The 55,435-nt window shown below is 68.4% G+C and carries 54 protein-coding genes, 1 pseudogene and 1 riboswitch (1 of these 56 running past the window's edge); of the genes and pseudogenes, 27 read left to right on the forward strand and 28 right to left on the reverse strand.

From position 1 onward, the window contains the following. Positions 1-478: 478 nt before the first annotated feature. From rpe to AC3WRN_RS02035, 3 genes are all read right to left on the reverse strand, one after another. The gene (rpe, locus tag AC3WRN_RS02025) at positions 479-1,147 is read right to left on the reverse strand and encodes a ribulose-phosphate 3-epimerase (RefSeq protein ID WP_492621660.1); all 669 of its coding nucleotides are present in this window, start codon (positions 1,145-1,147) and stop codon (positions 479-481) included. Positions 1,148-1,240: 93 nt separating this feature from the next. After that, positions 1,241-2,053: a co-chaperone DjlA gene (gene djlA, locus AC3WRN_RS02030; RefSeq protein ID WP_492621661.1), complete on the reverse strand. Its 813-nt coding sequence runs from the start codon at positions 2,051-2,053 to the stop codon at positions 1,241-1,243. Continuing rightward, positions 2,050-2,364: a c-type cytochrome gene (locus AC3WRN_RS02035; protein WP_492621662.1), complete on the reverse strand. Its 315-nt coding sequence runs from the start codon at positions 2,362-2,364 to the stop codon at positions 2,050-2,052. Before AC3WRN_RS02035 ends, djlA begins: the two co-directional genes overlap by 4 nt. Positions 2,365-2,490: 126 nt before the next feature. Between AC3WRN_RS02035 and AC3WRN_RS02040 the strand changes: the two genes are divergently transcribed. From AC3WRN_RS02040 to AC3WRN_RS02050, 3 genes are all read left to right on the forward strand, one after another. After that, on the forward strand, positions 2,491-3,387 hold the full coding sequence (locus AC3WRN_RS02040) for a phosphoribosylaminoimidazolesuccinocarboxamide synthase (RefSeq protein WP_492621663.1): 897 nt from the start codon (positions 2,491-2,493) through the stop codon (positions 3,385-3,387). A gap of 225 nt (positions 3,388-3,612) precedes the next feature. After that, positions 3,613-4,083, forward strand: coding sequence for an Mpo1 family 2-hydroxy fatty acid dioxygenase (locus AC3WRN_RS02045; RefSeq protein WP_492621664.1), 471 nt, complete (start codon positions 3,613-3,615; stop codon positions 4,081-4,083). Then, complete coding sequence (locus tag AC3WRN_RS02050) at positions 4,080-4,487, forward strand: hypothetical protein (protein ID WP_492621665.1); 408 nt, start codon at positions 4,080-4,082, stop codon at positions 4,485-4,487. The genes AC3WRN_RS02045 and AC3WRN_RS02050 overlap by 4 nt, the downstream gene beginning before the upstream one ends. 79 nt (positions 4,488-4,566) lie before the next feature. Here AC3WRN_RS02050 and AC3WRN_RS02055 read toward each other — a convergent pair whose 3' ends face one another. From AC3WRN_RS02055 to AC3WRN_RS02085, 7 genes are all read right to left on the reverse strand, one after another. Beyond that, positions 4,567-4,755, reverse strand: a complete 189-nt coding sequence (locus tag AC3WRN_RS02055) for a hypothetical protein (RefSeq protein WP_492621666.1) — start codon at positions 4,753-4,755, stop codon at positions 4,567-4,569. After that, positions 4,739-5,752 (reverse strand): glycoside hydrolase family 43 protein, encoded by a 1,014-nt coding sequence (locus tag AC3WRN_RS02060; protein WP_492621667.1) that lies wholly within the window; start codon positions 5,750-5,752, stop codon positions 4,739-4,741. The genes AC3WRN_RS02055 and AC3WRN_RS02060 overlap by 17 nt, the downstream gene beginning before the upstream one ends. A gap of 77 nt (positions 5,753-5,829) precedes the next feature. Further along, positions 5,830-7,392: an RICIN domain-containing protein gene (locus AC3WRN_RS02065; RefSeq protein WP_492621668.1), complete on the reverse strand. Its 1,563-nt coding sequence runs from the start codon at positions 7,390-7,392 to the stop codon at positions 5,830-5,832. 83 nt (positions 7,393-7,475) lie between these two features. Then, positions 7,476-8,864, reverse strand: a complete 1,389-nt coding sequence (locus tag AC3WRN_RS02070; RefSeq protein ID WP_492621669.1) for a sialidase family protein — start codon at positions 8,862-8,864, stop codon at positions 7,476-7,478. Positions 8,865-9,249: 385 nt separating this feature from the next. Further along, entirely contained in the window at positions 9,250-12,051 is a 2,802-nt protein-coding gene (locus AC3WRN_RS02075) for a TonB-dependent receptor (RefSeq protein ID WP_492621670.1), read from the reverse strand. Positions 12,052-12,165: 114 nt separating this feature from the next. Beyond that, entirely contained in the window at positions 12,166-13,350 is a 1,185-nt protein-coding gene (locus AC3WRN_RS02080) for a glycoside hydrolase 5 family protein (protein WP_068092407.1), read from the reverse strand. 89 nt (positions 13,351-13,439) lie between these two features. Beyond that, the gene (locus AC3WRN_RS02085; protein ID WP_492621756.1) at positions 13,440-14,615 is read right to left on the reverse strand and encodes an aldose epimerase family protein; all 1,176 of its coding nucleotides are present in this window, start codon (positions 14,613-14,615) and stop codon (positions 13,440-13,442) included. A 356-nt stretch (positions 14,616-14,971) separates the two neighbouring features. On the opposite strand from AC3WRN_RS02085, the gene AC3WRN_RS02090 reads away from it, so the two are divergent. The 9 genes and pseudogenes from AC3WRN_RS02090 (at position 14,972) to AC3WRN_RS02130 (ending at position 23,343) form a co-directional block, all read left to right on the forward strand. Continuing rightward, the gene (locus AC3WRN_RS02090; RefSeq protein WP_068092404.1) at positions 14,972-15,697 is read left to right on the forward strand and encodes a FadR/GntR family transcriptional regulator; all 726 of its coding nucleotides are present in this window, start codon (positions 14,972-14,974) and stop codon (positions 15,695-15,697) included. Further along, positions 15,694-16,620, forward strand: coding sequence for a 2-dehydro-3-deoxygalactonokinase (locus tag AC3WRN_RS02095; RefSeq protein WP_068092402.1), 927 nt, complete (start codon positions 15,694-15,696; stop codon positions 16,618-16,620). The genes AC3WRN_RS02090 and AC3WRN_RS02095 overlap by 4 nt, the downstream gene beginning before the upstream one ends. Beyond that, positions 16,617-17,264 (forward strand): 2-dehydro-3-deoxy-6-phosphogalactonate aldolase, encoded by a 648-nt coding sequence (locus AC3WRN_RS02100; RefSeq protein WP_492621671.1) that lies wholly within the window; start codon positions 16,617-16,619, stop codon positions 17,262-17,264. The genes AC3WRN_RS02095 and AC3WRN_RS02100 overlap by 4 nt, the downstream gene beginning before the upstream one ends. Further along, a complete protein-coding gene (dgoD, locus tag AC3WRN_RS02105) occupies positions 17,261-18,409 on the forward strand; it encodes a galactonate dehydratase (RefSeq protein WP_068092399.1) in 1,149 nt (382 codons plus the stop codon). Before AC3WRN_RS02100 ends, dgoD begins: the two co-directional genes overlap by 4 nt. Positions 18,410-18,411: 2 nt before the next feature. Next, on the forward strand, positions 18,412-19,176 hold the full coding sequence (locus tag AC3WRN_RS02110) for an SDR family NAD(P)-dependent oxidoreductase (RefSeq protein ID WP_492621672.1): 765 nt from the start codon (positions 18,412-18,414) through the stop codon (positions 19,174-19,176). Further along, positions 19,173-20,078, forward strand: coding sequence for an SMP-30/gluconolactonase/LRE family protein (locus AC3WRN_RS02115; RefSeq protein WP_492621673.1), 906 nt, complete (start codon positions 19,173-19,175; stop codon positions 20,076-20,078). The genes AC3WRN_RS02110 and AC3WRN_RS02115 overlap by 4 nt, the downstream gene beginning before the upstream one ends. Before the next feature lie 49 nt (positions 20,079-20,127). After that, on the forward strand, positions 20,128-21,519 hold the full coding sequence (locus AC3WRN_RS02120) for a sugar porter family MFS transporter (protein WP_492621674.1): 1,392 nt from the start codon (positions 20,128-20,130) through the stop codon (positions 21,517-21,519). 48 nt (positions 21,520-21,567) lie between these two features. Further along, positions 21,568-21,687: pseudogene (locus AC3WRN_RS02125) on the forward strand (IS5/IS1182 family transposase); the annotation flags it as partial. Between the two features lie 240 nt (positions 21,688-21,927). Continuing rightward, positions 21,928-23,343: a DNA polymerase Y family protein gene (locus AC3WRN_RS02130; protein ID WP_492621675.1), complete on the forward strand. Its 1,416-nt coding sequence runs from the start codon at positions 21,928-21,930 to the stop codon at positions 23,341-23,343. A 54-nt stretch (positions 23,344-23,397) separates the two neighbouring features. Here AC3WRN_RS02130 and AC3WRN_RS02135 read toward each other — a convergent pair whose 3' ends face one another. The 3 genes from AC3WRN_RS02135 to AC3WRN_RS02145 all read right to left on the reverse strand — a co-directional run bounded on the left by AC3WRN_RS02135 (position 23,398) and on the right by AC3WRN_RS02145 (position 27,976). Then, a complete protein-coding gene (locus tag AC3WRN_RS02135) occupies positions 23,398-24,321 on the reverse strand; it encodes a hypothetical protein (protein ID WP_068092392.1) in 924 nt (307 codons plus the stop codon). 84 nt (positions 24,322-24,405) lie between these two features. Then, complete coding sequence (locus AC3WRN_RS02140; RefSeq protein WP_492621676.1) at positions 24,406-26,538, reverse strand: beta-agarase; 2,133 nt, start codon at positions 26,536-26,538, stop codon at positions 24,406-24,408. A gap of 106 nt (positions 26,539-26,644) precedes the next feature. Further along, the gene (locus AC3WRN_RS02145) at positions 26,645-27,976 is read right to left on the reverse strand and encodes an APC family permease (protein ID WP_492621677.1); all 1,332 of its coding nucleotides are present in this window, start codon (positions 27,974-27,976) and stop codon (positions 26,645-26,647) included. A gap of 175 nt (positions 27,977-28,151) precedes the next feature. Further along, positions 28,152-28,227: riboswitch (S-adenosyl-L-homocysteine riboswitch) on the forward strand. Positions 28,228-28,244: 17 nt separating this feature from the next. On the opposite strand from AC3WRN_RS02145, the gene AC3WRN_RS02150 reads away from it, so the two are divergent. From AC3WRN_RS02150 to AC3WRN_RS02165, 4 genes are all read left to right on the forward strand, one after another. After that, complete coding sequence (locus AC3WRN_RS02150) at positions 28,245-29,159, forward strand: ATP-grasp domain-containing protein (RefSeq protein WP_492621678.1); 915 nt, start codon at positions 28,245-28,247, stop codon at positions 29,157-29,159. Beyond that, on the forward strand, positions 29,149-30,108 hold the full coding sequence (locus AC3WRN_RS02155; protein ID WP_492621679.1) for a UPF0104 family protein: 960 nt from the start codon (positions 29,149-29,151) through the stop codon (positions 30,106-30,108). The genes AC3WRN_RS02150 and AC3WRN_RS02155 overlap by 11 nt, the downstream gene beginning before the upstream one ends. Positions 30,109-30,203: 95 nt before the next feature. Continuing rightward, on the forward strand, positions 30,204-31,250 hold the full coding sequence (gene dinB, locus AC3WRN_RS02160) for a DNA polymerase IV (protein WP_492621757.1): 1,047 nt from the start codon (positions 30,204-30,206) through the stop codon (positions 31,248-31,250). Between the two features lie 161 nt (positions 31,251-31,411). Beyond that, positions 31,412-31,699: a hypothetical protein gene (locus tag AC3WRN_RS02165; RefSeq protein WP_492621680.1), complete on the forward strand. Its 288-nt coding sequence runs from the start codon at positions 31,412-31,414 to the stop codon at positions 31,697-31,699. A gap of 165 nt (positions 31,700-31,864) precedes the next feature. Here the strand turns inward: AC3WRN_RS02165 and AC3WRN_RS02170 are convergent, their stop codons facing one another. Continuing rightward, entirely contained in the window at positions 31,865-32,191 is a 327-nt protein-coding gene (locus AC3WRN_RS02170) for a DUF6249 domain-containing protein (RefSeq protein ID WP_492621681.1), read from the reverse strand. 122 nt (positions 32,192-32,313) lie between these two features. On the opposite strand from AC3WRN_RS02170, the gene AC3WRN_RS02175 reads away from it, so the two are divergent. Together AC3WRN_RS02175 and AC3WRN_RS02180 are read left to right on the forward strand one after the other, a co-directional pair. Next, positions 32,314-32,895, forward strand: a complete 582-nt coding sequence (locus tag AC3WRN_RS02175) for an RNA polymerase sigma factor (protein WP_492621682.1) — start codon at positions 32,314-32,316, stop codon at positions 32,893-32,895. Further along, the gene (locus AC3WRN_RS02180; RefSeq protein ID WP_492621683.1) at positions 32,892-33,371 is read left to right on the forward strand and encodes a hypothetical protein; all 480 of its coding nucleotides are present in this window, start codon (positions 32,892-32,894) and stop codon (positions 33,369-33,371) included. The genes AC3WRN_RS02175 and AC3WRN_RS02180 overlap by 4 nt, the downstream gene beginning before the upstream one ends. A 225-nt stretch (positions 33,372-33,596) precedes the next feature. Here AC3WRN_RS02180 and dapB read toward each other — a convergent pair whose 3' ends face one another. The 3 genes from dapB to aceF are packed head-to-tail and all read right to left on the reverse strand — an operon-like array spanning position 33,597 to position 37,701. Further along, complete coding sequence (dapB, locus tag AC3WRN_RS02185) at positions 33,597-34,397, reverse strand: 4-hydroxy-tetrahydrodipicolinate reductase (RefSeq protein WP_492621684.1); 801 nt, start codon at positions 34,395-34,397, stop codon at positions 33,597-33,599. Between the two features lie 46 nt (positions 34,398-34,443). Beyond that, positions 34,444-36,228, reverse strand: a complete 1,785-nt coding sequence (gene lpdA / locus AC3WRN_RS02190) for a dihydrolipoyl dehydrogenase (protein WP_492621685.1) — start codon at positions 36,226-36,228, stop codon at positions 34,444-34,446. Positions 36,229-36,243: 15 nt separating this feature from the next. After that, positions 36,244-37,701 carry a dihydrolipoyllysine-residue acetyltransferase gene (gene aceF, locus AC3WRN_RS02195; RefSeq protein ID WP_492621686.1) on the reverse strand — a complete coding sequence of 486 codons (1,458 nt, stop codon included), beginning with the start codon at positions 37,699-37,701 and terminating at the stop codon, positions 36,244-36,246. A 180-nt stretch (positions 37,702-37,881) separates the two neighbouring features. On the opposite strand from aceF, the gene AC3WRN_RS02200 reads away from it, so the two are divergent. Together AC3WRN_RS02200 and AC3WRN_RS02205 are read left to right on the forward strand one after the other, a co-directional pair. Beyond that, on the forward strand, positions 37,882-38,766 hold the full coding sequence (locus AC3WRN_RS02200; protein ID WP_492621687.1) for an ABC transporter ATP-binding protein: 885 nt from the start codon (positions 37,882-37,884) through the stop codon (positions 38,764-38,766). Between the two features lie 128 nt (positions 38,767-38,894). Next, positions 38,895-42,509 carry an ABC transporter permease/M1 family aminopeptidase gene (locus AC3WRN_RS02205; protein ID WP_492621688.1) on the forward strand — a complete coding sequence of 1,205 codons (3,615 nt, stop codon included), beginning with the start codon at positions 38,895-38,897 and terminating at the stop codon, positions 42,507-42,509. A 2-nt stretch (positions 42,510-42,511) separates the two neighbouring features. Here AC3WRN_RS02205 and AC3WRN_RS02210 read toward each other — a convergent pair whose 3' ends face one another. The 9 genes from AC3WRN_RS02210 to AC3WRN_RS02250 form a co-directional block, all read right to left on the reverse strand. Then, the gene (locus tag AC3WRN_RS02210; protein ID WP_492621689.1) at positions 42,512-43,360 is read right to left on the reverse strand and encodes a mechanosensitive ion channel family protein; all 849 of its coding nucleotides are present in this window, start codon (positions 43,358-43,360) and stop codon (positions 42,512-42,514) included. A gap of 93 nt (positions 43,361-43,453) precedes the next feature. Continuing rightward, positions 43,454-43,762: a DUF2845 domain-containing protein gene (locus tag AC3WRN_RS02215; RefSeq protein ID WP_492621690.1), complete on the reverse strand. Its 309-nt coding sequence runs from the start codon at positions 43,760-43,762 to the stop codon at positions 43,454-43,456. A 63-nt stretch (positions 43,763-43,825) separates the two neighbouring features. Beyond that, complete coding sequence (locus tag AC3WRN_RS02220; protein WP_492621691.1) at positions 43,826-44,098, reverse strand: DUF2845 domain-containing protein; 273 nt, start codon at positions 44,096-44,098, stop codon at positions 43,826-43,828. Positions 44,099-44,127: 29 nt separating this feature from the next. Next, positions 44,128-44,703, reverse strand: coding sequence for a DUF924 family protein (locus tag AC3WRN_RS02225; protein ID WP_492621692.1), 576 nt, complete (start codon positions 44,701-44,703; stop codon positions 44,128-44,130). An 11-nt stretch (positions 44,704-44,714) separates the two neighbouring features. Then, positions 44,715-45,155 carry a DUF2383 domain-containing protein gene (locus tag AC3WRN_RS02230; protein ID WP_492621693.1) on the reverse strand — a complete coding sequence of 147 codons (441 nt, stop codon included), beginning with the start codon at positions 45,153-45,155 and terminating at the stop codon, positions 44,715-44,717. 129 nt (positions 45,156-45,284) lie between these two features. Further along, entirely contained in the window at positions 45,285-46,037 is a 753-nt protein-coding gene (locus AC3WRN_RS02235; protein WP_492621694.1) for a DUF2884 family protein, read from the reverse strand. Positions 46,038-46,104: 67 nt separating this feature from the next. After that, positions 46,105-46,515, reverse strand: a complete 411-nt coding sequence (locus tag AC3WRN_RS02240) for a hypothetical protein (RefSeq protein WP_492621695.1) — start codon at positions 46,513-46,515, stop codon at positions 46,105-46,107. A 62-nt stretch (positions 46,516-46,577) separates the two neighbouring features. Then, a complete protein-coding gene (locus tag AC3WRN_RS02245; RefSeq protein ID WP_492621696.1) occupies positions 46,578-47,111 on the reverse strand; it encodes a peroxiredoxin in 534 nt (177 codons plus the stop codon). A 115-nt stretch (positions 47,112-47,226) separates the two neighbouring features. Continuing rightward, positions 47,227-47,685, reverse strand: a complete 459-nt coding sequence (locus tag AC3WRN_RS02250; RefSeq protein WP_492621697.1) for a hypothetical protein — start codon at positions 47,683-47,685, stop codon at positions 47,227-47,229. 252 nt (positions 47,686-47,937) lie between these two features. On the opposite strand from AC3WRN_RS02250, the gene AC3WRN_RS02255 reads away from it, so the two are divergent. Together AC3WRN_RS02255 and AC3WRN_RS02260 are read left to right on the forward strand one after the other, a co-directional pair. Continuing rightward, positions 47,938-48,354, forward strand: a complete 417-nt coding sequence (locus AC3WRN_RS02255) for a universal stress protein (protein ID WP_492621698.1) — start codon at positions 47,938-47,940, stop codon at positions 48,352-48,354. Positions 48,355-48,489: 135 nt separating this feature from the next. Beyond that, positions 48,490-49,311 (forward strand): ferritin-like domain-containing protein, encoded by an 822-nt coding sequence (locus AC3WRN_RS02260; RefSeq protein ID WP_492621699.1) that lies wholly within the window; start codon positions 48,490-48,492, stop codon positions 49,309-49,311. Positions 49,312-49,314: 3 nt separating this feature from the next. Here AC3WRN_RS02260 and AC3WRN_RS02265 read toward each other — a convergent pair whose 3' ends face one another. Together AC3WRN_RS02265 and AC3WRN_RS02270 are read right to left on the reverse strand one after the other, a co-directional pair. Further along, a complete protein-coding gene (locus tag AC3WRN_RS02265; RefSeq protein ID WP_492621700.1) occupies positions 49,315-49,770 on the reverse strand; it encodes a DUF6491 family protein in 456 nt (151 codons plus the stop codon). A gap of 61 nt (positions 49,771-49,831) precedes the next feature. Beyond that, positions 49,832-50,563 (reverse strand): hypothetical protein, encoded by a 732-nt coding sequence (locus tag AC3WRN_RS02270; RefSeq protein WP_492621701.1) that lies wholly within the window; start codon positions 50,561-50,563, stop codon positions 49,832-49,834. Positions 50,564-50,685: 122 nt separating this feature from the next. Between AC3WRN_RS02270 and AC3WRN_RS02275 the strand changes: the two genes are divergently transcribed. From AC3WRN_RS02275 to AC3WRN_RS02295, 5 genes are all read left to right on the forward strand, one after another. Then, complete coding sequence (locus tag AC3WRN_RS02275; RefSeq protein WP_492621702.1) at positions 50,686-51,603, forward strand: arginine deiminase-related protein; 918 nt, start codon at positions 50,686-50,688, stop codon at positions 51,601-51,603. A gap of 47 nt (positions 51,604-51,650) precedes the next feature. Next, positions 51,651-53,504 (forward strand): family 43 glycosylhydrolase, encoded by a 1,854-nt coding sequence (locus AC3WRN_RS02280; protein WP_492621703.1) that lies wholly within the window; start codon positions 51,651-51,653, stop codon positions 53,502-53,504. Positions 53,505-53,541: 37 nt separating this feature from the next. Further along, positions 53,542-54,210 carry a glutathione S-transferase family protein gene (locus tag AC3WRN_RS02285; RefSeq protein WP_492621704.1) on the forward strand — a complete coding sequence of 223 codons (669 nt, stop codon included), beginning with the start codon at positions 53,542-53,544 and terminating at the stop codon, positions 54,208-54,210. A gap of 88 nt (positions 54,211-54,298) precedes the next feature. Further along, the gene (locus AC3WRN_RS02290; RefSeq protein WP_492621705.1) at positions 54,299-54,628 is read left to right on the forward strand and encodes a hypothetical protein; all 330 of its coding nucleotides are present in this window, start codon (positions 54,299-54,301) and stop codon (positions 54,626-54,628) included. 91 nt (positions 54,629-54,719) lie between these two features. Continuing rightward, positions 54,720-55,435, forward strand: the start of a protein-coding gene (locus AC3WRN_RS02295) for an MFS transporter (protein ID WP_492621706.1). Its footprint extends 901 nt past the window's final position; the window shows 716 of its 1,617 coding nt (coding positions 1-716); it begins with the start codon at positions 54,720-54,722; its stop codon lies beyond the right edge, outside the window.

Here is a 55,435-nt window from a genome sequence, read left to right on the forward strand (position 1 = left end):
TTGTTGGTGGGGGAAGTCTGTGTTGCGCCAGGGGAGGAGGAACCCGCGCCGGGCCCGGGGCAGGACGACCCCGACCCCGACTGGCAGCCCCTGTAGCGCCGCGCCTCCCATTCCGTCCGACATGGTGGTTCCTTTCCCCTCCCCGCGAGGGGATTTTTTCGGCCCTGGACCGGACAGGCTGCGGCTTGCGCCCGTTCATAATTCCGCCGGGAACCAAACCGGACCACCCCGGTCAGTACTACTGATTGGTACCGTTCCTCTTGCCGTGGAACGTGCCGGCACGGCAGTCGACTCTCCCCTGTAAAGCGGTCGTGCCGGCACACCAATCAATGGTGTTCCCTCTCACGTCTACGACGACGTTTGCCCCGGCGCAGTCCTTCGCTGCGCCGGGATTTTTATGTGCGCGGCTCGGCCGATCGCCTGACGCATGGCGGCGGGAATCCCTAGTCAATCGCCTTGCGCATGGCGGCGGGCTTGCTTATCCAATCGCCTTGCGCATGGCGGCGATTTCGGCGCGGTAATCCTTCGCGTGAAAGATCGCGGAACCGGCGACGAAGGTGTCGGCCCCGGCGGCGGCGATCGCGCCGATGTTGTCGGCGGTGACGCCGCCATCGATTTCCAGCCGGATCGCGCGGCCGCTGGCGTCGATGCGCGCGCGCGCCTGGCGCAGCTTCTCCAGTGCGCCGGGAATGAACTTCTGCCCGCCGAAGCCTGGGTTGACCGACATGATCAGGATCAGGTCGAGCTTGTCCATCACGTAGTCGAGATAGTCCAGCGGCGTGGCCGGGTTGAACACCAGCCCGGCCTGGCAGCCCGACTCCCTGATCAGGCCCAGGGTGCGGTCGATGTGCTCGCTCGCTTCCGGATGGAAGCTGATCAGGCTGGCGCCGGCGTTGGCGAAGTCCGGCACGATGCGGTCGACCGGCTTCACCATCAGGTGCACGTCGATCGGCGCGGTGATGCCGTACTTGCGCAGCGACTGCAGCACCATCGGGCCGATCGTGAGGTTCGGCACGTAATGGTTGTCCATCACGTCGAAGTGCACCCAGTCGGCGCCGGCGGCGAGCGCCGCGGCGGTGTCCTCGCCGAGCCGGGCGAAATCGGCGGCGAGGATGGACGGGGCGATGACGGGGCTTTGCTTGCTCATGGCCTTCGGCTCTAAGGGTAGGAGCGCACCCTGTGCGCGATTGAAGTTTACGGCGTCACCGCTTCGTTGGCTTTTCGCGCACAGGGTGCGCTCCTACTTGAACCCGCGCATTTCCTTGATCCGGTCGTATGCGGCGTTGATCTCGCTGGCGCGCGCCTCGGCGCGCTTGCGCATGTCCTCGGGCAGGTCGCCGAGGCGGTCGGGGTGGTGTTCGGAGATCAGCTTGCGGTAGGCGCGCTTCACCGCGCGATCGTCGGCGTTGCGGTCGATGCCGAGCACCGCGTACGGGTCCGGCCCCTGCGCGGCGCGCTGCGGCGGCACGTAGCCGCCGCCGTACGCCTGGCCGCCGCCATGACCGCGCGATCCGCCGGGACCGGCGTTCCACGCGTAGCCCTTCATCGCCATCAGCGCCATCAGCTCCATGTCGCTGATCCGCAGCGCGAACGCCAGCTGGCGCAGGATCGCCATCTTCTCCGGCGGCGGGTTGCCCTCGGCCAGCACCGTCTCGATCACCACGTCGAGCACCGGGAACGCGTGGTCGCGGCGCAGGCCGACCCAGTTGCGCAGCGCGACGATGGTCTGGGTGACGTCGAACTCCGGCTGCTTGCCGGCGTTGAAGCTGGCCACCGCCTGCTTGCGCAGCTCGGCGTCCAGGTTCATCCGCGTCATCAGGCGTTCGGCGACCGCGATCTCCTGCTCCGACACGCGCCCGTCGGACTTCGCCACCGCACCGAGCAGGGTGAACAGCGGGCCGACGAAGCCGCCGGCTTCCGGCGTGGCGTTCTTGCGCTGGCTGTAGCGCATGTTGTCGAAGATGAAGCCGATCACCGCGCCGGTGATGGCGCCGGGCAAGTGCCCGATGATCAGGCCGAAGAACGCGAACCACAGCGTATAGGTATAACTCATGGGTTCCCCTGCGGCTGCGGTGGCTGTGCGCTGTACCAGCGCGCCAGCGCGTCGAGTTCGGCATCGCTGACCGGGCCGATCGCGGCGCGCATCACCGGCATGTTGCGGCGGCCGTCGCGGTACTGCTTCAGCGCGTCGCGCAGGTAGTCCAGCCGCTGGCCGGCCAAGTGCGGCACGCCGGGCACGCCGGCATGGCCGTTGGCCCCGTGACAGGCCGCGCACAGGCCCAGGCGGGCGGGCTGGGCCGGCGTCTGTGCGCGGATCGGGAGGGCGGCGAGCAGGCAGAGCGCCGCGATCAATGGAATACGCATCGGCAACAGATGGGGCCAGGGATCGCCAATTCTAGCAGCGCCTCCGGATTTCCCTGGGCGGCGTTTCCGGCGCCGCGGCCGCAGCGGCTAGAATGGGTGCTTCCCCGCCACGTGGAACCCGCCGCCGTGCCCACCACCCTGCCGCAATCGAACCTGCCTGGCCTCGAGCTGATCCACCGCGGCAAGGTGCGCGATGTCTACGCGTTGTCCGACGATCGGCTGCTGATGGTCGCCACGGACCGGTTGTCGGCGTTCGACGTGGTGCTGCCCAACCCGATCCCGGGCAAGGGCGAGATGCTCACCCGGATCTCCAACTTCTGGTTCGGCAAGACCGCGCACCTGGTGCCGAACCACCTGCTCGACGTGCCGCTGGCCGAGGTGCTGCCGCCCGGCGCCGACCTCAAGCTGTACGAGAAGCGCGCGGTGGTGACGCGGCGGCTGAAGCCGGTGCCGGTGGAGGCGATCGCGCGCGGCTACCTGATCGGTTCCGGCTGGAAGGACTACCAGGCCAGCGGTTCGCTGTGCGGCATCGCGCTGCCCCCCGGCCTCCAGCAGGCGCAGCGGCTGCCCGCGCCGATCTTCACGCCCTCGACCAAGGCCGCGGTGGGCGACCACGACCAGAACGTCAGCTTCGACGCGGTGGTGGACGCGGTGGGCGCCGACCTGGCCAACCAGGTGCGCGACGCCACCCTGGCGATCTACCGCTGGGCCGCCGCCTACGCGGCCGAGCGCGGCATCATCATCGCCGACACCAAGTTCGAGTTCGGCACCGACGCGAGCGGCAAGCTGTACGTGATGGACGAGATGCTCACGCCGGATTCCTCGCGCTTCTGGCCCGCCGACGAATACAAGGTGGGCATCAGCCCGCCCAGCTACGACAAGCAGTTCGTGCGCGACTGGCTGGAGACGCAGCACTGGAACAAGACCGCGCCCGGCCCGGTGATCCCGGACGAGGTGATCGCGCGCACCGCCGCCAAGTACGCCGAGGCCTTGCAGCGGCTGGCCGGCATCCGGCTCGACTGAAGCGTCCACTGAGAGGCTGTGACACCACAGCCTCTCAGCCCGGCCACGGCGAGGGCATGGATGCCCGAGTTAAGGCAACGCAGGAGCAGTTGCCCGATGGCCGGTCGCGAATTTGGCACGCAAGTGCCTGATTCGTGTGAGCGAGTCCGGACATGCGCCGGACTCGCGATTGAAAAAAGCCACAGGAAGTGGTTTTTTTCACAGGCATCCGAAAGGGGAACACCCATGCGCACCATGCAGGACTGGCTCGACAGCTACAGCGGCGACCACCGCAACCCGGTCAACCAGGTGTTCCACTGGTTCTGCGTGCCGCCGATCGTGTGGTCGGCGATCGCGCTGCTGTGGGCGATCCCGGTGCCGGTCAGCCAGCTGCGCCCCGGTTCGTGGGCGGTGCTGGTGATGGTGCTGGCGTTCTATTGGTACTGGAAGCGCTCGCACCGGCTGGCGGTCGGCCTGCTGATCGCGCTCGCCCTGCTCGGCCTGCTCACCCACTTCCTGTACGGGCGGCTCGGCGCCGCGCAGTTGTGCTGGCTCGCGGCCGGCGTGTTCGTGGTCGCCTGGATCGGCCAGTTCATCGGGCACAAGTTCGAAGGGCGCAAGCCCAGCTTCCTCACCGACCTTTCCTACCTGCTGATCGGCCCGGCCTGGCTGATGGCCAAGCTGCTGCGCAAATTGGGATTCAAGCAAGTCACATGACCACCCTGCTTACCGTGATCAGCACCCTGCTGTGGTGGGTGCTGTACAGCAGCATCGCCGCACTGGCGTCCGCCCTCGTCGGCTGGTGCGTGCTGCGCTGGACCGAGCGCTGCGCGGTGGTGTTCAACCGCATCTACCTGGCCTGCCTGCTGTGGACCATGATCGGCATGTTGCTGGTGGTCGGCGTGGCCGCCTACGAAGGCCGGTTGCACCCGCCCTACGCCGCACTGCTGGGCTCCGGCCTGCTGCGCGGCACGCTGGTGCTAGACATGCTGATCGGCAGCGTGCTGCTGTGGCGGCTGGTGCCGCGCATCGACGCCCATCGCATCCGCCCCGGCAGCGCGTGCATGGCGGTGGCGGTGATCATGGCGCTCGGCTTCGGCGTGGCCACCAGCCTGGCCTGAGCCAGCGGCAGCCCGCACGAACCGGGCGGCATGCAGCCGCCGGGTTTCGCATCCGCAGCGCCACGGCGCGCGGCTCCGCTCAGTGCATTCCCCATACGGCCGCGCCGAACAGCATCATCATGAGCAACCCGATGACCATGGCCACCACGGCGCCGATCGCCAGGTAGACCACCTCCACCAGGCACGCCTTGCCGAACCCGATCCGGCCGCCGGTCTGCGACGGCAGCCGGTAGTTCCGGAGACCTTGCCTTTCAACGGCCCGACGCACGCTCCGCCGGCGGCCGGCCCGGCTCACCGAAGTCGGGCCAGCCGCCGGCCGTCCAGCCGATCGGCTGGATCCGCGGCGCACGGCGCGCAGTGCACTTCCAGCCTGGGCCGCCATTGGCGTGATAGATGATCCAGTCGCGACCGTCCGGCCCTTTGAAGAAGCCATTGTGGCCAGGCGCATAGATGCCGCTGCGCAACGAGGTGGCAAATGATGGCCGGGGCGATTTGCGCCAAGATGCCGGGGCCAGCAAATCGGCATCGCTGTCGGCCTGTAACAGGCCGAGGGCATAGTCGTCGGACCAGCATGCACTGGCCGAATAGCTGAGGAATACCTTGCCGTCCGGCCCCTGCAGGAACTCCGGCGCCTCGAGGATCCGGCGTCCGCCCCGCATCTCCCAGGCGTATGTCGGCGCGGCGATGTCCACTTGGGGCGCCGCCAGCGTCCACGGATTGGCCATCGGCGCAATCACCAGGTCGCTGTGGTCGCCGACGTAGGCGGAGTAGACGAAATACCAGCGGCCGGCATGCTGGAACACGGTGCCGTCGATGCCGGTGTGCGCGGTCTTGAGCATGCCGCGCTCGACCCAGTGGCCCTGGGTCGGATCGGGCGAGGCGTTCTCCAGCACGAACACGTGGCGGTGGGCGTCGTCGTTGTGCCGCACGTCCGCCGCGGTGAAATACAGGTACCACTTGCCCTCGATGTAGTGCAGCTCGGGCGCCCAGACCGCGGCCGACGCCGGGCCGCCGGCCGGTGCGCGCCACACCACCACGGGCGCAGCATCGGCCAGGTGCCACAGGTCGATGGTCCTGCGCAGTTCGATGCGGTCACCCGAGGTACTGGTGTAGTAATAGACCCCGTCGCGCCGGATCACCCATGGGTCGGGTCCCGAAGGCAGCAACGGGGTAGCGTAGTCCTGCGTGTCGGCCGCGAGTGCCTGGATGCTGGCGAGCAGAAAGATCAGGCTTGCGAGCATCGGGCGGCAGTGCTTCGTGGGCATCGCGTCTCCAGAGAAGGTCCGCGCCGGCGCGTGGCGCGGATGGAACGGTGGGGACCACCCGCCGCTCCGGCGGTGGCTTACTGCAGCACCCACTGCTGGGTACCCAGGCCGTTGTCGGTGTAGATCTGCAATTGGGTGCCGGCGGTGGTCGAGCCGGCAGGGTCGTCCAGCGCCAGCTCGCCCGAGGCCCGGGTCAGCAGCTTGTAGCTGCCATGGCCGACGTCGACCACCTGCCAGCTCTGGTTGGCGTTACCGACGCAGCCCCACAGCGTGACCAGGTTGCCTGGCGTGGCGCTGCCGCCGGTGTTGTCCAGGCACAGACCGGTGGCTTCGTTCCGGAGACTGAAGAACCCGTTGCCCTGCGCGCGGAAGGTCCAGCGCTGCACGCTCAGCCCATTGCAGGTCCACAACTCCGCGCTGGTGTTGTTGGCGGTCGACCAGCCGGTGTTGTCCAAGCACAGGCCACGCGCGAACACGCTCTGCACGGCGTAGGTCGAGCCGTCGGCCGGCAGCCGGTTCCACGGCATGTGCCCGAAGTAGGTGATGCAACCGCCGTTGAGGTAGTCCGAGGCGAGTTCCAGGATGCCCGAGCCGTCGGCTTCGGGCAGCAACGCCGAGGAATAGTTCGGGCAGTAGTTGTCGTAGGCGCCCGGCACCTGCACCGGCGCATCAATCGTGAACCAGTGGCCCACACCATCGGCCTGCGTATTGACGAACAGGACCTTGCCGTTGGACGGCGAGACGCTGCCGTTGGATTCGTACATCACCTGGCCGACCAGCAGGATCGCGCCGTTGGCGACGGACAGCACCGAAGGCGTCCAGTGGTTGAGCGGCGCATGCTCCAGATACTGCCCGGTGGCGGTCTGCACCTTGGTGCCCATGTTGGCGGGATCGCCGAAGTACCAGCCGTCCACCGACACGCGCGAGAACACCGTGCACGCCGCCGGTCCGCACAGCTCGTAGCTCATGAAGAAGTGCCCGTTCGGCAGTTGGCTGACCGTGATCATGCCGGGCCGGTCGCCCGGAATCGCGCTGCGCACCGTATCGGTCGGGTTCTGCCAGCTGACGCCATCGTAGCTGCGGATCTGCGCCAGCTTCTGGCTGCAGCAGGGATCGGTCTCGTCGGACCAGAACATCGCCAGCGCGCCGTCATTGGCGACCTCGAACTCCGGCTCCCACAGACCGTGGCTTGCGTCGCCCGCGCGCACCGGCGTGCTGTGGTAGCTCCAGTGCGCGCCTTGGTCGGTGCTGGTATAGACCTCGATCGCCGGCATGCCGCCGGAGAAGTAAGAGGCGGCGGACAACAGCGTTCCCGCGGCGAGATTGCCCACCGCGCGCGGCAGCTCGTACAGCGTCGCGCAACAGCGTTCGCTGCTGCCGCCGATGGTGGGCACGGGCCCGAGCGCGCTCCAGCTCGCGCCGTCGTCGACGCTCTGGAAAATGATGCCGTTGGTGCTGGCGATCAGGCGCCCGTTGACACCCGCCGGTCCGTGCGCCAGGCGCACCACGCGCGGGTATAGCGTACTCCCCTGCAACACGGTGCCCGAGGCCGCCCACGCGCTGTGCGCGATGACCATCGCGCACAGCGCGAACACCAGCCGTACCAGGGCTTGTCCGAAAATCCGATCCAACGCTTGCATGTCTCCTCCCAGGCCGCGCTCGCGGCTGCGATGGCGCCGGTAGCGCCGGCGTGCGCTTTCCCCTGTCGCAACAATCGCCCGCATCAGCCGCCCGGCGTTGCCGGGTCGAGCTGCACGTAGTCCACGTCGGCCGCATGCCGGGCGCCCTCAAGCACGACTGTGTTATCGCCCTTGCGCAAGCCGCCGCTGGCGGTGGCCACATGCCAGCCGTCGCGGTCGGGGCGATCGGTCGTTTTCCAACCGGTGCCGTTGACGCGCAACACCGGCAGCGCAGGCCGGAAGCCCAGGTCCTGCCAGCGGACCGTGGCGCGATACATGCCGCCGGCTTCGACGTGCACCGGGAAGGAAAGGCGCCCGCCCGGCGCCGAGGCCATGCGCGCCTTGGCGCCGTTGGATGCCGTCGGATCGCCGATGCGCACCGCCCATTGCCGCACGGCGTCCTCGGCTTCGTAGCGATCGAACCGCGCAGGTGCGCCGGCATGCATGACCACATTCCTGCCCGCGTCGGCGGGGGCGGCGGCGATCGATGAGGTGGTCGCATGCCAGAGGAGGTCGCCAGGCATGTCCAGCAGGGCCTGGGTCCAGCCGGCGTGGATATTGCCGGTAAGTTTCCGCACCGGCGCTTCGGCCTCCCACCACGGCCCGCGCCCGCCGGTGTTGTTCCAGTACAGGCTGCGCCCGGAGGGATCGCCGTCGCCGCCAGCGCGTTCGGCCAGCACCGCCACGACGCCATGCCCGCCACGCCAAGGCAGCCAGCGCACGAACGGCGAGGCAGCCGGCCACGCCCCGGCCGGCGTGTGCACCGGTGTGCCGCGATCGTGCGGATCGCCCCAGTGCATGCCGTCGGTGCTGAATTTCAGGTAGACCTGCCCGTTGCGGGGACCGTCGATGTCCTCGTAACTCATGACGTAGCTGCCGTCGGGCAGGCGATCGACCACCGCCATGCCCGGACGCTCGACGCCACCGGAGATCGCCACGTCGACTGTCTCCTCGCCCCAGCTTCGGCCGCCGTCGGCGGAGACCTTGTGCGCGAGCAACTGGTTGTAGCCGGCCTCCTTGTGCCCCTCGCTGGAGTAATAGGCCACCAGTCGCCCGTCATCCAGACGATGGATGTTCGGTTCCCACACGCCGTGGTTGTCCTTGTCGCCGGGGTTGCCTCCGCCCTTGACGATCGAGCCCCGGTAGCGCCAGCTGCGGCCGGCGTCGGTGGATACGTAGAGCTGCAGGTCTTCGGCGACCAGGCGTCCCTGCGCGTCGTTGCCGGTGGCGTTGGCGGCCAGCAGCAGCGTGCCGGCCTGCAGGTCGGCACTGGCTTTGGACAGCTCGGAAAGGTGTGGCTGCCAGCGCAGTTGCCAGCGTGCGTCGCTGGCGTGCGCCTGGTCGGTGACGTTGGCAACGAAGCGCCAGCACGCACCCTGGTCGCGGCTTTCGTAGAGCGGCAGACCGCCCATGCCGTCGCGCTCGAAAGTCATGAGCATCCGTCCGGACGCCCCGGCCTCCGACTGGTGGGCCAAGCGAACCACTGAGACGTAACCGACGCCATCGGCCACCACCTCGCCGCACATGGCGGACGGCGCCGACGCCGCATGGCTTGCCACGCCGGCATAGCCAAAGGCCACGGAAAGACCCAGGAGCAAGGGACGCATCATGGAACACCTCCGGATCCGGGACGGATATACGCACCCGCGGCATCGTGCGGCCGACGCCGACATCGAGCGGTGCCGGGGCCGCCGCACCCCAGTACGGCACGGAAGGCCCCGCCGCCGCCCGGCATGCTCATGCGCGCACGCCACCAGGCACGGATGAGGAGGAGGCGACGACGGCAGCGGGGAGGGGTGCTGCCATCGTCGCCTCCGCTCAAAACTTGAAGCGCACGCCCAAGCCCACGGTACGGTCCTGGTAACGGATATCGCGCGGCCGTGTGTTGCCGCCGCCCCAGTACTGGTGCAGATCCTCGCCGGTCAGGTTGGTCGCCGACAGCACCATCGTCGTATAGGGGTTGACGTCATAGCCGATCGACAGGTCCAACTGGTTGGCCGGCTTGATCTCGTCGTGGTTGCCGGCCACGGTCGGCTGGGTGAAGAAGTCGATGAACCGGCTGCGGTAGTTATAGGCCAGCCGCGCCGAGAAGCCGTACTTCTCGTACATCAGCACCGCGTTGTAGTTGTTCTTCGACACGTTCTGCAGCGGCGAGGCCACTTCCGGGCCGCCGATATACTGCGGCGAGCGGGTCGAGCCGTCGATGTAGGTGTAGTTGAGCTGCACGCCCAGGCCGCTGAGCGCGCCCGGCAGGAAGTCGAAGAACTGCTGGTAGGCCACCTCGGCGCCGTTCAGGTGACCGCTGCCGGCGCTCTGCGGCGAGGACAGCTGGTAGGCCGCGCCGTTGATCGTCACGTTGGTCACGTAGTTCTGGATGTAGCCGTTGATGTCGCGGTAGAACACGCCGCCGCTGATATAGCCGGAAGGCGCGAAGTACCACTCCAGCGAGGCGTCGTAGTTGTTCGACTTGATCGGCTTGAGGTTCGGATTGCCGCTGGCGGCCGCACCCGCCCGGTTGATCGTGCCGGGATTGAGCGAGATCGACGGGTTGAGCTGGCCAAAGCCCGGGTAGGTCACGGTCTTGGCGGCCACCAGGCGCAGTTGCAGGGCATCGGTGAAGTGCAGGTTGAAGCTCAGGTTGGGCAGGTACACCGGTTTGCTGGTACCCACCGACAGGGGCGAGTAGACGCTGGTGGCGGCGTTGAAGGAGAACGCGTCGAGGTTGCGCTTGGTGCGCTCGATGCGCACGCCCATCAGGCCATCCACCGGCAGGCCGAACAGCGTAGTGTCGTAGCCCGCCTGCAGGTAGCCGGCCAGGGTCTTCTCGTCGATATGGTAGAAACGGCCCGGGTTCTCCGGCGCCAGGCCCGCGGGCAGTCCGTACAGGTTGCGAATCGCGTCGGCGTTGGCGGTGAGGTAGTTGAAGCAGCCGGTCAGCCAGGACACCGGGATCGCCGAGGTGGTCGGCATAGCGCAGAAATAGCTGTCCGGGAAACGGGCGGTGACCTGATTGGCCGGATTCGGCGTCTGCACGATGTTGCCGGTGCCCGCGCCGCCCGGCGGCGGCGTGGAAACCTCCACGCTGCCGGTGTACCTGGCCTTGTGGTCGGCATAGCGCAGGCCGAAGTCCAGATAGCTGAAGAAGCCGCCGTTGATGTCCCAGGTACCATCGCCGCGCCAGGCGTACTGCTTGCCGCGCTCGGTATGCCAGGTCTGGAACAGTCCATTGAGGTAATAGTTGTTCGGGTTGAGCTGCTGGTTGCCGCCCAGCGACCAGTTCTGCTGGTCGCCGGAAGTGCCGTTCCAGACCGTCGTGACCGGCCCCTTGAGGAAGGTGTCGATGATGAAGGTGTGGTCCTTGAACGACGTCGATCCATAGGACAGGTCCGAACTCAGGCGCAGTCGGTCCCCATGCCACTTCACGCCGATCGCGTGCTGCATGTCCTGGCCATGCTGCAGGTGGGCCTGGGTGCTGGTCGCCGCATAGGTGTTGCCGGTCCAGGTGCCGCTGGCGGCATCGCAGATGGTCTGGCCCTGGAACGGCGAGCCGGTGAGCTGGTCGGCGTAGCAGTGGTTGCTGACGGTGAGGTTGCTCGGCGTGACCGCGCCCACCGGGAAGGAGAAGTAGAACGGCTGGTTGTATTTGTCGGACACCCAGTCGTACAGCCCCTCGGCATAGAACTCGGTGTTGTCGTTGGGCTTCCACTGCAATGCGTAGTTGAGCTCCGGGCGCTGGCGGTAGCCGATGTTGTAGTCGGCGCCGAAGCCGTTCGGCGCCGCGATCAGGTTACCTGTGCCGGTGCGCATCGGCTGGCCCGTGCCGTCGGTCAGCACCTTGGGAAAATCGCCCCAGACCGCGTTGTACTGGTAGTGCTGCGCCATGAAACTGGCGTTGACCAGCGCGCCGACCTCGCCGATGCCAGTCTGCCAGCGATCGCTCGCCAGCACACTGAAGTTGGGATCGGTGCGGCCGCCGTACTTGCTGTGCGTGGCGGTATAGGTCACCGCAGCCTTCGGCCCGTCGAAATCGAACGGCCGATACAGCTGCATGTCGACCACGCCGGCGATGCCGCCGTCGGGCAGGCTCGCTTCGCTGCTCTTGTAGACCTGCACCGTCTTGACCGCGGTCGCCGGCAGGTTCTGGAACGCGAAGGCGCGGCCCACGCCACTGAAGATTTCGCGGCCGTTGAGCGTGGTGATCACGTTCGGCAAGCCGCGCACCACTACCGAACTGGTCTCGCCCTGGAAACCCTGCGCCACCTGCACGCCGGTGATGCGCTGCATGGCGTCAGCCACACTGTTGTCCGGCAGCTTGCCGATGTCCTCGGCGACGATCGAGTCGACCACCATGCGCGAGTCCTGCTTGAGGGACTGTGCGCTTGCCAGGCTCTGGCGAAGCGGCGTCACGGTCATCTGCGAGAGATCGACCACATGCTTCTTGGCGTCGTGGTCGGCGATACCTTTCTTGCGTGTCTTGGCCTGACCATCCTGGGTCGAAGCCTTGGCGGATTGCTGCGTTCCGGTGCCTTCGGTCGCCTGCGCGTCCTGGGCATGCGCCGGGGCGAAGGCAGCAGCGATCGCGGCCGCGAGGATCGTCAAGGAAATGCGGTTGCGGTACATGAATGGAAACCTCCCGTCAGAAGTGGGTTGGCCACCGGCCCTGCCGGCGCCATCGTTGGGTCATGCCGTCGGCGGGTTGGCCGCGCGGCTGGAAAACCTTGGGTGCGTGTCGCTCTAGGGGCGTGGCGCATCGGCCGGTGCGGGGAAACTGACTGCCGCTGCCGGAACCACGCCGCGGGGCGCATGCGAGAGCGCGCGCAGAATGTCGGCCTCGCGCTGGCGATACGGCGTGCCGTCCCCGTGCAGCAGATCGTGGAACCAGAGCGTTGGCGGCTGCAGCGTATAGGGGCGTTGCCAGGAATCCCACGGCAGCGTGGTCTGCGTGCGTCCTTCGACGAAACCCCAGTTGACCATGCCCACGTCGAGCTTCTTGGCCAGCGGCAACACGCCGTCGATGGTGGAACCGGCACCGCGTGCCATGTATTCGGTGCAGATCAGCGGGCGGCCGTAGCGGGCGAGCTGGCGCACGCGGCCGGCGAACTCCTCTGGCCAACCGTAGCTGTGGAAGCTGATCACGTCGGATTGCTCCAGCTGCGTACGCTCGACCGCGTTGAGCTTCGCGGGATCGGACCAGTCGTCGTCGTGCCAGAGGCCACTGGTGAGCGGCTGCATCGGCGCTGCGCTGCGCGCCCAGGCGAACACCTGCGGCAGCAGCCCGGCGACCAGCGCCACTTTGTTCTTCGGTTCGCGGGCGTCGTAGTCGCCGCCGCCGGGATTGTCCGGCTCGTTCCACACGTCCCAGGCGAGTACGCGCGGGTCCTTGGCAAAGCGGCCGACGACATCCTTCACGTAGTGTTCCAACCGCGGGTACTGGCCGGGATCAGCGAGCGCGACGCCAGGGCTCTGCACCCACCCGGAGTTGTGCACGCCGGGAATCGGCGGATGCTGCGGACCGAGCCGTGGCTCGGGATCCCAGCATGAATCGAACAGCACGAAGATCGGCTTGATGCCGTGCCTGCTCGCGATCGCCAGGAACTGGTCGACGCGGCGCTTGAAGCCTTCCGGATCCTGCTTCCACAGCAGATCGTGCAGGAATACGCGCATGGTATTCATGCCCAACTGCTGCGCCCAGCCCAGCTCCTTGTCGATGCGCGCCGGGTCGAAGGTGGGCGCCTGCCACATTTCCAGCTCGTTGATGGCATCAGCCGGAACATAGTTGCTGCCCAGCGGCCAGGGCTGATGTTCGTACCAGGCATGCGCCTGGGCCGGCGTCCAGCGCGCCGGGGCGTCCGCAGCCGGCGCGCGCGCGGAGAACAATGCGCTCACGCCGAATGCCAGGGCCAACAGTGCGTACTTCATGCGATCTCCTCATAGTGTGCGGACGCTTGCGCGGGGCAAGCGCTTCCCGTGACACCCGTTCCGGGCGCCGTGCAGCGCGAGCGGCCGGGTCAGCGCGCGCCGCGCGCCGGCTCGGCGGTGAAGCGATAGACGATCAAGTTGCGGTAGATTTGGCCGGGATCGAGCCGGGCCGATCCGAAGCTCGGGTGATTGGGAGTGTCCGGAAACAGTTGCGGCTCGAGCACGAACGCGTCGCCCTGCCGGTACACGTGCCCGCCGGTGCCGACCGTGGTGCCGTCGAGGAAATTGCCCGAGTAGAACTGCAGGCCCGGCTGCGCCGAGCTGAGCGTGAGCACGCGGCCCGAATGCGGATCCTCCACCCGCGCCACGGTGCGCGGCGCCGACGCCGGTGCGCGACTGATCACCCAGTTGTGATCGTAACCGTGGCCGTCGAGCAGTTGCGGGTCGTTGACGCGTATGTCGTGGCCGATCGGCTTGGCCTGGCGGAAGTCGAATGGCGTGCCGTCGACCTTGCGCTGCTCGCCGGTAGGAATGGAAGTGGCGTCAACCGGCAGGAACACGTCGGCCGGGATGGTCAACCGCTGGTCCATCACGCTGCCCGAGCCCTCGCCCGCCAGGTTCCAGTAGGCGTGGTTGCTGAGGTTGACGATGGTCGGCCGGTCGGTGGTCGCGCGGTAGCCGATCGATAGTTGATTGTCGTCGTCGAGCGTGTATGTCGCAGTGACCGACAGCTGTCCCGGATAACCCATGTCGCCGTCCGGGCTGGTGTAGGTAAGTGTCACGCTCGCCTTGCCCGCGTCATGGCTGACCTCGCCGATGCTCCACAGCACTTTGTCGAAGCCGCGGGTACCGCCGTGCAGTGAATTGGGGCCGTCGTTTACAGGCAGCTGGTAGGCATGACCGTCGAGTACGAAGCGCCCCTTGGCGATGCGGTTGGCGTAGCGACCGACCGTGGCGCCGAAGTACTGCGGCCTCCCCAGGTAGCCCTTGAGCGACGGGTAACCGAGCACGATGTCGGCGAAATGGCCCTCCCGGTCGGGCACGCTGAGCGACTGCAGGCTCGCGCCGAGCGCGATCACCCGTGCCGACAGTCCGTGCGCGTTGGTCAGCACGACCGCATCCACGCTCCGGCCGTCGGGCATCGCACCGAAAGTCTCCCGTCTTGCCATGGTCCCGGCGTGAACCGTCATCGACAGTGCCGCCAGGCCGAGCATCGAACCCATCCATCCTGCACGCCGCATGTCCCCCGAACCCCTTGCCGCCATCGAAGTGCAACCATGCAAACACATTGTATGATTATCGTGCAAGTGTCCGCAGGAATGAATTTTTTCTTTGTGCGGCGCGACATTGCGGGGGCGCCGGTCTGCAAGAGAGCATTCCCGGCATCGCCACGCCGCGTGACCGGTGGACAACGACGCTGCCGCGAGCTCAAACATTGAGTGCAATTCCTGCAGCGCATCATCGATGCTTCTGCGAACTGCTGCGGAGGAACGAAAAAAAGTGCTGCTGCACCTTGGCAGGACACGTGCCAAGTGCTTATAGTGATTTGTATGACAAACAATCAGGGCTCCAGCAGAGCCCGGCAGCATGGTTCGACCAACGCCACCTGGGGCCGCAGTACATGAGGAAGCCAATCGCAGTCCGCAGCCTGTACGGGCACGTCATGCACGAGCTCGGGCAACGCATCGTTGGCGGCAAGGTCAAGCCCGGCGAGGTGCTGCCCCGCGAGGAGACGCTCGCCGAAAGCCTTCAAGTGAGCCGCACTGCATTGCGCGAAGCACTCAAGGTGCTCTCGGCCAAGGGGCTGATCGAATCACGCACCGGCGTCGGTGCCCGGGTGCTGGAGAAACGCTGCTGGAACCAACTGGACGCCGACGTGCTTGCCTGGCGCTGCGCCTCAATGCCGACTGACGATTTCGTCGACAAGCTGGTGGAGATGCGCGAGGTCATCGAGCCGGCCGCCGCCGCCAGCGCCGCGCGCCGCCGCACCGCGGAGCAGCTCGCCGCGATCGATACCGCCTACCGCGCGATGGACGAGGCGCAGACTCTCGACGACTGGACCGTGGCCGATCTGCAGTTCCACGACGCGGTGCTGCAAGCCACCGGCAACGAACTGCTGCAGTCGCTGTTCTCGGTGGTCGAGACCGCGCTGGGGACATTCTTCACCCTGTCCGCCCGTACCGCAGCCAACTTCAAGTACTCGCTGCCGCATCACCAGAAGGTACTCGAGGCGATCCGCCGCAAGCAGCCGGAAGTGGCACGCAAGGCGATGCAGGCGATGATCGCCGACTCCCAGGCCAACCTGCAGCAGAGCCGCGGCCGCCGCCGCAAGAAGGCCGGTTCGTGAGTACGCCGTTGCTCGGTCTGGATTGGGGCAGCACGCGACTGCGCGCGTTCCGTTTTGGCGTGGAGGGTCGCGTGGAGGAGGCGCGCGCGCTGCCCTGGGGCAGCCGGCACCTGCCCGAAGGAGGCTTCGCCGAGGCATTCGAACTCGCGGTCGATGGCTGGCCCCGGGCGCCTGTACTGGCATGCGGTATGGTCGGCAGCCGTGGCGGCTGGCATGAAGTGCCTTACCTCGACACACCGTGCCGCCTCGAGCGGCTGGCGGACGCGCTGACCACGATCGACGCGCCCGGCGGACGCCAACTCCACATCGTGCCGGGCCTGCGCGATCCGGCGGGGCCGGACGTCATGCGCGGCGAGGAGACCCAGATCGCCGGCCTGCTCGCGCAACGGCCCGCCCTGTCCAGCCAGGCCCGCCTGCTGCTGCCCGGCACGCACAGCAAATGGGTACGCGTGCACGACCACGCCGTCACCGGCTTCAACACTGTGATGACCGGTGAGCTGTTTGCCGTGCTGCGCAGGCATTCGATCCTCGGTGCTTCCCTTCCTGACGGCGCGGCCGACGACGACAGTGCCTTCGCGCGCGGTGTCACGGCATCGCGCAACGCTGGTGCGGCCGGCGCCCTGTCACGCCTGTTCTCCGCACGCGCCTTGATGCTCGAGGGAGCGCTCGCGCCGTCCGCGGTCGCCGATTTCCTTTCCGGCCTGCTGATCGGCGACGAATTGCGTATGGCGCTGGCCGCAAGCTGGGCCTCGCCGGACGAGCCCGTACAGGTGATCGGCGAGGACGCGCTGTGCGCGCGCTACCTGCAGGCGGCCGGGCTGCTCGGCCTTTCCTTCCTCGCCACCCCCGGCACGACCACGGCGCACGGCCTCTGGCAGGTCGCCGTGGCGGCCGATCTCACCACCGGATACGCCTGTCCATGACCGACTTCAAGACCTGGCTCGACCCGCTTCCGCTGGTCGCGATCCTGCGTGGCCTGAGCCCCGACGAAGCGGTTGACGTCGGCAACATGCTGGCCGACGCGGGCTTTCGCGTCCTGGAAGTGCCACTCAACTCGCCCGCACCACTGGATAGCATCCGGCGGCTGGCCGAGCGCTTCGGCAGCGAGCGCCTGATCGGCGCCGGCACCGTGCTCGACCCGGCGCAGGTGCGCGGCGTCGCGGACGCCGGCGGACGGCTGGTGGTGATGCCGCACGCCGACGTGGCAGTGATCCGCGCCGCCAAGCGGGCCAGTCTGTACTGCGTGCCCGGCGTGGCAACGCCGACCGAAGCGTTCGCCGCGCTCGCCGCGGGCGCCGATGCGCTCAAGCTGTTTCCGGCCGAGCAAGCCTCCCCGGCCGTGCTCAAGGCATGGCGCGCGGTGTTGCCCGCCGGTACGGCGGTACTGCCGGTCGGTGGCATCGCACCGGACACCATGGGCCCATGGTTGGCCGCCGGTGCGGCCGGCTTCGGCATCGGCTCTTCGCTCTACGCGCCGGGACGCGCGGCCGACGATGTCGGTGCGCGCGCCCATGCCTTCGCCAAGGCCTGGCGACGCCACCTCGATTCGCAAGGATCCCACGCATGAAGATCACCCGCCTGACTACGTTCATCGTGCCACCGCGCTGGCTGTTCCTGCGCATTGATACCGATGCTGGCATCAGCGGCTGGGGCGAGCCGATCGTCGAGGGTCGCGCCCACACCATCGCCGCGGCGGTGGGCGAACTCTCGGACTACCTGGTCGGCAAGGATCCGCGCCACATCGAAGACTTGTGGAGCGTGATGTACCGCGGCGGCTTCTACCGCGGCGGCCCGGTGCTGATGAGCGCGATCGCCGGCATCGACCAAGCATTGTGGGACATCAAGGGCAAGCATCTGGGCCAGCCGGTGCACGCGCTGCTCGGCGGACCGGTGCGCGAGCGCATTCGCGTGTATTCGTGGATCGGCGGCGACCGGCCGGCCGACACCGCGCGCGCCGCGAAGGACGCGGTGGCGCGCGGCTTCACCGCGGTGAAGATGAACGCCACCGAGGAGATGCAGTACGTCGATACCCACGCGAAGGTCGAGCAGGTGCTGGCAAATGTGCAGGCGGTACGCGACGCGGTCGGTCCGCATGTCGGGCTGGGCCTGGATTTCCACGGCCGGGTGCACAAGCCGATGGCCAAGGTGCTGATGCGCGAACTGGCTCCGTACAAACTGATGTTCATCGAGGAGCCGGTGCTGTCCGAGCACCTGGAGGCGTTGCCCGAGCTGGCCGCGGTCTCGCCGGCGCCGATCGCACTGGGCGAACGGCTGTACTCGCGCTACGACTTCAAGCGCGTACTGGCGATCGGCGGCGTGGACATCCTGCAGCCGGATCCCTCGCACGCCGGCGGCATCACCGAGACGCGCAAGATCGCGGCGATGGCGGAAGCCTACGATGTGGCGATCGCGTTGCACTGCCCCCTCGGCCCGATCGCGCTGGCCGCGAACCTGCAGCTGGACGCGGTCTGCCACAACGCCTTCATCCAGGAGCAGAGCCTGGGCATCCACTACAACGCCGGCAACGACCTGCTCGACTATGTCAGCGACCGCAGCGTATTCGCCTACCAGGACGGCTTTGTCGCCATCCCCGGCGGTCCGGGCCTGGGCATCGAGGTCAACGAAGCCTACGTCGCCGAGCGCGCTTCGGCCGGTCACCGCTGGCGCAATCCGGTGTGGCGGCACGCCGACGGCAGCGTGGCGGAGTGGTGAGCATGTCCATGTTCGCCACCTACCCCAGCCTGGTCGACCGCACGGTATTCGTCAGCGGCGGCGCGACCGGCATCGGCGCCGCCTTCGTCGGGCACTTCGCGCACCAGGGCAGCCGCGTCGCGTTCATCGACATCGACCGGGAGCACGGGGAACAGCTCGCCTCGGAGCTTGGCGACGCGCGCCACCGTCCGTTGTTCCTTCCCTGCGACGTGACCGACCTCGACGCACTCGCCGCCAGCATCGCAAAGGCACGCGCCGCGCTGGGGCCGATCGGCGTGCTGGTCAACAACGCCGCCAACGATGTGCGGCATGCGTTCGGCGACACCGGTGCAATCGAGTTCGACCGCAGCATGGCGGTCAACCTGCGCCACCAGTACTTCGCCACGCAGGCGGTACGCGAGGACATGCGGCGACTGGGCGGCGGCTCGGTGATCTGCCTGGGCTCCACCGGCTGGATGAAGAAGAACGCGGGCTATCCGATGTATGCGATGGCCAAGGCCGCCGTGCGCGGCCTGGTCAATGGTCTGGCGCGCGAGCTGGGGCGCGACCGCATTCGCATCAACGCGCTGGTGCCCGGCTGGGTGATCACCGAGAAGCAGCAGCGCCTGTGGCTGGATGCCGACGGCGAGGCGGAAATCGCTCGCGTGCAGTGCCTGCCGGGCCATCTGATGGCCGACGATCTCGCCCGCGCCGCACTGTTCCTGGCCGCCGACGACAGCCGCATGTGTACCGGGCAGGACTTCATCGTGGACGGCGGCTGGGTATGAACGTGCCCGCCACGGTCGTCTTCCAGGCGCGCAACACGCTGGGCGAAGGCATCGTGTGGTGCGAGCGCGAGCAGGCGCTGTACTGGACCGACATCCATGCCGCGACTCTTTGGCGCTACCGTCTGCTCGACGCCCGTGCGGATCAGTGGCCGATGCCCGAGCGGCTGGCCTGCCTGGCACTGTGCGAGGCCGACGGCTGGCTGCTGCTAGGATTCACTTCGCGACTGGCGTTTTTCCACCCGGTCAGTGGCACGTTCGCACCCATCACTACGGTGGAAGCCGGCCTGCCGACGCGCCTGAACGACGGCGCCTGCGATCGCCAGGGCCGCTTCGTGTTCGGCACCCTGCACGAACCGCCCGCGGGCAGAGCCCGACAACCGGCCGGCAGCTTCTACCGCCTCAACGCGGAACTCTCGCTCGAGCGCCTCGATCTGCCCGGTGTGGCGATCAGCAACAGCATCGCGTTCAGCCCCGACGGCCATACGCTGTATTACTGCGATTCGCCCGCCCGCACGATCCAGTGCTGCGACTACGGCGAGCGCTGCGGTCCCTCGCGCACCTTCGCCCGCCTCGACGATCCGCGCGGCGAGCCGGACGGCTCGGCGGTGGACGGGGCCGGCAATCTGTGGAATGCGCAATGGGGGCTGGGACGCGTGGCGTGCTACACGCCGGACGGCCGACTGGACCATTGCATCGACGTGCCCGTCTCGCAGCCGACCCGCCCGGCCTTCGGCGGCCCCGACCTTGCGACGCTCTACATCACCAGCGCGCGCGATGGCCTCGATGCCGGGGCGCTCGCCACCGAACCTTCCGCCGGCGCGCTGTTTGCAGCACCGGCGGGCAGCACCGGCCTGCCGGAACCACGCTTTGCCGGCACGCCGCCGCGAATATCCACCACATAGGCGGCACCAGCCGCCGCCCTCCATACCGCCTACCGGGGAAACACACCCTATGAACACCCACGTCATCGCAGCTCCAGCCATGCAGCCCAGGACCACGGTCGTCTTCACCTGCGTGCTCGCCGCGCTGGCGGGGCTGATGTTCGGCCTGGACATCGGCGTCATCTCGGGCGCCACCCAGTTCATCCAGAACGATTTTTCCGTCAGCGACCACGTCATCGAATGGATCGTGAGTTCGATGATGTTTGGCGCGGCGGTCGGCGCAGTCGGGGCCAGCTGGCTATCCGCCACGCTGGGGCGCAAGCGCTCGCTGATCCTGGGTGCGGTGTTGTTCGTGCTGGGTTCGCTGCTGTCCGGCCTGGCCTGGTCGCCCGGCACGCTTATCGCCGCACGCCTGGTGCTGGGCCTTGCGATCGGCGTGGCCACCTTCACCGCACCGTTGTACCTGGCCGAGGTGGCACCGGAACGCATCCGCGGCGCAATGATCTCCACCTACCAGCTGATGATTACCATCGGCATCCTGGTGGCGTTCCTCTCCGACACGGCGCTGAGCTACACCGGAGCCTGGCGCTGGATGCTCGGCGTAATCGCGATCCCGGGCGCATTGTTCCTGCTCGGCGTGCTGCTGCTGCCGGATAGCCCACGCTGGCTGATGATGCGCGGCCGCCGCGATGAAGCCATCGGCGTGCTGCGTCGCCTACGCGGCGACGAGGCCGTGGTTCTGCGCGAGGCGGCCGACATCGAGGAGCAGCTGAGGACGCCCCAGCGCGGCTGGCACCTGTTCCTGGAGAACCGCAATTTCCGCCGTTCGGTCGGGCTCGGCGTGTTGCTCCAGCTCATGCAGCAGTTCACCGGCATGAACGTGGTCATGTACTACGCGCCGCGGATTTTCCAGACGATGGGCTACGACACGGCCGCGCAGATGTGGTTCACCGCGCTGGTGGGCCTGACCAACGTCCTGGCCACTTTCATCGCCATCGCGCTGATCGACCGCTGGGGCCGCAAACCGATCCTCTACACCGGTTTTGCGGTGATGGCCGCGGGCCTGGGCGTGGTCGGCGCAATGATGCATGGCGGCATCGGCAGTCATGCCGAGCAGATCTTCACGGTGGCGATGCTGCTGATGTTCATCGTCGGCTTCGCCATGTCGGCCGGCCCGCTGGTGTGGACGCTGTGCTCGGAGATCCAGCCGCTCAAGGGTCGCGACTTCGGCATCGGCTGCTCCACCTTCACCAACTGGATCGCCAACATGATCGTGGGCGCCACCTTCCTGAGCCTGCTCAACGGCATCGGCAACGCCCATACATTCTGGCTCTATGCCTCGCTCAACATCCTGTTCATCGGCCTCACCCTGTGGCTGGTGCCGGAGACCAAGGGTGTGACGCTGGAGCAGATCGAACGCAACCTGATGCACGGCAAGCCGCTGCGCGAGATCGGTCGCTAACAGGCTGTTGAAATTCGCCGTTGTCAGGCCTGGTGTTGCGGTGTGCGAATGCGCGGAGCGGGTATCACCCGGGAATCGTTGTTCACGATAGCGAAGCTGGACGATTCCGTACCGGCGCACCATCCGCTGCGCGGCGTGCGCACAACGGTTGATGCCGCACACGAAAGAAGCGATTCCTGGTGCAAGAGTCACGCGCGATGACACCCCATCGCGGCGAACGGCGTGCCACCCTGCCTCCACCACGCGAATTTCGACGGCTTGCCAGGGGATGGAACCGCCAGGCGGCATTCCCATGCCGTCGCTCTCCCCAGGGGGCGCCAGCGTAGCCGGCTCCGCCGCAACCGGCGCGGCGTCTCCCACAGCGAGATCCGCCCGCGCTATATCATCGGGCCGCTTACGAGACGTGCCATGAGCCTGCGCAGCCTGTTCGTCGACTTCAACAGCTACTTCGCCTCGGTCGAGCAGCACGAGGAGCCGTCGCTGCGCGGCCGCCCGGTCGGCGTGGCGCCGGTGGCCGCCGAAACCACCAGCCTGATCGCCGCCAGCTACGACGCCAAGGCGTTCGGCGTGGGCACCGGCACCATGGTTCGCGAAGCGCGCCGGCTATGCCCCGGCATCGTCATCCGCGTCGCGCGGCCGGAACGCTATGTGGTCTGGCATCACCGGCTGATCGAGGCGATCGACCACGCCATCCCGATCGCCCGCGTCGGCTCGATCGACGAGGTAGCCTGCGAGCTGGTCGGCCGCCAGCGCCGGCGCGAAGTCGCCGAGGAAATCGCGCGCCAGGTGAAGAGCGAAATCGCACTGGCCGCTCCCGGTGGCGCGATCCGCTGCTCGATCGGCATCGCGCCAAACGACTTCCTCGCCAAGACCGCCTCGGACATGCGCAAGCCCGACGGCCTCACCGTGATCGAACAAGCCGACCTGCCGCACGCGCTGCATGGGCTGGCACTGCGCGATCTGTGCGGCATCGGCCCGTCGATGGAAGCGCGCCTGCATGACGCCGGCATCACCACCGTGGCCCAGCTCACCGCCGCTTCGAAGCTGGTACTGCGCCGCGTCTGGGGCAGCATCGAGGGCGAGCGCATGTGGGGCCTGCTGCGCGGCGCCTGGCTGCCGACCGCGCCCACCGAACGCGGCTCGATCGGCCACTCGCACGTGCTGGGCCCGGAACTACGCACCCCCGACGGCGCCCGCGCGGTGCTGAAGAAGCTGCTGGTGAAGGCGGCCATGCGCATGCGACGCGAAGAGATGCTCAGCGGTGCGATGGCCGTGCGCATCCGCTTCATCGGCCACGACCAGCGCTGGGAACGCGACCTCGCCTTCGACCCCACCGACGACAGCCGCGAACTGCTGCGCCTGTTGAACGGTATGCTCGACAGCGGCAACCGTCGCCGGCCACTACCGCTGGGCATGGATGCCCGAGTGCCACGAGCGCAGGATGCGCAGGAGTGGCCTGGTCCGGTGAACGCCACGCCATTATCGGTCAGCGTGACTTTGATGCGTCTGGTGCCGCGCACGCAGAGCAGCGGCTCGCTGTTCGCGCCGACGCACGACACAGGTCGCGTCGACGCACTGGTCGACCGCGTCAACGCGAAGTTCGGCTACAACAAGCTCTACTTCGGCAGCATGCAGCTGGCGCTGGAGCACGACGCCGCGCCGATGCGCATCCCGTTCAACCGCGTGCCCGATGCCGGCAGCGAGAACGAGGCCAGCCATGACGCACTGTGGCTGCAATCACTGAATCGGTTCAAGGCGATGACCGAGCAGACGCACCGGCAGCGCGAACGTTCGCGCCACGGACCAGACAAATCATCACCGTGATTACCCGCGGCACAACCGATACCAGCTGATATAGCACCCAACATTCGCACCCAGTCACTTGCTCAAATAGAGTTCGTGGACGACCTGATGGATTGCCTGTATGGAACAAAATGCCTGCCCCCTCAGATATTCAGGAAGCAGCATAATGTGCTCTCGATCTTTTCTTGGATGGAGCGTTCTGTTGCCTGCCTCGACAATCTGCTCCATTGCGTTCTTGAGCTCAGGCCGACTTTCGGCAACTTCTTCCACCAACCTGCCGAGTCTTTTGTATTCTGGTTTCTGTTGATCCTGCTTCTTTGGGTTGATCCCAAGTTTCGAAGCTCGATCAATGAGGGCGTACTCAAGAATCGCCCGAGCAAGCGCAATGACCGAAAGGTGGTTGTCGAACAGGTAGCACCGAGTTAGCTCCTCGATTCGAATGCGCAAGGAACTAGGCATCACCTGTTTTGCTTTTGGGCCTAATACCGGCAAGACCTTGGAAGCATTCTGAATCCAACGATCAGGAGCAAACCATGGAGCCTGAAGCACCTGTTCAACCTCATCGAGCTCCTGTTCCGTGTACTCGCTGTCATCCAAGCGCCAATAATCAAGGCCACTGAATAGGATATTAGCGACCTTGTCGCCCTTGCCGCCCAACTCGATGTGTTCTTGCCTGATGTCATAGCCGATGGCTTGCAATATGTCAGATGCTAGCCGGGCGATATGACTCTTATTGGGCTCAATGACCTCCCGATAGAACTTCCATGGTCCCGACGCCACTTCACCTATTGCCTCGGATAGGTTCTTGGCGACAAGGAGGCGGCCCAAAGCGATGAGGGCAAGAGAGAGACTACAAACGTCATTGGCAAACGCAACGCGTCGATCCGTAGGGATGTCCGAAACCCTTAGGCCAGCCAAGTCCCCTGCCATGCCAATCACTCGTTGGTAAATCTGCTGGCACTCTTGAAGCCGGCTGTTCAATTCGGCTATCTGGGTCACGCTTTGCCCCCTTGAGATCCAAGCAATATCAGACTCACTTTACTCCCACGACACACTGCAGACCGCCTCGCTGAGTACCCCTGGTCATGGTCGCACTCGTCGGTTCGCCAGCGTCACCGCCTCCACGAACCCGCCGAACGGAATGTCGGTGATGCCCACCAGGCCGATATGCGAATTCTCGCCATCAAGCAGGCGCCCGGTGACCGGCTGATCCACGTAGTCGAACCAGTGCGCGCCGACGATGACGGGATCGCTTGCCGCCGCGACGATGAACTTCGCATAGGCTTCACCGCGCTGCTGCTCGTTCCATACCGACACCACGCCCTTGCCGAACGGGCCGCGATCATCGGAGCCGAAGTGGAACTCGCCGATCAGCACCGGCTTGTCCAGTTGACGCATCGCCACCGCGTCGAAGCCGTGCTGCGGCAGGTCGGCGTAGACGTTGAAGCTGACCACGTCGCAGTACCGGGCGCAGGCCGCGACGGCTTCGGGCGTGTTCACCGCGAAGCGGCCACCGAGGAACAGGTGGTGCGGGTCGTGGCGGCGGATCGCTTCCGCCACGGTGCGGAAATAGGTGTCGGCGTAGCGGCGCAGCCACGCGCTGTAGTCGCGCTCGATCGCCGGGTGCGCCTCGTTCGGCGCGGGTGCGGCGAAGCCGGTGGCGTTGAGCGTGTCCCATGAGGTGAGTGCGATGCCCCACGCCGCGGCCAGCGTTTCCGGCGCCACGTACTGTTGGCGCAGCAGCGCGATAAAGGCCTGCTTGGCGGGACTCTTCGCGTCGCCAGCCAGCGTGCCCAGCGCCAAGCCCCAGCGGCCTTGCGGGCCGCTGCCGGCCCAGGCCAGTTCGTTGTCGGCGAAGTAGCCGAGCAGCCAGGGATCGTCGCGCACGCCTTCGCTCGCCTTGGCCACCGCCATTTCCGTCGCCTGCACGAAGCGCGGGTCGAACGGATCGGGCATGCGGCCCCAGTAGTCGTAGCCGCTGGCGACATTGGCGTAGTCGCCGGCGACTTCGATCGAGCGCGTGTACGGCAACCGGTGCGCCTGGCCCAGCGCGTCGTCGCTCCAGTTGCCGATGGTGTTGAAGCCCCAGGCCTGCAGCCGGTCCAGCGTGCGGATGCGCCATGCAGTCAGCCAGTCGCTGCCATCGACGCGATACAGGTTCGCCGCGTAAAAATCGAACCAGCGGCCATGGTTGTAGCCGATGCCACGGCTGGCGCCCTGCTCCTGGCGGCGGCTGTCGTCGCTGCCGTAGAACGCGGCCCACCCGCCACGGTCGGGCGGCAGGTCGTCGAACATGAACCCGCGGCCCTCCACGTAGCTGCGCCCGCCGTCGGTGATGGCCACGTTGACGCCGAGCGAGAAGAAGGCGTGGCCGTCGGGCGTCACCAGGCGCCAGCGGCCGTCCCGCTTCTGCGTGTGGAACCAGCCGGTGCGGTCGAGGCTCTGGACGTCCAGACGCCCTCCATACGCATCCAATCCGGCGTTCTGCACCACGGTCGGCTTCGCCTGCACCGCCGTGCGCAGCGCGGCGTCGGAACCGATCCTCTCCGGCCAGCGGCCGCGGGTGTATTGCCCATAGCGGTCGACGATGCCGGCGTAGGCGTCGTGCAGGGTGGCCGCGCCCGGCGCCACGTCGATGCGGCCGAACAGCAAAATCTGCGCGGCCTGCGGCGCCGGCACGCCGAGCCGGATCGCGCCGACCTTGCGCAGGTCCAGCCTGCCCTGCACCGTGGTCGCCAGCAGGGTCGGCCGGCCGTGCTCGTCGAACGGCATCGGCGGCCCCACCTGCATGCCTTCGCCGCGCGGCGACGTCGCCTGCAGCGGAACCACCAGCGTCTGCGCCGGCCCGGCCGGCACGCCCACCGTCGCGTGCAACTGCTGGCCCGGCGCCGCGCCATCGATCGCCACGTCGAGCGTCACCGCCCACGGCATGGCGTTCTGTACGCGCAGACGAAGTTCGCCCTGCCCCGACCAGTCCCATGCGCCGCTCGTCGGCGCGATCACGACCTGCGGATGCGCCGCCGGCTGGAACGCGTAGCGCTGCTGCGCCACGCCGTCGCCGGCGTGCTCAGTGTTGCCGACGCGCCGCACGTGCTCGAGAGTGACACGGGTCGCCGCATCCGGCGCTGTCAGATCGGTCACGCCCGGCGCGGTCGATGCGTGGCAGGCGCCGAGACCGCACAGGCACAGCCAGATCCATGCATGGCATTTCTTCATCAGCATCCTCACGTGAACCCGCTTCGCAGGGCGGGCACCGCCCGCTGGCCTTGGGCCGCATGGCGCAACAGCGGCGGGCAGTGCCCGCCCTACAAATCTGGTCACCTTACGCCGGGCGATTCCGCGTCCAGCGCTGCCATCCGTAGTACACCGGCACGCCGAGCGCGATGATCAGCAGGCTCATGCCGGCGTCGCCCGGCGCGTGGATGGCGCTGGCCACGATCACGCCGAACACGGTGATCACGAAGACCAGCGGCAGCAACGGGTAGAACGGCACCCGGTACGGCGCCGGATCGTCGATGAAGTGCTTGCGGTACCAGAACAGCGTGCCGATGCCGAACACATGGCCCAGCCACTCGCCCACCGTGGTGTAGTTGAGCAGCTGGTTGAAGCTGCCCGACACGGTCAGCACGATTGCCCATGCGCCGAGTACGGCCAGCGCGATCTGCGGCGCCCGCGTGCGCGGATCGACGCGCCCGGTCGCGCGAAAGAACACGCCGTCGGCGCCCATCGTCTGCAGCACGCGGGCGCCGCCGGCGATCGCGATGCTGCAGTAACCGAAGGTGGAACAGGCGATGCCGACCTCGATCACGGTGGCGCCGTGCGCGCCGAACAGCTTCTGCATCAGGTCCGCCGCCGGCGCGATGCTGGTGGCGAGGCCGGCGTGGCCGAGCCCGGCCAGGTACGCGAAGTTGACCAGCACATAGCACAGCACCACGCCGGCCATGCCCATGCCCAGCGCCCGCGGTAGGGTGCGTTGCGGGTCGCGCACTTCGCCGGCCAGGTCGTTGAGGTAATGAAAACCGCCGTAGGCGAACAGCACCGGCAGCAAGGCGCCGGCAAAGGCCCACGACGACACCGGATGCGTGGTATCCGGCGCCAGTGCCACTCCGAACTGGCCCTGCGCCAGCACCAGGCCGGCCACCACCAGCAACGCGATCGCCAGCACCTTCAGCACGGTGAAGATGTTCTGCATCCATGCACCGGCGCGGATACCGAACAGGTTGATGCTGACGATGAACACGATCGCACCGACCGCTACCGGCATTTCGTAAAGCCGGCTGAGGCCCAGCGCCCGGCAGAAATAGACGGCGAATTTCGTCACCACCGCGGCCACGCTGCCGGGGTAGTTGATCAGCGCCATCGTCCAGCCGAACAGGAACGCCGGCAGCAGGCCGAACGCCTCGCGCAGGTACACATAGATGCCGCCCGCCTGCGGCCGCCGCGCGCCGAGCTCGCCATAGCACAGCACGCCAGCCAGGGTCAGCAGGCCGCCGATCGCCCATAGCGCCAGCACCTGCATGCCGGACGAGGTGTTCTGCGCCACCGTGGCCGGCGTGATGAAGATGCCTGCCCCGATCACGCCGCCGATGACGATCATCGCGGCGTCCCAGGTGTTCAGGCGGCGGGCATAGGCGTTGGCGGGTTCGATCGGCATGGCGGCTACCTTGCCATTGTCCGTGCGGTTTCCACCAGTCCCGCATGGCGCATGGCCGTGCCCGGCGGCATGCCATCCGGCAAATTGACAAGCCGCAGCCGCACCGGAAGACTGTCGCCGGCAGTGCGTCATGTGCTGCCGGTTCATGGCGCCGCGACGATCGCGCGGCGCCATCGCTGCCGAGGGGTGCTGCAGCGGACGTCGTCCGCCACGCTCGGCCTGCGATTCCGTCGCAAGGGCGCCCTTTCCGCCTGCTGGAGATGTCGCCATGCCCGTTCCCGTCGCCCCTCGCCGGCTCGCCCTCGCCACCTCCATCGACCATGCGTCGATCCAGCCCGACGACGCGCACCTGGCCGCCACGCTGGAACGGCTCGGGCTGCCGCCGGTGGTCTGCGTGTGGAACGACCCGACGGTGGATTGGTCGGCGTTCGACGCGGTGCTGATCCGCACCATCTGGGACTACTTCAAGCACCACGCCGCGTTCATCGACTGGCTGGACCGGCTCGACGCGCTGGGCGTCCCCACCATCAACGACAGCGCGCTACTGCGCTGGAACAGCGACAAGCGCTACCTGCTCGAACTGGCGCGGCACGGCGTCGCCATCATCCCCACCCGGCTGGCCGGCGCGGACGCGCTGCCCGACACGCTGGCGGCAATGGCGGGGCAATCGGTGGTGATCAAGCCCAGCGTCAGCGGCAGCGCCTGGCACACGCTGCGCGGCACCGCCGGCGACGCGGCGCTCGCCGATGCCGCAGCGCAACTGCCGCGCGAACGCGACTACCTGGTGCAGCCGTTCGTGCCGGAGATCGTCAGCGCCGGCGAATGGTCGCTGCTGTACTTCGCCGGCGAGTTCAGCCACGCGGTGATCAAGCGCCCCGCCGCGGGCGACTACCGCGTGCAGGGCGAGTACGGCGGCCGCACCGAGCCGGCGCAACCCGACGCCGCCATCCTGGCCGCCGCCGACCGCGCACTGGCCGCGCTGGCGGCGCTCGGCCACGGCGGGCACGCCTACCTGCGCGTCGACGGCGTGGTCAGCGGCGGCCGCTTCCTGGTGATGGAGCTGGAACTGATCGAACCGTTCCTGCACCTGGCCGCGCACCCGGCGGCGGCGGAGCGGCTGGCACGGGAGGTGGCCGCGCGGATCGGCCGGCCGGATGCGGCCGCAATGGCCCGTGCGCGCTAAGCCGCCGCGCCGGCGCGACGCCGCCGCGCGTTCCCCGCGCTGGCTGCGCCTGGCCTCGTGGGGCGGATCGCTGGCGGCGTTCGCGCTGGCGGCGTGGCTGCTGCGGCGCTACGTCACCGGGCTGTCGTGGCGCGAGGTGGCGGCCGCCTGGGCGCAGTTGCCGGCGCGGCACATCGCATCCTCGGTCGTCGCCGCGGCGGTCAGCCTGACGATGCTGGCGCTGTTCGACGTGCTGGCGGCGCGCACGGTGGTGGGCGATCGCGTCTCCGCACGGCTGGCGGCGTTCGCCGGCGCGGTTACCCAGGGCATCTCGAACACGCTGGGCTTCCATGCGATCACCGGCGCCGCGCTGCGCTACCGCATCTACGCCACCGCCGGGCTGGGCGCCGGCGACATCGCGCGCATCGTGGCCCTGGCCGGGCTCGGCGTGGGACTGGGCTTCGCCGTGGTGGTCGCCGGCGCGCTGTGCTGGCAGCCGCAGATCACGCAGGGCTGGGGCCGCTGGCCGGGCATGGCGCTGGCCCTGCTGCTGCTCGCCCTGCTCGGCTGGCTGGCCCGGCCGCGCACGCTCGCGCTGGGCCGGCTGACGCTGCCGCTGCCGGGCGCCGGCACCGCGGCGGCGCAGATGCTGATCGGCGGCGTGGAGATGCTGGCCGCGATCAGCGCGCTGTACGTGCTGCTGCCGGCCGGCGCGGCGCCGCCGTTCGTCGATTTCCTGCCGATCTACGTCGGCGCGGTACTGGCCGGCATCGTGAGCCACTCGCCGGGCGGGCTGGGCGTATTCGAGACGATCATGCTCGCCTCGTTCCCGCCCGAGGCACGCGCCGACCTGCTCGCCGCGATGCTGTGCTACCGGCTGACCTACAACCTGCTGCCGTTCGTGCTGGCCAGCGCGGCGCTGGCCGGCTTCGAATGGCGCCTGCGGCGGTCGGCGCGACATCACTGCTGACACCCGCCGGCGGCGCGCGCCTCTAGAATCGGCGCATCGCCCCGCCATGGTTGTCCGCGTTGTCCGCCTCGCCGCGCAAGATCCTCCACGTCGACATGGACGCGTTCTACGCGTCGGTGGAGCAGCGCGACGACCCCTCGCTGCGCGGCAAGCCGGTGGCGGTGGCCTGGCGCGGCGCGCGCTCGGTGGTGTGCGCGGCCAGCTACGAGGCGCGCGTGTTCGGCGTGCGCTCGGCGATGCCGGCGATCCGCGCCGAGCGGCTGTGCCCGCAGCTGATCTTCGTGCCGCCGGACTTCGCGCGCTACAAGGCGGTATCGCGGCAGGTGCGCGAGATCTTCGCGCGGCACACCGAGCTGATCGAGCCGCTGTCGCTGGACGAGGCCTACCTCGACGTCACCGTGACCCGCAGCGGGCTGGGTTCGGCCACCGCCACCGCCGAGGCGATCCGCGCGGCGATCCGCGCGGAAACGCAGCTGACCGCCTCGGCCGGGGTGGCGCCGAACAAGTTCCTGGCCAAGATCGCCTCGGACTTCCGCAAGCCCGACGGCCTGTTCGTGATCCGGCCGCACCAGGTCGAGGCCTTCCTCACCCCGCTGCCGGTGGGCCGCCTGCCCGGCGTGGGCAAGGTGATGGAGGCGAAGCTGGCCGCGCTCGGCATCGCCACCGTGGGCGAGCTGCGCGCGTTCGCGCTGGCGGAACTGGAGCAGCGCTTCGGCCGCTGGGGCCGGCGCCTGCACGAGCTGGCGCGCGGCATCGACGAGCACCCGGTGCAGCCGGAACGGCCCACCCTGCAGATCTCCGCCGAGGACACCTTCGAGCACGACCTGCGGCTCGACGAACTCGAACCGCACATCCGCCGGCTTGCCGAAAAGGCCTGGGCCGGCCACCAGCGCGAGCGTGGCCGGGTGGCGCGCACCGTGGTGCTGAAACTGAAGACCGCGGACTTCCACACGCTGACCCGCAGCCTCACCCCGTCGGCGCGGCCGATGTCCGCCGGCGAACTGGCCGACCTCGCCTGCGCCCTGCGCGAGCGCGTCGAGCGCCCGGCCGACAGCCGCTACCGCCTGGTCGGCGTGGGCCTGGCCGGCTTCGTCGAACGCGACAGCTACCAGGCGCAGACCGACCTGTTCGATGATATTTGACGCGATACGCAGGCCGACCGGCCGTCGCCCGGGCACCGCCGTGTGACAGGGTTCTCACGCAGTTTCTTGCGCATATCCGCCATTCATCCTGCCGCCCGGACCCGGCCCTATCGTGGATGCGCCATGCACCGCCTGGCCCACTACCTACTGGAGATCACGCCATGACCAAGACCATCACCGCCGTCCTGATTGCCGCCGCCTTCGCCCTGCCGATCTCGTTCGCCATCGCCGCCCCGCAGCATGGCGCGGGTGGTGGCCACACCCCGCCCAGCGCACCGTCCATGCCGATGAACCACGACGCGCATGGCGACGCGGTGTCCAACGCTGCGCACACGGCGAAGGCGGACGATACCAATGTCGGCAAGGCCGTCAGCCCGGTCGCCAGCGACAAGAACCAGGGCAAGCACGAGGCCAAGGGCCACTCGAAGACCCATCACCATCACCACTGAGCATCCTGCGCACCCATGCGCGGCGAAGGGCCGGATCGCATGATCCGGCCCTTCGTTTTTGTCCGCCGCGCGGTCGACTGCAGCCAGTCGCGGAAAAACGCGCGGCGCGGCCACCGACCCGCTTCGCACGCATGCCGGCGACGCGGTGGGCATCCGCCGGCGGATCTAGCCGATGCGCCGCGAGATCGCGAAGAACGCCAGGTTGCCCAGCCCGGTCATGCCCGCCAGCACGGCGACCAGGCCGGGGGTGACGTCCTGCCAGCCGAACCACTGGATCAGGCCGAAACCGAGCGCCAGCGCGACCAGCACGATGCCCCAGCGCAGCGAGGAGTGGCGCCGGCGCAGCTCCTCGTCGCGCAGCAGCGAGTTGACCAGCTCCTCCGAGCCGCCGGCGTTGACCATCTGCCGGCGCACCCTCGCGTCCACTACCACCTTGATCGCGTAGGCGATGCAGACGAACAGGCTGATCGGGATCAGGATTTCGAAATTCATGGCGGCTTTCCTTGTGGCGGGTACGGGATGGTGGACGTTCGAGACCTTGGATACAGAAAGCCCGCGAACGGTTGCAACAAAGTGCTTGCAACCGTTTCCCGCCTGCGCGTATCCCTTGCCCCATGGATGACACCCGCAGCAGCCCCGACCGCGACCTGGTCGACGCCGTGCTGGCCCACCGGCCGGGCGCGTTCGAACACCTCGTGCGCGAACACCAGGGGCTGTGCTGGCACATCATCCAGCGCATGGTGCGCAACCCGGAGGACGCGCGCGAACTGTGCCAGGACACCTTCCTGCGCGTGCACCAGTGCCTGCACCAGTACCGCTACGAGAGCGCGCTGAAATCCTGGATCGGGCGCATCGCCTACACCATCGCGCTGCGCCACCTGCAGCGCAAGCGCATCCCGCTGGTCGACCACGGCGGCGACAGCGACGACTACGCGCTGGTGGAAAACATCGGCGACGGCTTCGACCTGGAAGCGGCCTGCGCCGACGAGGAAACCCGGCGGCACCTGCATGCGGCGATCGAGCAACTGCCGCCCTTGCAGCGCACGCTGCTGACGCTGTATTACCTGGAAGAAACGACCATCCCGGAGATCACGCGGATCACCGGCCTGGCCAGCGGCACCATCAAGAGCCACTTGTTCCGCTCACGCCTGCGCCTGCGCGGCGCGCTCGAAGCACGGACCGGAGTTGCAGCATGATCCAGCACACCGACGACCCCATCCCCCCCTTCGACGACGCAGCGCACGAGCGCGAATGGCTGGCGCAGGAAAGCGCGATGCGGCGCGAGCGCCTGCAGCTCGATCCCGCCGGCGACGATGCGCGCAGCCGGCGCTACCGGCTGCTCGCGCGCGCCTTGCGCGAACCGTTGCCGGATACGTTGCCGGCGGATTTCGCGCAGCGGCTGGCCGCACGGGTTGCCGCCAGCCCGGATCGGCGAGCGGCATCCGACACGCGTTTCGAATTCGCCCTGATGCTGGTACTGGCGACCGCGCTGGCCGTGGCCGCAGGCGTGGTGATGGCGATGTACGGCGGCGCGTGGCTGCCGTCGTTCATCACGATCCTGCCCACCCCGAATGCACCCGCCACCCGCTGGCTGCTGGCGCTGGCCGGCTGCCTCGGCGCGTCATGGCTGCTGGGGCAATGGCAACGGCACGCGCAGGGAAAGGCGCGTTGAGATGCCTGCCTCTTGCGCACGGCACGCAGGCTCGACCGCGTAGGGCGGACACTGTCCGCCGCTCTTGCCACTCTTCCGCAGCGCGCCGAAAAACCGGCGGGCCGTGCCCGCCCTACGCAGCTCCCGGACCGCCTGTAGGAGCGCACCCTGTGCGCGATGCTTTTCGGTGCCGTGACGGAGAGCATCGCGCACAGGGTGCGCTCCTACAGCCGCGCGGCAAACGCGTCACAGCTCCAGCACCGCATCCAGTCCGCGATGCAGGCCAACCAGGCCACCCACCTTACGGATCGCCAGCAGCGCGCCGTCCACGTAGGGTTTCGCGCTGCTGCCGGCGTTGTGGCGGATCGTCAGCGTCTGGTCCGGCAGGCCGAAGATCGCCTCGGCACCGAGTACGAAGCCAGGCAGGCGCACCGCATGCACCTGGCTGCCGGCCAGCGTGCCGCCGCGCGTCTCGCGCAGGCCAACGGTCTGCTCCAGCGGCACTTCCAACTGCGGCTGGCGCTGCCGGCCCATACGCATGGCCAGCTCGCGCACGGTGCCGCTGGGCGCGTCCGGCTTGCCGGCATAGGCGTAGTCGATGATCTCCCACTGCGGCAGCAGCTTCGCCGCCATCTCGGCGAACCTGATCAGCAGCACTGCGGTCAGCGCGAAGTTGCTGCAGGCGAGCACGCCGCGCCCGCACTCGCGCGCGACGGCGTCGATCTGCGCGTAGTCCTCGTCGGTGAGGCCCGAGGCGCCCACCACCACATGGGCGCCGTGTTCCAGCGCGGCGAGGATGTTCGCCCTGGCGGTATCGGGGTGGGTGTACTCGACGAACACGTCGCAGGGCGTGGCCAGCGCCTTGGCCGCACTGGCGAACACCGGCGTGGCGATACCGGCATCGCCCAGCGCCGCGCCCAGCGGCAGGCCGGCGTGCCGGCGCGATACCGCGGCGACCAGTTGCAGGTCCGCGCTGGCGGCCACGCCGCGCGCCAGCTCCGAACCGGCCCAGCCGGTGGCGCCGGCAAGGCATACCTTCAGCGACATGGCCACCTCCTCGTCATGCGTTTGCCGCGACGGAGCGCGGCGGGGGTCACTTCTTCTTCGGCATGTACAGGTCGGTGATCGTGCCTTCGTACACTTCCGCCGCCATGCCGACCGATTCGCCCAGGGTCGGATGCGGGTGGATGGTGAGTGCGATGTCGGCGGCTTCGCTGCCCATCTCGATCGCCAGTGCCAGCTCGGAGATAAGGTCGCCGGCATTCACCCCGACGATGCCGGCACCGACGATGCGATGGGTTGCCTCGTCGAAGATCAGCTTGGTGAAACCTTCGGTACGGTCGATGCCGATCGCGCGGCCGCTGGCGGCCCACGGGAACTTGCCCACGCCGACCTTCAGGCCTTTCTCCTTCGCCTCGCGCTCGCTCACGCCGACCCAGGCCACTTCCGGGTTGGTGAACGCCACCGACGGAATCACCCGCGCGTCGAAATGGCTCTTCAGGCCAGCCACCACCTCGGCCGCCACATGCGCCTCGTGGGTGGCCTTGTGCGCCAGCATCGGCTGGCCGACCAGATCGCCGATCGCGAAAATGTGCGGCACGTTGGTGCGCATCTGCGAGTCGACGTTGATGAAACCGCGCTCGGTGACGGCGACGCCGGCCTTGTCCGCGCCGATCTTGCCGCCGTTCGGCGAGCGCCCCACCGACACCAGCACGCGGTCGAACAGCGTGGTCGCGGGGATGCTGTCACCCTCGTAGCTGACCTCGATGCCCTTCTTGGTGGCCTTCGCCTCGACCACCTTGGTCTTCAGGTGCACGCCCTTGAGCCGGCTGCCCAGGCGTTTGGCCAGCGGCCGGATCAGGTCCGCATCGGCGCCGGGGATGAGCTGGTCCATGAACTCGACCACGGTCACTTCGCTGCCCAGCGCGGCATACACGGTGGCCATTTCCAGGCCGATGATGCCGCCGCCGACGACTAGCAACTTCTTGGGCACGTCGCGCAGTTCCAGCGCGCCGGTGGAGTCGACGATACGCTCGTCGTCCCACGGGAACGACGGCAGCTTCACCGACTGCGAACCGGCGGCGATGATCGCGTACTCGAAGCGGACCAGCTTCACGCCGTCCTTCGTCTGCACTTCCATTTCATTCGGCGACACGAACGTGCCCACGCCCTCGACCGTGCGCACCTTGCGCTGCTTCGCCATCGAGGCGAGCCCGCCAGTGAGCTGGCCGACCACCTTGCCCTTGAAGCTGCGCAGCTTGTCGATGTCGATCTTCGGCGCGCCGAAGCTGACGCCGTGCGCGGCCATCGCTTCTGCCTCGTCGATCACTGCCGCCGCGTGCAGCAATGCCTTGGACGGGATGCAGCCGACGTTGAGGCAGACGCCGCCGAGACTGGCGTAGCGTTCCACCAGCACGGTGTCGACGCCCAGGTCGGCGGCGCGGAACGCGGCGCTGTAGCCGCCGGGGCCGGAGCCGAGCACGACCAGCTTGCATTCGATGTCGGCCTTGCGGCCGGAGGCACCCGCGGCCTGCGGCGCCGGCGCACTCCCTCCCCTGCTGGCAGGGGAGGGTTGGGGAGGGGTAGCCGCCGGTGCAGCCTGCTTGGGCGCCTCGGCTTTCGGCGCCGCGGCATCGCCAGCCACTCCCAGCACGGCGATCACCGCCCCCTCGGACACCTCATCGCCCACCTTGAGCTTAAGTTCCTTGATCACGCCGGCGGCGCTGGAGGGAATCTCCATGGTCGCCTTGTCCGACTCCAGCGTGATCAGGCTCTGCTCCTTCGCCACCGTGTCGCCGGCCTTCACCAGCACTTCGATCACCGGCACGTTGTCGTGGCCGCCGATGTCGGGAACCTTGATCTCGATCGTGTTCGCCATCGTCATCGCCTCCGGTCAGAGCAGCAGCCGGCGGACGTCGCCGAGCTGGTTGGCCAGGAAGCTGGCGAAGCGCGCGGCGAGCGCGCCGTCGATCACCCGGTGGTCGTACGACAGCGACAGCGGCAGGACCAGCCGCGGCGCGAATTCCTTGCCGTTCCACAGCGGCTTCATCACCGACTTGGAGACGCCGAGGATGGCGACTTCCGGCGCGTTGACGATCGGCGTGAAGTAGGTGCCGCCGATGCCGCCGAGCGAGCTGATCGAGAAGCAGCCGCCGGACATCTCGGCCGGGCCGAGCTTCTTGTCGCGCGCCTTCTTCGAGATCTCGGCGAGGTCGCGCGCCAGGTCGAGCAGGCCCTTCTTGTCGCAGTCGCGGATCACCGGCACCACCAGGCCGTCGGGCGTGTCCACCGCGATGCCGATGTGGAAGTACTTCTTCAGGATCAGCTTCTCGCCCGACTCGTCGAGCGAGGCGTTGAACTGCGGGAACGCCTTCAGCGCGGCCACCACCGCCTTGATCTGGAATACCAGCGGGCTGATCTTCAGGTCCTTGTTCTCGGCGCCGAGCTGCTTGCGGAACGCCTCCATCTCGGTGATGTCGGCGTCCTCGTGCTGGGTGACGTGCGGGATCATCGCCCAGTTGCGCGCCAGGTTCGCGCCGGAGATCTTCTGGATGCGCGACAGCGGCTTTTCCTCGATCTCGCCGAACTTGGCGAAGTCGACCTTCGGCCACGGCAGCAGGTTCAACCCGCCCACCGAGGCGGACGCGCCGGCCACCGGGCGCGCGCCGGAAGCGAGCGCGTGCTTGACGTAGGCGCTGACGTCCTCGCGCTGGATGCGGCCGCCGCGGCCGCTGCCCTTCACCTGCTGGATGTCCACGCCTAGCTCGCGCGCGAACGCGCGGATCGCCGGGCTCGCGTACGGCGCGTCGCCGGGCATCACGATACTGGCGTCGAGCGGCCGGCGCGTGCTCGGCGGCAGGTCGCCCTCGGGCACGTTGCCGGGCTGCACGCCCTGGCCGGCGATCGGCGAGGGCTTCGGTTCGGCAGGGGCGGAAACTGGTGGCTTCACCGCTTCGGGCGCACCCTCGCCCCTGCCCTCGGCAATTGCTCCCTGCATTGCTCTACCTCCCGCATCCTTGCGGTCGTCTCCCGCGGCGGGAGAGGGGGACGTGGAGACGGCTGCACCATCGGCTTCGATGACGGCGATCACCGCGCCCTCGGAGACCTCATCGCCCACCTTCAGCTTCACTTCCTTCACCGTGCCGGCGAACGGCGAAGGCACTTCCATGGTCGCCTTGTCCGATTCCAGCGTGATCAGGCTCTGCTCCTTCTCCACCCGGTCGCCGGCCTTGACCAGCACTTCGATGACGGGAACGTCCGCGTGGCCGATATCGGGGACGCGGGCTTCTTTGAGGTCGGCCATGGTGACTCCTGCTGGCGATGGCGTACCGCTCGGGGATGGCGGCCGCATACAAGACCGCAATCATAGCGAAGGCGGGCCGGTTTCGTATGCCCGGATCGGGCTTTCCGGAAGGCCGAGCGGCTACCATGCGCATGCGTATGCATGACCTTGAGCGCACGCAAACCGGGGATTCGTCCCGTACCCTGAAAGCCGATGACCCGGCCGCGCGGACGGCCCAGGAAGGAAGCCATGCTGACGATTCGCGACCTGTCGAAAACCTACGCCAACGGCGTGCGGGCGCTGCGCGGCGTATCGCTGGACATTCCCAGCGGCATGTTCGGCCTGCTCGGCCCGAACGGCGCCGGCAAGTCGTCGCTGATGCGCACGATCGCCACGCTGCAGGACCCGGACGAAGGCACGATCCGGCTGGACGGGATGGATCTGCTCGCCGACAAGCAGGCCACCCGCCGCCTGCTCGGCTACCTGCCGCAGGAGTTCGGCGTGTACCCGAAGGTCTCGGCCGAGGCGATGCTGGAGCACTTCGCCGTGCTCAAGGGCGTCACCGTCAAGGCCGAGCGGCGCGAGCTGGTGGAATCGCTGCTGCGCCAGGTGAACCTGTGGGACGTGCGCAAGCGCAAGCTCGGCACCTATTCCGGCGGCATGCGCCAGCGCTTCGGCATCGCGCAGGCGCTGATCGGCGACCCGCGCCTGGTGATCGTCGACGAACCCACGGCGGGGCTCGATCCGGAGGAGCGCAACCGCTTCCTCAACCTGCTGGCCGAGATCGGCGAGCGGGTGGTGGTGATCCTGTCCACGCATATCGTGGAGGACGTCACCGACCTGTGCTCGCACATGGCGATCATCGGCCAGGGCCAGGTGCTGCTCAGCGGCGAACCGGCCGAGGCGATCCGCTCGCTGGATGGCCGCGTGTGGCGGCGCACGGTCGACAAGTCCGAGCTGGACGGCTACCGCGCCCGCATGAACATCCTGTCCACCCGCCTCGCCGGCGGCCGCACCCTGCTGCACGTGCTGGCCGATGCGCTGCCGGAAGAAGGCTTCGAACCCGTCGCGCCCGACCTGGAAGACGTCTACTTCGGCCGCCTGCGCGCGCAGGCCGTCGCCCGCGCCGCCTGAGCGCACCCGATACCCCGCCGTAGGAGCCCGCTCGCGGGCGATGCTGTTGCTCTGATCTTTCATCGAGGCGTCAAGGCAACGGCATCGCCCGCGGGCGGGCTCCTACGGCAGCCAGACAGGGATCATTGATGTTCTCGCAGTCGACATTCTTCGAAATCCTCCGTTTCGAACTGCGCCAGCAGCTGAAGGCGCCGCTGTTCTGGATCATCGCGGCGGTATTCGGCGCGCTGGCCTTCGCGCTGGCCAGCACCGACGCGGTGGTCGTCGGCGGCGCCAGCGGCAACGTGCTGCGCAACGCGCCGCTGGTGATCGCGCGGCTGCTCGGCGTGCTCACCGTGCTCAGCATCTTCCTGGTGACGGTGTGCGTGGCCGGCGCAGCGCTGCGCGATTTCGACCACCGCACCGCGGAGCTGTTCTTCACCACGCCGATGAGCCACGGTGCCTACCTCGGCGGCCGCTTCGCCGCCGGCTATCTCGCCGCGCTGGCGGTCATGCTGGCCTGCGCGCTGGGCCTCGCCGTCGGCGGCCTGATGCCGTGGATCGATGCGACGCGGCTGGGCCCGGCGAGCTGGCATGGCTATGCGTGGGCGTTCGGCGTGATGGTGGTGCCGGACATGCTGTTCATCGCCGCGCTGCTGTTCCTGCTCGCCACCACCACGCGTTCGCTGCTGGCCACCTACATCGGCCTGATCGCCTACTTCGTGCTGAACTCCGTCGTCGGCCTGCTGACCCGCGACGTCAACAATCATTTCATCGCCGCCATGCTCGACCCGTTCGGCGGCCGCACCCTGGCCCTGGTCACGCGCTACTGGTCGGCCGACCAGGCCAACCACGACCTGCCCGCGCTGAACGGCGTGCTGCTGTTCAACCGGGTGCTGTGGAGTGCGGTCGGCGTGGCCATGCTGGGCGTCGCCGTGGCGCTGTTCCGCCCGAATCGCGAAGGCCTGCAGCTGCCGCGACGCAGGAAGCGGGCCGAGCCGCCGCTGCTGCGCCCGCAAGCCGGCGCCGCCACGCCGACCTTGCCGAAGGTGCGCCTGGCTGACGACCTGCGCGCGCACCTGCTGCAGCTGCGCACGCAGTTCGTGTTCGACACCTTGGGGGTACTGCGCGGGGTGCCGTTCCTGGTCATGCTGGCGCTCGGGCTGTTCAACCTGATCTTCGCGCTCGCGCTGTCCAGCCAGATCTACGGCACCGCCACCTGGCCGGTGACGCACCAGGTCCTGGAGAACGTGCGCGGCGGCTTCCAGTGGCTGCTCTACATCATCATCACGTTCTACGCCGGCGAGCTGGTGTGGCGCGAACGAAGCCAACGCTCGGCCGAGGTCAGCGACGCGTTCCCGGTACCGGACTGGGTGCCGCTGACCGCCAAGCTGGGCGCCTTGCTGGCGGTGATCGCCACGTTCCTGCTGATTGGCGCGGTCGTGGGCATCGGCTGGCAGCTGGGCCATGGCTATACGCACCTGGAACCCGGGCTGTACCTGGCCGCGCTGGCATTGAATGCGATGCCGTTCGCGCTGCTGGCGGTGCTGGCGCTGTTCCTGCAGGTGCTGTCGAACAACAAGTTCCTCGGCTACCTGCTGACCATCGTGTGGTTCGTCTGCCAGATCGGCTTCGGCCTGCTGCACTGGGAGCAGAACCTGTACAACTACGGCAATGCCCCCGCCACGCCGTATTCGGACATGAACGGTTTCGGGCATTTCCTCGAGGCTGCGCTGTGGTTCGACTTCTACTGGGCCAGCTGTGCCGTGGCGCTGCTGGTGCTGGCGGCGCTGTTCTGGGTGCGCGGCACCGACCAGTCGTGGCGCGGGCGCCTGCGCGAGGCACGCGCGCGGCTGCACGCGCCGGCGAAGATCGTGCTGGCTGCGGCGCTGCTCGCGTTCATCGGCAGCGGCGCGTGGATCTACTACAACACCAACGTGCTGAACCACTTCCGGAACAGCACCGCGAAGACGATCCAGCGCGCCGACTACGAGAAGAAATACGCGAAGTACAAGAATCTGCCGCAGCCGCGCATCACCGCAGTGAAGGCTGATGTCGACATCTTCCCGTACCGGCGCCGGCTGGATATCCGCGGCCACTACACGCTGGTCAACCAGCACGACGCCCCGATCAGCGAGCTGCACGTGAACTTCAACGACGAGTTCGCCGTGAAGTCGCTCGCCTTCGCGCCGCACGACACGATCAGCGCGGACAGGGATCTCGGCTACACCATCTACCGGCTGAAGGCGCCGCTGGCGCCGGGCGCGTCGATGGACTTCGCGTTCACGCTGGAATACGCACCGAAGGGTTTCACCAACAGCCCGGAAGGCCAGTTCCTCGCCCACAACGGCACCTTCTTCAACAACAGCGTGATGCCGCAGTTCGGCTACCAGACCCAGGCGCAGCTGACCGACCGCAACGACCGGCGCAAGTACGGGCTTTCCGCCGAGGTGCCGCGGATGCCGAAGCTGGGCGACGAGAAGGCGCGCGCGAACACCTACATCAGCAACGACGCGGACTGGATCAGTTTCGACACCACCGTGTCCACCGCCGCCGACCAGATCGCGGTGGCGCCGGGTTATCTGCAGAAGGAGTGGACCGCCAACGGCCGGCGCTATTTCCACTACACCATGACCCAGGACGGCAAGGACCAGCCGATGCTGCCGTTCTTCTCGTACCTGTCGGCGCGCTACGCGGTGAAGCACGAGCACTGGAAGGGCGTGGACATCGCGGTGTACTACAACCCGGCGCACGCGTGGAACGTGGACCGGATGATCCAGGGCGCGAAGGATGCGCTGGACTATTACGACGCCAACTTCACGCCCTACCAGTTCAAGCAACTGCGCATCCTGGAATTTCCGAACTACGCCAGCTTCGCGCAGTCGTTCGCCAACACCATCCCGTACTCCGAGTCGATCGGCTTCATCGCCGACCTGCGCGACAAGAGCAAGATCGACTATGTCTACTACGTCACCGCCCACGAAGTGGCGCACCAGTGGTGGGCGCACCGGGTGATCGGTGCCAACATGCAGGGCTCGACCATGCTCAGCGAATCGCTGGCGCAGTACTCGGCGCTGATGGTGATGAAGCACAAGTACGGCGCCGACCAGATGCACAAGTTCCTGAAATACGAACTGGACGGCTACCTGGCCGGCCGCGCCACCGAGAAGCTGGCCGAGGAGCCGCTGGCAAAGGTGGAGAACCAGCAGTACATCCACTACAGGAAGGGCTCGCTGGTGTTCTACGCGCTGCAGGACTACATCGGCGAAGGCACGCTGAACGCGGTGCTGAAGCAGTTCCTGCTCGACAAGGGTTTCCAGCCGCCGCCGTACACCACCTCGCAGGAATTCATGGACGCGCTGGCGGAAGCCGTCGATCCGAAATGGAAGGGACTGCTGGATGACTTTTTCTGGAAGATCACCCTGTTCGACAACCGCCTCACCGACGCCACTGCGAAAAAACTACCGGATGGCAAGTACGAGGTGACCCTGAAGGTGCACGCCGGCAAGGTCTACGTCGACGGCACCGGCAGGGAAACCGCGGCGAAGCCGGACATCCCGATCGAGGTCGGCGTGTTCGCCGCCTCGCCCGGCGACGGCAGGGACGGCAGGCCGCTGTACCTGGAGAAGCGCCTGCTGCCCGACGGCGACAGCACGCTCACCGTCACCGTGGACGGCAAGCCCGCATTGGCCGGCATCGACCCTTACAACGAACTGATCGACAAGGTGTCCAGCGACAACCGCCGCGCGGTGACCGTGCCGTAGGCTCAGTCGGCCTTCGGCGCGCCCCGCACCAAGGTGACTTCCTGCGGCCCCACCGGGACGCTGATCCGGCGCGCGTCGATCTGCCGCTTGATCGCGTGCAGCAGGTCGGTCTGCGTGCTCCAGTTGTCGGCGCTGCGGGTCCAGCCGCGCAGCACCAGGTTCACCGTCTGCGCGGCCAGGCTCTCGATCCACACGCCGGGGGCCGGCTCTTTCAGGACACGTGGGTCCGCGGCCATCAGCTGCGTGATCGTCGCCATCACCCGGTCCGCGTCGTCGCGGTAGGCGATGCCGAGCTTCACTTCGAAGCGCCGCGTGCCCAGGCGGTTGTAGTTGACGATGACATCGCCGCCGATCTTCGCGTTCGGCAGGATCGCCTCGCGGTTGTCCGGCAGGACCAGCTGGGTGTGCATCAGGTTGATGGCGTGCACGGTGCCTTCGCTGCCGCCGGCGCTCACGTAGTCGCCGACCCGGAACGGCCGGAACACCACCAGCAGCACGCCCCATGCCAGGTTGCTGAGCGAACCCTGCAGGGCCAGGCCGATCGCCAGCCCGGCGGTGCCCAGCGCGGCGACCATCGGCGCCGACGGCACGCCCAGAACGCCCAGCGCGGTCACCAGCAGCAGGGCGACCAGCACGCCATAGGTGAGGTTGCGCAGGAAGCCGCTGAGCGTGGAATCGAAACTGGCGCGGCCCAGCGCGCGCTGCACGACATTGGCGAGCCGGCGCGCCACCCACATGCCGACCAGCAGCACCAGCAGGGCGCCGAGCAGGCGCAGGCCGATCTGCACCGCCTGGTCGGTATAGGCGGACATCGCACGGGTCGCTGCCGGCGCGACGGAAACATCGAACATGGCTTGCCTTCCGCAAAAAAACCGGAGGCCAGCCTAGCAGGAGAGCCGCGCCAACACCGCCAGGGCCGGCGGCGCGGGCGCCGCCACGGACGGCTAGAGCCGGCGGTCCTCGATCTCGCTGACCCGGCCGTCGACGATCGTCACCACGGTGACATGGCCGTCCCGGCGGTAGCGCCACTGTTCGCCGCCCTGCTTGTCGTCGACTACCCGGACGCCGCCGCGGCGGCTGCCGTGGCTGCGCGACTTGCGCGCGTGCGATTTCGACGAGGGCTTGCCCAGCAGCTCGACCACCCGTTCGCGGCTGTCGCCGGCGCTGAGCACCTGGTTGCCGATGCGCAAGGTGCTGGAGGCGTGCACGGCGGCACTGAACGCGAACAACGCGATGACGAGACGAATGCGCATGACCTGCTCCCTGGCCTGATTGGAATCCATGAATCCGCTGGCCGCCTTGCGACGACCCTTCGCTCAGCTGCGGCGGTCGTCGATGTCAGCGACCTTGCCGGCAATGATCGTCACCACGACCACATGGCCATTGTCGCGGGTGTATTGCCAGCGTTCGCCGAGATGCGCGCCGAACTTGTTCTCCACCGGTTCCTTGTAGGCCGGCGTGCCCAGCAAGGCGACCGCGTGCGTAGCGGTATCACCCACCGTCAACACCTGCTGCCCGACGCGGAGGGTCTGCCCTGCCTGGACCCCCAGGCTGAACGCCAGCAACGCAACCAACAGCAGACTGCGCATGACTTGCTCCTTCGCACGGCGGGTGCGTTTCAGAAACCGGCGCCCGGCTGCGCCAGGTAGTGCATTTCTTCCGGTGTGCCGGGGCGACCGAGTGCGGCGTTGCGATGAGGAAAGCGGCCGAAGCGCGCGATCACCTCGCCATGGCGCCGAGCATAGTCCAGGAAATCCCCGAACCGCAGGTGCTGTTCCGCCGGCACGTCGGCACACAGCGCTTCGAACAATGCCACCGAGCGCTGCTGCAATGCCCGGTCCTCCGCGTGTTCCAGCGGCAGGTAGGCGAATACGCGCCGCAGGGGCGGCAGTTGCCGGTCGTCGCCGCGGGCCAAGCCCGACAACGCGACGCGCTGCGCCCTGACGTCCTGTGCCCATGCGCGCGCATCGCCGCGATACAGGTTGCGCGGGCACTGGTCGAGCAGGATCAGCAGGGCCAGCCAGCCGGCCGGCGTGGCCGCCCAGTCATCCAGCCGGCCGGCCGCGGCGGCTTCCACCGCGGCGCCGAAGCGCGTGCGGATCCGCGCGTCGAACGCGGCATCGGCGGCGAACCAGTGGGCCTGGTTCGCTTCGTCGAACCAGAAATCGAGAACGTCCTGCGCGGTAGCGGGCATCGTCGCTCCGGTCAGTAGCGGGCGGTGCCGGCCAGGCTGTGCATGTCCAGGTGGATGCCAAGCAGGCGCGGCAGCTGCCGCCGCAGGACCAGCGCCAGCGCCGGCGGGGCGATGGCGATGGCGCGCTCGAAACGGTGCAGCAGGCCGCTTTCGCCATGGGCCAGCACGCGCAACCAAGCCTGGTCGCGGCGGCCGGCGCTGTGCACCAGCCATCCGGCCAGGTGCCGGTGCGCGACGCCGCACCAGCTGCCGCGCACGCAGGCCCGGCCGCCGCCGGCGCGCGACTGCGCCTGCAGGTCGGCAATCAGCAGGTCCAGCGTCCGCACGTTGTCGTTCAGCACCATGCGCAGGCCCGGCTCGCACGCCTTCGCGGCATGCCGGTACAGCTGGCGCAGGTCGATGCTGCGCCGGGTCAGGGCATGGCAGGTGGATGCTTGCAGGTGCCGCGGCATGGCCGCCTCCGGGCGGTGGGTGGCTCGACGGCGGCCATCCTCGTCCCTGCCCACTTAGCGGGAGATTAACCCGGTGCGCTTCGCCACCGGCCAGTCAGCCGCGAGTGGGCCGGCCATGCTTCGCGCGGCTCACGGCTGGATCTGCGGCAGGTCCAGCGGTCGTCCGTTGCTGCCGCGCACGCCTTGTTGCAACGACGCCAGCTGCCGGATCGACGGACACAGCGCCTCGATCTGCGGACGCAGCGCCTGCAGACGGGCCTGCACGCGCGGCTGCAGCCCGGTGGCCAGCGCGGCGGCACGGTCGCGCAGGCTGGCCGCCGCCTGCAGGTCGCCCGCCAGCGCCGCGCTGATCGCCTGCTGGCCGAGGTCGCCCGCCAGCAGCGGCAGCAGATCGCCGGCGACCTGGTTCATCAGCTGGTTGGCGGCGTCGCCCTGCCAGTCGCGGGTGCTCTGGCTGACCGAAATGCGGCGCTTCAGCTCGCTCGCGTGCGCCGCCAGCCGGCGCTCGAACTCGGCGCGGGTGGCGGCATCCAGCTGCATGCCGTCGGCCTCGGCGCGCAGCGCCTGCACCGCCATGTCCACGCCGTTGCGCGCCACCGTGCGCACCCGCGGCGCCAGCGCGCGCAGCTCGCGCTCGAACAGCACCAGGCGGTCCTCGTTCTCCGCATTCTGGGGTACCACGGCGCCATCGGTACGCAGCACCCCGTGCTGCAGCTCGACATGGAACGGCGCCGGCGTGGCCCGGTCGAACAGCAGGCTGTCGGGTTTCAGGGTGACGTCGTAGCTGCTGCTGGCGTGGCAGGTCGCCGCCAGGTCCTGCGCGTGCAGCGAGGCGGCGGCGAAAGGCAGGACGAGCAGCAAGAGCAATCGTGGCAGGCGCATGGATGGCTTCCGGATGGACTCCTCCAGCGATAGCCGACGCCGACGCAACCGCCGCTGAACTGGCCGCTCAACGGCGGCGCGGGTGGAACTGCGCGCGCACCGCCGGCCGCCCCAGTTGCCAGGCCAGCCACAGCAGCAGCGGCAGCGCGGCCCCCTTGAGCGCGAGACCGACCTGCCAGGTGCGTTCGGCCCGCGCGATCATCCACAGCGCCACCTCGCCCAGTTGCGGTTGCGCCTGCGCATGTTGGCGCGCGATGTCGAAATCGCCGGTGTGCTGCAGCATCAGCACACCGGTGACCAGCGTCCACACCGCCAGCAGCACGGCCAGCACCCGCATCGTCGGCCGCGCCCATGCCTGGCGCAGGATGCAGCCGGCGCACGCGGCGATCACCGCCAGCGCAGCCGCCAGGTAGGCGTATTCGGCGTGCCGCAGGTACTGCACGAACCCCATCGCGGCGAACAGCAACAGGATCCACACGGCGCTCGTCCACGCCGAAAAGCGCCTCGCCAACGCGGGGCCGGTACGCATCGCCAGCGACATCAGCGGGCCGCCTTCAGGCCGGTCAGGTCGCCCAGCACCTGGGCCGAGTTCTTCTCCGGATCGACGTCCACGTAGACCTTCGCGACCTTGCCCTGCGGGTCGACCAGGAAGGTGGTGCGCCTGGCGTAGTGCATGCCCAGGCGCGAGGACAGCACGCCGTAGGTGGTGGCCACGCTGCGATCCGCATCGGACAGCAGCGGGAACGGCACGTGGTATTTCGCGGCGAACTCGGCATGCGACTTCACGTCGTCGAGGCTCACCCCGACCACCTCGGCGCCAGCCTTGCGCAGCTTCGCGATGTCGTCGCGGAAGGTGCATACCTCGGTGGTGCAGCCGGGAGTGAAATCCTTCGGATAGAAGTACAGCACCAGCCAGTGGCCGCGGAAATCGGCCGGCGTGCGCCAGTGGCCGTTCTGGTCCTGCAAACGGAACGTCGGGGCGGCATCGCCGGCCTGCGGCGCGGCGGCGGATGCCGGGGCGACGAAGGCGCAGAACAGGCCCAACACGAGCAGGCGGGAAAAAAGATGACGCATGACGGTGGCGACTCCAGTTCGGGAAAGGAAAACCGGGGGACAGCCGCCACAGTCTACGCGTCGCGGCGGGGGAGGGTGCCGTCCGCCGCCCTCCCCCGCCGCACCATTGCGGGCGTCAGCGCTCGTTGATGCTGAACTTGCCCACCGAAATGCCCAGGTTCACGCCTTCGCCGGTGCCGGACAGCGCCAGCGAGGTGGTGCCCTTGGTCAGCAGTTGCACGGTGCCGCTCTTCACCACGCCGGCCTCGGCACCGGCCTGCACGTAGTCGCCATAGACGTCGGCGATGCCGTGTACCTTGCTGATCTCGCCCTTGCCGTTGTCGATGTGGTACTTGCCGGCCGTGAGGCCGCCACCGACCATGGCGATCTTCACGTTCGCGCGCTGGCCATTGTTGCAGGTGATCGTGCCGCTGCCCTCGGCATGCTTATAGATGAGCGACCAGCCGGACAGGTTGTAGACGAGATCGCATTTCACCGACGCTTCGGCGGCCTGTGCGCTGCCCGCGGGCCATGCCGTCATTGCACCGGCGCAGGCCAGGGCCAGGGCGGCCATTCCAAGAGTACGCTTGATCATGATGTTCTCCTTCCGGTTCGTGCGGGGGACAGGGGACGCGACCGGCCGCATGGATCGCGGGCTGCCGCGTGGTCCGAAATCGTGTTTACGGCAGCGTGACAGCGGTGTGCAGGAGCATGACTGCCCATTCAGGTTGTCGGCGCGAGCGCCGTGCCGGCAACGATTCGCAGGCCGCGCCGAGACTTGTGAGCGGACCGGGACCGTGCCTAGACTCGACCTGGCCCGATGCCGGATCACCGCGCAAGGAGAACCATGGTCAAGTATTCACTGGTGGGTTACGACGGCTCGGAAGCCTCGCGCCGCGCGCTCCAGTTCGCCATCGAGCTGGCCCGCTGCGGCAACGGCCGGGTGCGCGTGGTGTCGGTGCTGCAGGTGACCGAGGGCGGCGCGGACGCCTCGGCGCTGATGATGGCGGACTCCGGCACCCGGCGCGTGCGGGAGCTGCTGGAGGAACTCACCGCGATCGTGCCGGACGCCGACCGGCTGGTCGACGTCGAACTGGTCTACGGCAGCCCCGGCGACGTGCTGCTCAGCCAGGTCGAGCAGCATGGCGTGGACCACATCGTGATCGGCCACACCGAGCGCGGCGCGCTGGCGCGCTGGCTGCTCGGCTCGGTATCCGGCAACGTGCTGGCGCGTGCCCATGTGCCGGTGACGGTGGTGCGCTGAAGTGCGGCGACGCCGTCGTGCGAGTCGGGCCGCGTTAATCCGGCGCCGCGCCCGCGTCGTATCCTGTGTCATCTTTCTGTCACACGGGCGCCTGCCGCGACGGCCGGCGCCCGCCCTGCCCTGTGGGAAATCCGCTTGAGTTATTCCACCGCCCTGCCCTGGACCCTGGAAAGCATCGATCTGGACCGGATCGAGGTCGCGCGCATACGCCACGACGAGGACCTGTTCTTCCTGCTGTGCAGTTCGTCCTTCGTCGAGAGCGGCTCGGACCTGTACACGCAGAACCTGGTCCGCCACTTCGCCGACGACGAGGAACTGCGGGGCTGGCTCAGCCAGCACTGGGAGCAGGAGGAACTGCAGCACGGCCGCGCGCTGGCCGCCTACGTCAGGAAGGTCTGGCCGGAGTTCGACTGGGACAAGGGCTTCGCCGCGTTCTGGAACGAGTACGGCGCGGTATGCACCGCCGAGCAGCTCGAACCCGACCGCGGGCTGGAACTGGCCGCGCGCTGCGTGGTGGAAACCGGCACCGCCAGCCTGTACCGCGCGCTCAACGAGATCACCGACGAGCCGGTGCTGAAGCTGCTGACCAACCACATCAAGAGCGACGAAGTCCGCCACTTCAAGTATTTCTACCAGCATTACCGGCTGTACCGCGAGCGCGGGAGCTTCGGCCGCTACCAGGTGTTCCGGGTGATCCTGCGCCGGGTCAACGAGATCAAGAGCGAGGACAGCGACATCGCGCTGCGCCACGTGTTCAACCAGTGCTATCCGCAGCACCAGGGCAACGAGGCCGAGTTCCGCCGCATCAGCGACCGCGCCCAGGGCCTGCTGCGCCGGCACATTCCGGCCGCGATGACGGTGAAGATGCTGCTCAAGCCGCTGGACCTGCCCACGCGCCTGCAGAACGCGCTGGAAAAGCCGCTGGCGAAGATCACCGAGAAGCTGTTCCTGCACTGACGTTCACGGCGATCCGGCAGGCTGGTCCTTGCTGCGCGCCTTGCTGTCGATCTGCCGCTGCTCCTGCTGCGCGACCTTCAGGCGCTTCACGTCGACCGGGCGGATCCGGGTGATCGTGCAGGGGAAATTGCGCGCCCCGGTGAGCACCTTGTCGAAGCCGACCATCACCTGGCCGAGGTTGGAGGTGAGCCCGATCGCGTTGACGAATTCCAGCTCGTGGCAGCCGCCGAGGTCGAGCAGCCATGCCTCGTTCGGCCGCGTGTAGACCACCAGCTCGGTATCGCCCAGCGGCTCCCACGTGTACAGGCTGGAGTAGCGGAAGCTGCGCACCGGCGCGCCGGCCGCGGCGGCATACGCGGCCTGGCGCTCGTTGACGCGCTGCGTGTAGGGCGCGCCGGCGCAGGCGCCGAGCAGGGTGGTCAGGGTCGTCGCCAGCAGAAGCCGCGTCTTGGTGGTCATGTCGTCGGATTCCATCGGCGGGATGCATGAAAACGCACGAGACGGCTTTTCGCGTACCGCGCTACTTTTTTTTCTGCTTGCCGACGGCAACCCACTTGGCCGGGTCGAAGCCGGCCACTTCGTAGACCAGGGTCTGCTTCTTCTCGCCGTCGACCAGGGTGACGTCCAGCGCGATCTTCTTCGCCTTGCGCAGCATCGCGATGAAGCCGTTGTCGTCGCGGACCATCAGCGCCGGTTCGCCGGTAGACGGCGCGAACGCCTTGATCCGCACCGGCTTGCCGTCGGCGGTGCCGGCGATGGTGCAGTTGCCGCGGCAGACGAAGCCGGGCTTGCTGCCGTACAGGAACACGCTCTGGCCCCATTCGGTGTGCCGGCGCAGCACCAGCCGCACACGGTCGCCGCCGGCGGGCTGGCTGTTCTCGATGGCGGCGGTGGACTGCGTGCCGCCGGCCATCGGCGCCACCTGGTACAGCCACAGCCCGGCCAGCCGGTTCTTCTCGCTGGCCTCGGTGTAGCGCTGCTCGATCGCCGGCAGGGTCTGCTGCACTTCCTTCGCCGCGTCGCTGTCCGGGAACCGCTTGACGATGTCCTTGCCCATCGACACCGCCATCTCGTCGTTGCGGATGCGCAGCAGCTGGCGGTAGGTGTCGAGGTTGCGCGCCGCATCCGCCGCCTGCGCCTGCGCCGCCTGCTGTGGCGCGCCCGGTGCCGGCGCCCCGCCCTGCGAGCAACCGGCGAGCAGCGCGGCGACACAGAAAACCACGGCGGCGGAGCGGGAAAAGTCGGGATTCATCGGCGGGCTGCCTGGCGGGAACGGGAGGCTAGCTTGGAACGACCCGCCGCCGGCATGCAACCGGCGCCGCGCCAGGCCGGCCGGCAGCGGATATCCTCCGGGTTTCCGGAAGGAGCCCCATCTTGATCACCACCTCGCCCACCGCATTCCTCGACGCCCATGCCGCACTGGCGCCGTTGCCGCAGGCCGCGGCGACCGCGCGGGCCGCGTTCATGGTGGCGCCGGCCGAATTCGCCCTGGCGCAGGAATCGGCGCGCGACAACCGCTACATGGACCTGAGCCTCGCGGTCGATCCGCTCAAGGCGCTGGCCCAGCACGCTGCCCTGGCGCAGGCGTTGCGCGCGGACGTGCCGGTAATCACCTTTCCCGGCGACCCGGCGACGCCCGACGCGGTGTTTCCGAACAACGTGTTCGCCACCGCGCCGGGGCGGCTGATCGTCGGCCGCATGCGCCACCCGGTACGCCAGCGCGAGGCCGCGCGCGCCGACATCCGCGGGTTCTTCGGCAACGTGCTGGGCTACCGCGAGATCGACTTGTCCGGCCGCAGCGACCTGGTCGCCGAGCTGACCGGTTCGCTGGTCATCGACCGTGCCCGCGGCATCGGTTATTGCGGCCTCAGCGAACGCTGCGACCTGGCCGGCGCCGAGGCGATGCACCAGGCGTTCGGCCTGCGCCTGACGTACTGCTTCGAGCTGGCCGAAACCGAGTACCACACCAACGTGGTGCTGACCCTGCTGGCCGGCCGCGCCGCGATCATCGCCGCCGACGGCTTCCGCGACCCGGCCGACGCGCAAGCCATCGCCCATGCTTGCGGCGATCGCGCAATCCGGCTCACCCCGGCGCAGAAGCAGGCCTTCGCCGGCAACGCGATCACCCTCTCCGACGACCGCGTGTGGATGAGCGCCCGCGCCGCCCGCTCGCTCACCGACGCCCAGCGCGAAGCGCTGGCCGGCTACGGTTTCGCAGTGGGCGCGGTGGAACTGGGCGAGATCGAGAAGGCCGGCGGCAGCCTGCGCTGCTGCGTGGGCGAGATCTACTGAGGCTGGTCCGCGTTGCGCAGCCGGCATCGCCGGGGCATGCTCGGCGCATGCCAGCGTCGATACCTTGCACGCGCCTGCTCCGGCTGATCGCGCCCGCGATCCTCCTGGCCGCGACGGGTGCGACGGCCACGCCCGCCGTCACGGGCGGGCGCACCTGGGCCAACCCGCTGGACATCGACTACCGCTACAACTACGAACAGATGAACCAGGGCATCTCGTACCGCACCGGCGCGGACCCCGCGTTCGTGCGCTACGGCGACGCGTACTACCTGTTCCTGACCCTGGCCGACGGCTACTGGCGCTCGACCGACCTGGTGCACTGGCGGTTCGTGCAGCCGGACAGATGGCCGTTCGATGGCCCGGTGGCGCCGGCCACCCTGGTCGCCGACGGCAAGCTTTTCCTGATGTCGTCGGCGATGGAACCGCGCCCGCTGCTGTACTCGACCGACCCGGCGCACGGCCGCTGGCAGTTCTGGACGCGCCTGCTGCCCGCGGTACCGGGCGCGGTGTGGGCCGGCCACGAGAGCGAAATGAAACCGGGCGACCTGCCGCCGGGGCCGTGGGATCCGGGCCTGTTCCGCGACGAGGACGGCAAGACCTACCTGTACTGGGATTCGTCCAACGTCTTCCCGCTGTACGGCGCGCAGATCGACCTGGCGCTGGACCACGCCGACGAAGGCGAAGGCAAGCGGATGGCCTTCGCCACGAAACCGGCCCCGCTGCTCAGGGCCGATCCGGCCGCGCACGGCTGGGAGCGCTTCGGCCAGGACCACACCGACACCCGCATCGCGCCCTACGTCGAGGGCGCCTGGATGAACCGCCACGGCGACCGCTACTACCTGCAGTACGCCGCACCCGGTACCGAGTACAACGCCTATGCCACCGGCGTCTACGTCGGCAGCAAGCCGCTCGGGCCGTTCACCTACGCACCGTACAACCCGGTCGGCTACAAGCCCGGCGGCTTCGCCACCGGCGCCGGCCACGGTTCGACCTTCCAGGATGCCTGGGGCAACTGGTGGAACAGCGGCACCATGTGGGTCGGCCTGAACTGGACGTTCGAGCGGCGCGTCGAGCTGTTCCCCGCCGGCTTCCATGCGGACGGCCAGATGTGGGTCGACACGCGCTTCGGCGATTTCCCCCAGCGCATGCCCGACCGCGCCCTGCGCGAGGGGGAGAGCACCTTCACCGGCTGGATGCTGCTGTCGTACCGCAAGGCCGCGCGCGCCTCGTCGCAACTGCCGGGGCACCCGCCCTCCGCCGTCGCCGACGAGAACCCGCGCACGTTCTGGGCGGCGGCAAGCAACACCGCCGGGCAGACGCTCACGCTCGACCTCGGCGGCCTGCGCACGGTGCGCGCGGTGCAGGTGGACTACGCCGACTACCGGTCCGGCCGCTACGGCGACGCGCCCGACATCGTCACCCAGTTCCGCCTCGACGGCTCGGCGGACGGCCAGCGATGGATCGCCCTGGCCGACCTCTCGCACGAGACCCGCGACCGCCCGAACGCCTACCTCGAGCTCGAACATCCGGCGCGCATCCGCTACCTGCGCTACGTGCACGGCCACGTCGGCGCACGCACGCTGGCGATCTCCGACCTGCGCGTGTTCGGCAACGCCGACGGCCCGCCGCCGCCGGCACCGGCGCTGGTCTCCGCCCGGCGCCTGGCCGACACTCGCGATGCCGAGATCGTGTGGAAGCCGGTGCCCGGCGCGGTCGGCTACAACGTGCGCTGGGGGCTGGCCGCCGACCGCCTGCACGAGACCTGGCAGCGCTTCGCCGACCAGCCGACCCGGCTGACCCTGCGCGCGTTGAACAAGGGCGTGACATACGTCGTGGCGGTCGAGGCGTTCGACGAGCGCGGCGTGTCGACGCTGTCGCAGGTCGCCGTGCTGCAACCCTGAGCTTGCGTGCGCCCGCGCCATGCGCTCTGATGCATGGATGATCATCGTCCACCATCTGAACAACTCGCGTTCGCAGCGCATCCTGTGGCTGCTGGAAGAACTCGGCGTGCCGTACGAGATCAGGCGCTACCAGCGCGATCCGCAGACCATGCTGGCGCCACCGGCATTGCGCGCGATCCACCCGCTGGGCAAGTCGCCGGTGATCACCGACGGCGAGCTCACCCTGGCCGAGTCCGGCGCGATCGTGGAATACCTCGCCGACCGCTACGGCGCCGGCACCCTGATCCCCGCGCACGGCACGCCCGCGCGGCTGCGCTGCAACTACTGGCTGCACTACGCCGAAGGCTCGGCGATGCCGCCGCTGCTGCTGAAGCTGGTGTTCCGCCGGATCGAGACGACGCCGATGCCGTTCTTCGCGAAACCGGTCGCGAAAGGCATCGCGCGCAAGGTGCAGGGCGGCTTCGTCGACCCGCAGCTGAAACTGCACCTGGATTACCTCGAAGGCGAACTCGGCAAGCGCGAGTGGTTCGGCGGCGACACGTTCGGCGTTGCCGACATCCAGTTGAGTTTCCCGCTGGAAGCGTTCGCCGCGCGCGGCGGGCTGGATGACCGTTACCCGCGGCTGGCCGCCTTCCTGCAGCGTATCCACGCGCGGCCGGCTTACCGGCGCGCGCTGCAGCAGGGCGGCGAATACCGCCTCGGCTGAACGGATCGCGACGCCGCGCGGCGCTGTTTACGCCTCGCTCACGGGGGCGCTGGCAGCCTCGGAAGCCCGCCGACGAGGAGAACACTCCGTGCGCAACCACGATATCGAAAGCCGGCTCCGCGACGCCGGCGAGCGCGCCGGCGAACAGGCGCGCCGCTACGCCGACGGCGCCGCCGAACGCGCGCATACCCTGTTCGAACGGGGCCGCGAGCTGGGCTCACGCTGGAACCAGCGCGGCGATTCGTACGGCCGCCGGCTGTCGCACGCGGCCGAGGATCTCGCCGACGAGGCGAACTACCACTACCGCCGCCTGCGCCGCCAGGCAAGCCGCCACCCGCTGGCCACGGCGGCGATCGTCGCCGGCACGCTCGGCGCCTTCCTGCTGCTGCGCCGCGCGTTCCGCAACGACGACGAATGAACGCTGCGCGCGCCGCCTGAGCGAGGCGCGGCGGGCGGGCGCTCGCCCGCCGCTGTTATGCTGGCAGCCTGTACGTCAGGGTGGCCGATGCATGCGTTCGAAGGACCTCACCTTCCACCACCCGGTGGCGTTCTGGCTCGGTTGCGTCATGGTGGTCGCCGGCGTGCTGGCGCACCTGCCGATGCTGGCGATGGCCGCGCCGATGCATTACCAGCTCGCCGGCATGCCGATGGACAACGCGATGCTGGCCGGGATGGTGCTGGTGCCGCTGGGCGTGCTGCTCGCCGGTTACGGCCTGATGCCGCGGCTGGAACAGATGCGGCGCACGCTGCATCCCGACCGCGACCCGCTGCCGTTCCACGCCGCCGACCACGTACCGCTCAACCGCGAGCACTGGAAGCTGGTGACCGTGCTGACCATCGCGCTGGCGGTGGACGTGATGAAGCCGGCGACGATCGGCTTCGTGATGCCGGGGCTGTCGGTGGAGTACGGCATCGGCGCCTCGACCGCCGGCCTGCTGGCGTTGTCGGCGCTGACCGGCACCGTGATCGGCTCGGTGGTGTGGGGCCGCCTCGGCGACCTGTTCGGCCGCCGCGCGACGATCCTGCTGTCGGCGCTGATGTTCATGGGCACCTCGATCTGCGGCGCGATGCCGGCGTTCGGCTGGAACCTGGTGATGTGCTTCATGATGGGCGCCGCCGCCGGCGGCATGCTGCCGATCACCTTCACCCTGATGGCGGAGACCATCCCGACCCGCCATCGCGGCTGGCTGCTGGTGGCGCTGGGCGGCGTCGGCACCTCGGCCGG

This window comes from Rhodanobacter sp. FW101-FHT13A11, from assembly GCF_058790335.1.

Coding starts and splice junctions, on each gene's coding strand:
- rpe (WP_492621660.1), bottom strand. CDS start 1,147: ATGAGCAAGCAAAGCCCCGTCATCGCCCCGTCCATCCTCGCCGCCGAT.
- djlA (WP_492621661.1), bottom strand. CDS start 2,053: ATGAGTTATACCTATACGCTGTGGTTCGCGTTCTTCGGCCTGATCATC.
- AC3WRN_RS02035 (WP_492621662.1), bottom strand. CDS start 2,364: ATGCGTATTCCATTGATCGCGGCGCTCTGCCTGCTCGCCGCCCTCCCG.
- AC3WRN_RS02045 (WP_492621664.1), top strand. CDS start 3,613: ATGCGCACCATGCAGGACTGGCTCGACAGCTACAGCGGCGACCACCGC.
- AC3WRN_RS02050 (WP_492621665.1), top strand. CDS start 4,080: ATGACCACCCTGCTTACCGTGATCAGCACCCTGCTGTGGTGGGTGCTG.
- AC3WRN_RS02060 (WP_492621667.1), bottom strand. CDS start 5,752: ATGCCCACGAAGCACTGCCGCCCGATGCTCGCAAGCCTGATCTTTCTG.
- AC3WRN_RS02065 (WP_492621668.1), bottom strand. CDS start 7,392: ATGCAAGCGTTGGATCGGATTTTCGGACAAGCCCTGGTACGGCTGGTG.
- AC3WRN_RS02070 (WP_492621669.1), bottom strand. CDS start 8,864: ATGACTTTCGAGCGCGACGGCATGGGCGGTCTGCCGCTCTACGAAAGC.
- AC3WRN_RS02075 (WP_492621670.1), bottom strand. CDS start 12,051: ATGTACCGCAACCGCATTTCCTTGACGATCCTCGCGGCCGCGATCGCT.
- AC3WRN_RS02080 (WP_068092407.1), bottom strand. CDS start 13,350: ATGAAGTACGCACTGTTGGCCCTGGCATTCGGCGTGAGCGCATTGTTC.
- AC3WRN_RS02085 (WP_492621756.1), bottom strand. CDS start 14,615: ATGGCGGCAAGGGGTTCGGGGGACATGCGGCGTGCAGGATGGATGGGT.
- AC3WRN_RS02090 (WP_068092404.1), top strand. CDS start 14,972: ATGAGGAAGCCAATCGCAGTCCGCAGCCTGTACGGGCACGTCATGCAC.
- AC3WRN_RS02100 (WP_492621671.1), top strand. CDS start 16,617: ATGACCGACTTCAAGACCTGGCTCGACCCGCTTCCGCTGGTCGCGATC.
- dgoD (WP_068092399.1), top strand. CDS start 17,261: ATGAAGATCACCCGCCTGACTACGTTCATCGTGCCACCGCGCTGGCTG.
- AC3WRN_RS02110 (WP_492621672.1), top strand. CDS start 18,412: ATGTCCATGTTCGCCACCTACCCCAGCCTGGTCGACCGCACGGTATTC.
- AC3WRN_RS02115 (WP_492621673.1), top strand. CDS start 19,173: ATGAACGTGCCCGCCACGGTCGTCTTCCAGGCGCGCAACACGCTGGGC.
- AC3WRN_RS02120 (WP_492621674.1), top strand. CDS start 20,128: ATGAACACCCACGTCATCGCAGCTCCAGCCATGCAGCCCAGGACCACG.
- AC3WRN_RS02130 (WP_492621675.1), top strand. CDS start 21,928: ATGAGCCTGCGCAGCCTGTTCGTCGACTTCAACAGCTACTTCGCCTCG.
- AC3WRN_RS02140 (WP_492621676.1), bottom strand. CDS start 26,538: ATGAAGAAATGCCATGCATGGATCTGGCTGTGCCTGTGCGGTCTCGGC.
- AC3WRN_RS02145 (WP_492621677.1), bottom strand. CDS start 27,976: ATGCCGATCGAACCCGCCAACGCCTATGCCCGCCGCCTGAACACCTGG.
- AC3WRN_RS02150 (WP_492621678.1), top strand. CDS start 28,245: ATGCCCGTTCCCGTCGCCCCTCGCCGGCTCGCCCTCGCCACCTCCATC.
- dinB (WP_492621757.1), top strand. CDS start 30,204: ATGGACGCGTTCTACGCGTCGGTGGAGCAGCGCGACGACCCCTCGCTG.
- AC3WRN_RS02165 (WP_492621680.1), top strand. CDS start 31,412: ATGACCAAGACCATCACCGCCGTCCTGATTGCCGCCGCCTTCGCCCTG.
- AC3WRN_RS02170 (WP_492621681.1), bottom strand. CDS start 32,191: ATGAATTTCGAAATCCTGATCCCGATCAGCCTGTTCGTCTGCATCGCC.
- AC3WRN_RS02175 (WP_492621682.1), top strand. CDS start 32,314: ATGGATGACACCCGCAGCAGCCCCGACCGCGACCTGGTCGACGCCGTG.
- AC3WRN_RS02180 (WP_492621683.1), top strand. CDS start 32,892: ATGATCCAGCACACCGACGACCCCATCCCCCCCTTCGACGACGCAGCG.
- dapB (WP_492621684.1), bottom strand. CDS start 34,397: ATGTCGCTGAAGGTATGCCTTGCCGGCGCCACCGGCTGGGCCGGTTCG.
- lpdA (WP_492621685.1), bottom strand. CDS start 36,228: ATGGCGAACACGATCGAGATCAAGGTTCCCGACATCGGCGGCCACGAC.
- aceF (WP_492621686.1), bottom strand. CDS start 37,701: ATGCGGCCGCCATCCCCGAGCGGTACGCCATCGCCAGCAGGAGTCACC.
- AC3WRN_RS02200 (WP_492621687.1), top strand. CDS start 37,882: ATGCTGACGATTCGCGACCTGTCGAAAACCTACGCCAACGGCGTGCGG.
- AC3WRN_RS02205 (WP_492621688.1), top strand. CDS start 38,895: ATGTTCTCGCAGTCGACATTCTTCGAAATCCTCCGTTTCGAACTGCGC.
- AC3WRN_RS02210 (WP_492621689.1), bottom strand. CDS start 43,360: ATGTTCGATGTTTCCGTCGCGCCGGCAGCGACCCGTGCGATGTCCGCC.
- AC3WRN_RS02215 (WP_492621690.1), bottom strand. CDS start 43,762: ATGCGCATTCGTCTCGTCATCGCGTTGTTCGCGTTCAGTGCCGCCGTG.
- AC3WRN_RS02220 (WP_492621691.1), bottom strand. CDS start 44,098: ATGCGCAGTCTGCTGTTGGTTGCGTTGCTGGCGTTCAGCCTGGGGGTC.
- AC3WRN_RS02225 (WP_492621692.1), bottom strand. CDS start 44,703: ATGCCCGCTACCGCGCAGGACGTTCTCGATTTCTGGTTCGACGAAGCG.
- AC3WRN_RS02230 (WP_492621693.1), bottom strand. CDS start 45,155: ATGCCGCGGCACCTGCAAGCATCCACCTGCCATGCCCTGACCCGGCGC.
- AC3WRN_RS02235 (WP_492621694.1), bottom strand. CDS start 46,037: ATGCGCCTGCCACGATTGCTCTTGCTGCTCGTCCTGCCTTTCGCCGCC.
- AC3WRN_RS02245 (WP_492621696.1), bottom strand. CDS start 47,111: ATGCGTCATCTTTTTTCCCGCCTGCTCGTGTTGGGCCTGTTCTGCGCC.
- AC3WRN_RS02250 (WP_492621697.1), bottom strand. CDS start 47,685: ATGATCAAGCGTACTCTTGGAATGGCCGCCCTGGCCCTGGCCTGCGCC.
- AC3WRN_RS02255 (WP_492621698.1), top strand. CDS start 47,938: ATGGTCAAGTATTCACTGGTGGGTTACGACGGCTCGGAAGCCTCGCGC.
- AC3WRN_RS02265 (WP_492621700.1), bottom strand. CDS start 49,770: ATGACCACCAAGACGCGGCTTCTGCTGGCGACGACCCTGACCACCCTG.
- AC3WRN_RS02270 (WP_492621701.1), bottom strand. CDS start 50,563: ATGAATCCCGACTTTTCCCGCTCCGCCGCCGTGGTTTTCTGTGTCGCC.
- AC3WRN_RS02280 (WP_492621703.1), top strand. CDS start 51,651: ATGCCAGCGTCGATACCTTGCACGCGCCTGCTCCGGCTGATCGCGCCC.
- AC3WRN_RS02285 (WP_492621704.1), top strand. CDS start 53,542: ATGATCATCGTCCACCATCTGAACAACTCGCGTTCGCAGCGCATCCTG.